This is a genomic window from Proteiniphilum sp., from assembly GCF_034331125.1.
Taxonomy (GTDB): domain Bacteria; phylum Bacteroidota; class Bacteroidia; order Bacteroidales; family Dysgonomonadaceae; genus Proteiniphilum; species Proteiniphilum saccharofermentans.
The window spans coordinates 1-57,671 of record NZ_JAXQGC010000004.1; the positions used below are offsets into that span (position 1 = coordinate 1).

Sequence of the window (57,671 nt, forward strand, 5' to 3'; positions counted from 1 at the left end):
TGGGAGTGGCGTTGGCCTGGGATGCTCTGGAAGACCTGGAAGAGGTCGACTTCGACGCGTTGGGATTCGAGGAGGGTACCCGGGAATCCATGCTGAACCAACAAAGGGCACTGGTCGCTTCATTCTATCTGGACGGACTGGATTTCTTTGGAGGAGTTCCCTTGTATACAACGACTCAAAGTGAAGTAAAAGGACGTTCCACCGATCTGGAGACATTCAATTTCATAGATTCGTTATTGAACGTGGCTATCCCCAACCTTCCCCTGAAAGAGACATTGGGAGGCATGGAGAACGGTAGTATACACCGTGCTACAGGTGCTGCATTACTGGCCAAATTGTATTTCAACGCCCAGCCTTATATCGGAAAGGATATGTATTCCGAAGCGGCTGAAATATGCCAGGACATTATCGATGGGAAATACGGCAGCTATGCGCTGGAAACCGATTGGACAAATATATTCGGATTCGATAATGAAACCTGTCCGGAAATTATCTGGTCTGTACCGAGTGAGAACTCAAAACTTCAAACCGACGGTACGCTGTGGTCCTATATGGTACATTACAATTACAGGAACTATTTGGGAGGACTGGAAAGCTCCGGCTCCAACAATGGTATCGGTCTTATTCCCAGCCTTGACCCGACGGGAGAAAGGTATCCCTATAAATTAGGCGGAGCCTATGCGAAGTTCCATGATCAGGATATCCGTAAACAGCCCTATGTCTATGAAGGAGGAGGCAAATACAGGGGAATGTTCATCGTGGGTGAACTCAGGAACCCTTTAAATCCTGAATGGGTTTGTACCGGCAGCCGCGAATACCGGGGCGAAGTCATTACGATGGTCGACCAGGTGGCTTACTTTGCGAAGGTGGGAACGGAATATGCTTCCGTGGAAGAGCTTCCTTCCACCATTGCCACTGCCGAAGAAAATTCGTGTGTCCGTGTGACGAAACGGAGTCCCCGGCCTAACCAGGATGAAAAGAACCGCATGTATGACCCGGATGTACCTATTATCCGTCTTGCAGAGATTTACTATATGCTGGCGGAATGTAAAATGCGTGCCGGAAACAAGGCTGAGGCTGCAGAGCTTATCAACACTGTCCGTAAACGATACTTTTCCGGCGGGGTTGATCCCGACCCGGTTACGGCTGACAATCTGGATAAGTACCGTATGCTGGACGAATGGCAGGTTGAATTCCTTGCCGAAGGACGCAGACGTACCGACCTGGTCCGCTGGGATGCTTATGTGACCGAAGACTGGTGGGATCATAAGGCGACGAATAATGCCAATCTGAATCGTTTCCCTATCCATTACAGTCTGATCGGCGCCAATAACCTGCTGGAACAAAATCCAGGGTATTGAGATGCGGCATTTCTAAAGTTATTCGGCGGGTAATTATTAATTTAGAAACGGGAGGAGTGCGTCACGGATGAGATCGCTCCTCTCGTTCGCTATTTATAAGATGTCAAAATTAAACAGTAATCCAAAAATGTTTCAGAGTTATTTGGTTCAGGCCATGTTTTCGTTTATGCGTGGAAGTATACGTATAACACTTCCCCGCCATTTCATCTTGTAAGTAATCATTTTCATTCCAAAATTCCGGTTCTTGTTCTATCAAATTGCTAATCCAACCGTTTATTTTATTGACCCAAAACACTGGATCATAAAGTTGAATGTATCCAATCATTATGGCACGTGAATGTTTCGAAGCATGTTTCCCCTCTTTGAATCGTTGAATTCCTCCATTACCCCTGAATTTTTTCTTCCCATTTACTTTATCCTGACTAACAATTACATATTCCTGTTCATCACGTGTATTACCCGCATCAGGGGTTGGTAGACGTTTCGCTTCAATCCAGCAAAAGTCTTCATAATATGATGCTATCTTGTAAACAGAGATATCCGTTGTGTATCTGCCTTTTCTGGACTGATTCTGAAAAGCAAAAAACTGGCCGGTCTTGTGCGATTTTACATTTAGCGTTTTTTCAAGATCTTGGGTGATCAAATCCTCAGACGTGACAATACAATCCATTTCATCCTTGCTAAAAGGTTTAAAATCAGATAAAACTATGTGTATGAAGTCAAATATTGTTTTGTATACTTCCTTTATTTCAGGTGGACTTCCTATGGTGGTATTAGGCTTAATCATTGGAGTTTCTGAATATGTCACTAATTGTATCGTCGAAATCCCGTAGGGCTATTGACCTAAGCCAATACATTAATTTTTTAGGTTTAATTATTCTGATAATATTATGCCCGTACATCCGTATTATCCGTTTGAACTTAACGCTTTGACTGGAATTCCACTCAAACAGCAATTCGTCTAAATTGGCGTGTGATCTCTCATAAGAATAACTTCCTCCAGAACCAAAGGTAAATTCACAAGCAGAAAAGGAGTCTCCGTCAATAAATTTTGAAAAATAATATTTGTATCCCCCTTTTGCATATATTGTATTCATCAAATCACAATAGACCATAGCAAAAGATTTTATATGCCCTTCATCAACGTTTTTTTTATGAATTGCGGAATTTCTACCTTTACTTAATTCTTCGATATAATACTGTTTGACATCATCTACGATTATCTGTTCTGTTTTATTCATTTCGAAAGTGCTTTCCGCAAGCAAAGGCAAATTCAACAGGTCACTCAAATCAGAAGAATACATGGACCACATTATCCCCGATCTTGCACTTGTAGCTGTAATGAAGAAACGAAGAATATCATTGTCTTTTTTTAGTTGCTGCGCTAAGCGAAGCAATTCTTCTTTTTTTTCAACGGGACAGTGTATCCCCAAAATCTCATTCCTGAAAGTCAAATAATCATCTCTCAAATCTATCGGGATATTCTTTTTTCCTATTGTTTTTTTTATCATCAGGTGAGGAGGACTAAAGATGGCAGCAGAATTCTTGGGGATGGATTCAAAATGCGTTTCCTCTTGAAGGGAGACACCTTTAATGCCGTCATCTTTAAATTCTTTATCTATAATAGAGTTTTTCCCGGAAATTATTTTTTCGACATCTTCTTTTTTTCTATTTCCTACTTTGTAACCCTGGCCATAATCCCAACCTTCTCTTTTCTTATCAGATAAGAATTCCTTGAGTTTTTTTTGTGTTTTTAATTTGGAAACCAAGTGATATACTTGTGCCCCTCCCAATAAATTACATTTCCACACATGCGGATCAGAAATAGCGATAGATAAAGGAACTTCGTGAAAATCATAGTGGCTGATTTCAAAGAAGGATTTTTCAGAAATCGTTTTTGAATCACGAATAACAATATGGGTTATAGTATTATCCTCAATCGACGATTTATTATCAATAAAAACAGCCGCGGTTTCCACATTCGCTTTAAAGAGCTTTTTTAAAAGTGTGAAGTCAATAATTTGAGTGACGCTGTGCTGTTTCAATAAATTTGACCGGAAAAGTAAATTTGCGTTTTGCTTTTTATTTTCGTCGCCGCTGTAAAGGAATGGACCGGACTTTAATATTAAACACAATTTACCGGTTTGTTTTTTCAAAAGCATGAAAGAGGTTGATAAGAACAATAGTGCCTCTTGATAAGAAGGTATATCCAGATTAATTCCTTCTTTTCCGGCCATTTCAGTCAAACTGTTTTTATACTCAAGAAAGTCATCACGATGCAATTCCTTGAATGGCGGATTGCCCACAACCAGGTCAAAATCATTCTGAAATTTATTCTCCGCTAAATAATTAAAGAAGTCTTTTTCGATTACGTTCCCTTCGGCTTCTAAATCGAGAAATTGCCCTAATCCTGTCCATACCTGGCGAGGGGTCAGCATGGAACACAAAGCTAGCTGTAAACTGAACACTGTCAAATGGACGGAGTTATAATGGATATCCACTCCGAAAATATTTTTGCTAAGAATGTTTTTCAATACTTCCGGAGTCGTATCAGCCAGCTTACCGTTATACCTGTTCTTCATTCTCCAGCGCTGCGTGAGCCGTTTAAAAGCTGACACAAGAAAAATCCCTGAACCGCAAGCCGGATCAATTAATTTGACATTTTCGTTTAAATTGTTGAAATGTAATGGTAAACATTCGTCAATGAGCAAATTTACTAAAAAAGAAGGCGTATAGACCGCGCCATTCTGGGGCGTATTTGACACATCCCCTTTCGCTTTTTTTTCTTTGGGAAGAAATTCCTCGTATAGATTGCTAATTAGTTCAACAGGTATATGTTCAAACGAATAGTCACGCCAACCGAAAAGGTTTTCGGTTGAACCTGCGTCGAAAAAAACGGATAAATCTTTTAAATCTAAAGATTTCAATTTCTCTATCCAATTTTCATTTTCATCTTTGCTTTTGAAATTAAAGATTCCCCCGTTAAAATGATCGGACAGAGCGGAAAGGAGTTCGACTAATTTGTTATTATAGAGTATTTCTGTCAGCGTCTTGTAACCTGTATTTTTATAAAAGAATTCGTGTGCCAAGTTGAGATTCGCTTCAGTGTCTTCTACACCGTTTTCTTCTAGATATTTGATCAGGATGCACATGATTAGAAGACTATCGGAAAATTCCGGATGCCCAATCTCTTGGTTAAACTTTCGTCTAACGAATCTTAGACTTTTGATTAATCGCTCTGCAGCCGCAGTTTTATTTAGAAAATGACCGTCTGTTGCTTTTGTTTCCCAGAAAAGGCCATTATTGAACATCTGTGCCCGATATTTTTTTAGTATATCATTTTGGGTGGTCAAGTCAATCAGGTCTATTGGTCTTATGTGCGGCTTATCATGCTTTATATCAACAGGTCTTCTGCTGTCAAATACCTTAATTTGTGTTTTGTCAACAACCATATACATGGGTATCTCACAACCACTCCATATCGCGCGATGGATTTCGGCATAATGACTTTCAGATTTTGGATTCAATATGTTATCATATAAATAGATTTGCGCTAACGGTGGGCGGTTGTCATCGAAGAGGCGAAAATAAACAGCATCTGCCTCAAATGATTTTGCTTTATCTAGGGCAATAATAATATAAGGTGAAATTTCTTCTTGTTTGATATAGGTTTCGAGGTTGTCAACAATAAAGACAGAGGAATTGTGTTGGTTTTCTATCTGAAAATCAAGTTTCCGTATATTGTTTATGTACCCTTTTGCATCCATTATACTTTTACAAAAATAGTATTTTTTTTGACGCGATCTTATTTCTCAAAACACGATACTAATCTTTTCTTTGTCCTCTTTGTCTTTTGTCTCCTGCAAGGTCGTGTTGAGGGTGGCTGTCCATCCGTCGATATAAACCCTGCCGTTTTGGAGGGCTTCTTTAAATAGAATGCGGTTTTCTGGCTTGTCCAATTCAATGGAATGGGTGATATAATAATTGCTCCCATGGTTGTACATGCAGTCTTTTACAATTTCGGATGGAGCGGTTGTTGGATCGTCAACGCCGATTTTAAAAATCAGGTTGTAAATTCTGTCTAACGGTGTTAGGTCCGTATTGTCGAATAAAATGACCTGCCCGTTATCTTCCATTGTCAGTTTGGGGGAATCTACCAGATCAAAAACCTTGAAGCCGGTATCGGGAATTTGCTGTTTGTTTTCTACAAACATACCTGCTTCTGCATTTTTTTCTTCCACCTCTTTTTTAATTTTGTCGCCTGCCCGTTTTATCCGCTCACAAGTGATGGAAGAGATAACAGGGGGTAATCCGTTTTCCATACAAAATTTATAAGCGGGTTGATTTTTTTTTTCTTTTATCGGCTCGTCAATTTGACATAGGATAAACTTACGGTTACCTCCGTCTTCGGCATTGAGTTGCATTACAGCGTGCCCTGTTGTGCCTGAACCTGCGAAAAAGTCGAGGATAGTATCCTCTTTATTAGTACCTAACCTTAATATTCGTTCAATATATCTTAAAGGTTTAGGGTTTGTAAATACAGCCTCATCAAAAATATTTCTTAATTCTCTTGTCGATTCCTGATTATGACCAACTTCTTGAAAAGTCCATAAAGTCATAGGTGTGACGCCGTCTTGAACTTCCGATAAAAATAACTTTGGCAAAGGGGAATTATTCCCATCAGGTCCAAACCATATTCTATTATCATTTCTTAGTTCTTCAAATCTTTCTTTTGTGAATCGCCAACAATATCCTTTTGGAGGGAAGAAAGATTTTCCAGTAGGTCCAATAATTTCATATACCTGTTTCTCAACAACAGGGCCAACTGTCAAATTTCCGCCTTTCCAAACACCACGAGGATCATTATCTGGATTTTTGTAGTCTTTATTTTGCTTATCAGTTCTCGGCAATAAATTCAGGTTGTAGTTTTCTTTCTGTTTTGTATAAACAAATAAATACTCGTGACTTTCAGAAAAATATTTTTTCATACTGATTGGAGCGTAGTTTCTTTGCCATATAACATTTGCGACAAAATTTTCCTCCCCAAACACATCGTCCATCAACAATTTCAAATTTGCTTGCTCATTATCGTCAATGGAAACAAAGATGATCCCGTCGTTGGACAACAAGTCACGGGCAAGCATTAAGCGTGGATACATGAAAGTAAGCCAGCCGTTGTGCGATTTTTTTGTTTTGAAGCTGAATTCCAACCTGTCCATGTCGCTTTCGGTCAATCCCGCAAGTCCCAGCACTTCTGCTTCTTCTTTGTCGAATTTATCGGGGTAAACGAATTCGTCTTTATCCGTATTATAGGGTGGGTCGATATAGATACATTTTATCTGTCCACTGTAATAGGATTTCAGAATTTTGAGGCAATCGAGGTTATTCCCCTTCAGCACGAGGTTTTGTGTTTTATCGAAATCGCGCGAAAACTGCGTGTTGATCTTTACTACCTTGTCGGTTTCCTTGCGGTATTTGCCTTTGGCTACATTCCTTCCGATAAAATTCAGACCGTACCCGTTCACTTTTTCGTCAACAGGCATGCCAAGGGCCGATTTCAGTTCGTCCAACCGTATTTCGTTATCGTGGATAATTTGTGGATAGTTCTCCCTGATAAAATCCAACAACGGGTTTTCGTTACTGCTCCCGTCGATAACGTTGAAACCTGCGTTGATAAAGTCGTGCTTGCTCATATTATTTAATTGCCTCTTGGATAAGTGTTGATAATGTCGTTCTGTTTATACGTTCTTCGTACATGATTTTTATACCCTCGCTTTGGTATTTCTCGTTCACTTTCCCGAAGAATTTCCGGGCAAAAGCTATTTTCCCCCTTTCGTCTTCGGGGATTTTCGTGGCGGTATCATATCCTTTGCTTTCTACTACCAGAAATACTTTTTTTCCGCTCTTCCCTTCAATGGCATAGCAGAAATCGGGATTATACCTGCCGAGCGGCGTTTGAATTTCGAGCTTTGGCATTTTGGCAAAGATTTGTATATGTATGTCATCGGTATCCTGCAAAATGATATTCTTCTCGAAATCACTGTCATACTCTATCACGTCTTCAAAAACCCATTTTTCTTTCAGTGAAAAATAATCGGGAGCCGACTCCTGGAATTTACCCAGCGAACCCGCCGAAAGTTCCTGTTTTATCTCCGCGTGACCGCGTATTTTCCCGTCGATCCCGCAATAATTGATATGCGCCTTGATGTCGCCAATCAGGTGTTTCCGTATAATCCCCGCCATTTCCTTTTGCGCCTGTGACAAATCATTCTTCAGCATGTTTTCCTTGAATTCAGCCGACAATGCGTTGATAATTTTCACGATAAACGCTACGGGTGTTTTGGTCTGGCTGGCCAAATCATGTGCCAGCCTCAGATAATCCACCTTGCTTTCATAAGGGGTGGCTGTTTCGGAGGAAGATTGCAACGAAATATCGGTTCCGGTATGGATGATCGTTTTTTTGTGTTGCAGGAATATTTTGTGTATATTCAACGCATTGATTTCGGATGCAATCCGGTTTGTCAAATCCTGCAGGTTCTCTTCTGTCAGGTTATCAATTATGTAGAGTGAATTTTGGTTGATCTTTTGCCAAAGGATCCTGAAATCCTCGAAGTGATTGTCTTTGATCCGGAGTTTCTTTTTCTGTTGGCCTTTCTTTGCATCTTTTACAAAATCCTTAATATCATTTGTGAACAGGTTCTCAATGGCGTTGATATGTCCTATGGATAGGGGAGCAGGGATAGTTGCAGGATTGTCTTTATACGTTTTTAGAATTTGCGGATAACGATCCGATTTTGAATAAACATCGTTGTTGTCTTCGTCTGTTTTTTCAAAATGGATGAGCGTCGCGTCTTCCAAAAAACCGATAATGCGACGGATTATCTTGTCGTCGAATTTGTTCTTTTCTTTCAAAGCCCTTACTAAATCCGGGCGTGTGAAAGTCTCGTTGAGCAGGAACGAATTCCTAAGGATCTCGTTTTGGATGGACTCGACAAAACCGACTTCCTGGTTGGGAACCACCACATCGAGGTTGTTGATAGCCCAGAAATCTTCCTGATTGTCGTTGAACAGGCTGATATTCTGGCGTTGCAGGTTTTGATTGACACAGATACGTAATCCCCTGCCAATTTGTTGTAATTTGGAATTTTCAGAACCGTTGTCCGATAACTTGCAAATGGTAAACACGTTGGGATTATCCCACCCTTCCTGCAATGCCCAGATGGAGAAGATAAAACGGGTAGGGCTTTCAAAAGAAAGCAGTTTCTTCTTGTCGCTTAGGATTTCATCAACGCCTTGTTTTATTTTTTCGTCGGCGTTACCTTTATCACCCGAGAAATAGCCTTTGTGAACTTGCAAATTTCCGTCTGTGTCAAAATCCCTTTCAAGATATTTCAGGTATCGCTGGATATCCTCGTTGCTTGCTGTCCTTAATTCCGCTATGAGGTTACCCCGCTGTTTCAGGTATTCTTCTTCAAAAATACGTTTGACAACAGGATTTTGCGCGTCGCGGAACTGTGGAATGCCTTCAATGAAAAATAACGACAGCGCCTTTATTCCTTTACAAAAAAGTGAAAATTCTTTTTCGAGATGGATTTTAATCGTGTCGGCGATCATAATGCGAATCGCCTCATCGGAGAGGCTATAGTCGGGAGTGATAATTTCTCCGTCGGAAAGCACAATGTTATTTTTGTTGATCTTGCTTATCAACTTTCCATTGAATGTATTGCCTACCTTCAGAACGGACTTTCCTATAAATTCCCCATTTTGAAAATTATTGACTGTGACTGTTTTCCCGGAAATTCCCAGAATGACTTGATTGGCAGAAACAATGTCTTGTGTATGGACGGTAATCCGTTTCACGAGATTTTGCCGGAAGGCTGAAATGCTATCGAGAATGTAAGCGATATTGGACAGTGGGGTAGAATCTGACTTCTTGGCATTGGATACCGGAAAAGTAGCGCCATAACGCAGATAATAATTGTTGAATCCTGAAAAATATTTCTTAAATGCTTCTCCTTCAAATTTATGGGGCTCGTCGATGATTACAATAGGATTGATTTGCTTTAAAACATCCAGAAATGAATATACGTTTTCCCGATATAAGTCTCTTTCCAACGGACGGTTTAGAATATTTTTATCCTTATCAAACGAGGCGGGCGTCATCACAAGGCAGGAAAGATTGCTGTTGTTGATAAAGCCGACTACTTCTGAAATCTTACCCGATTCATAAAAATAGGCTTCTATCTCTTTGTCCTTGTTATTGGCATAATATGCCTTGAAATAGTTTTTCGTATCTTGGAAATTAGTCCGGGTACCTTCACGGATAGGGACGCTTGGCACAAGTACTATAAACTTCTTGTAGCCGAAATTCCGGTTTAATTCAAATATTGTCTTGATGTAGGTAAAGGTTTTCCCCGTCCCTGTTTCCATTAATATGTCAATGTTCTTGTTAGGGGACGTTTGTTTGGGGTAGTTATTCCCGGCCAAATGAGATTCGATCACATCATTGAAGCCTTGATTCAAATGTATTCCTTCAAAGATGTGGATCACATTATAGATACAGTCTTCCTGATAAGATTGTTTTTCGTATTGAAATTCCTTTAGCGACATGTACGTTTAGAATTATCAGATCATTTACAAAGATAAACATTTTAAGTGTTTTTCCATCTGTAAGATATCATTTGTCTTTATTCTAAGTCCTAAAATCCTTGAGCCGCTTTCTATTCAGTCAAATACATTCCTTTTGAAAATTGATAATTAAGGGCTTTCTTATCTCTTTGTTAGTGTCTGCTATCTTTCACTTCTACAAAATCCGCATCTTCGATTTCGCTTGATTCGAATTTCTTTTTCTGATACTCAATGATCCGATCTTGTTGGTTCTCAGGTTGTCTGGCCTGCTGAGGCCGTTGCTGCCGGAAGTTTGAAGTCTGTCTGCCACGCTTTCCCATGAGAAAGGCTGCGGCTGTCTTCAGCAAAAAATAGACAACCATAAAGCCCAGAAGAAATTTAATTAGGAATCCCATATATAGTGTGATAAATTGATTCAGGAATAAAGATACGATGATTCACGCAATGCCAATGAATCTGTTTGTATTATTTAACGGTTCAACAATTCCAAGACCGTCTCCATTTATGGCTTTACGGAATCAGGCACTACCGTTATCCATTTACCGTAAGGAGGTTGTTTGTTTCGTATTACCGCCGCGGCCTAAAACGGAAAGGATGATATAGGCCACGATCCCCCAGGCCACGCCGCTGATGCCCAGCAGTGCCACGAGCAGGATCGTCAGGATGACCAGGATAATCTGCCTCTCATTCCCTTTGAACGATAAATTCTTGGTCTTCAATGAGAACATCGGTATTTCGGAGACCATCAATAACGACATGAGGACGATGAGGATGAGGGTGAGATAAGAAAAATACTCATCATACATGGCGAGTGGTGATGATAACGATGTTACCTTTTCGATCCCGTAGCTATAGCTTACCCAGAACAGGCCGTTGGCGGGGGCCGGCAGTCCCCGGAATGATGTTGCCTGCCGGTCGTCAATATTGAATTTAGCCAGCCGGTAGGCAGAAAAAACGGGTATGAGAAATGCCAGGTATGGGATCCAGACGTGTAGAGGTTCCAGATAACCTGGTAGTAAGAAGTAATCCCTGAGTAGTATAAAAACTGCCGCTGCAGGAGCCACACCGAAGCTGATCACGTCTGCCAGGGAGTCCAGTTCTTTTCCCAGAGGAGAATAAGCCTTTAACAATCGTGCCGCCATCCCATCCAAAAAATCGAACAGGGCGGCAACTGCCACCCATATCACCACCGCCTTGAAGTTGGCCTGAAAAGCCATGACAACGGCTATGCATCCCGAGAAGAGATTTGACAGAGTGAGTATATTGGGTATTTGTTTCCGCATAGTCCGTTATCTTTCTTTTTGGGATAGCCTTGCCAAAAAGGTGACATTGGCATGTACTTCTTCTCCCAGTTCGACCAATATTTCACTGTCGGGTGGCAGGAAAATATCCATACGTGAGCCTAGTTTGATAAACCCGAGTGGAGATCCTATATGTACTTCGTCTCCTTCTTTCACATAGGTGACGACTCTTCGTGCCACTGCCCCGGCGATCTGTTTGGTAAGTATTACCCCATGATCGGGTGTTTCGATCAGAATATTGGTATGCTCGTTTTCATGGCTTGATTTAGGCAGGTATGCTGCATGAAAATTCCCATCGACATGGGAGAAATGGATGATCTTGCCTGTGACCGGTATCCAGTTTGAGTGAGCATTGAAGAACGACATAAAAATGGAGACCTGAATACGTTCATCATTAAAAAACTCTTTTTCGAATACTTTCTCGATGACCACGACCTTTCCGTCCGTAGGTGCGTTGACCAGACCGTGCAGATCACCTTTATAAGTGCGGTTGGGATGTCTGTAGAAGTTGAGGGCCATGGCATATAGCAGAAGTGACAATCCCAACAGGATAGCAGTAAAGATAGTGTTTGGCAGTATGTATAAAAAAACTCCATTGATAATTATAAGTACAATACCGATCTTTATCACTGCCGATTTGCCTTCTTTATGTATGCGTAGTAACCTCATATTATTAACTAAAAGTGAATAATTAGAACTTGGAACTTGGAACTTAGAACTTAGAAGTCTGAAGTTAAGAAGTCTCAGTCCTAAAACTTGTTCAATCTTCAAACATCATTTTCCATTTTCCATTGTCAACTGTCAATTTTCAATTTTCCATTGTCCTACATATTGAAATATTGTTGCTGGTAGGTGGAGTCGATGATGGGTTCGCTCTTTTTTTCTATTTCTTCACGGTATCTTTCGGGTACATATTCATCCCAGAGTTGAGGATCAAGATAGGGGACGATAGCAGGAATCACCGCTTCCACCCGCTCAAAAAAGAATGAATCATCTTTTGTTTTTTTATTAATTACCTGTTCATTTCCATCCAGCATTAGTACCAGATTGAGGAGGATACTCAGAAAAACCATCATGGTACCGATTGCAATCACGGCACCAAGCAGTCTGTTGATGAAACTGAGGAAAACCACTTCGATAAACCGTTGCAGTATGCGGCCAATCAAGGAGAGAACCACTGCGATGGCGACGAAAGCAAGGATAAAGGACAATACCCTCGCCACTTCCGGCGAGAGGTCGATGAACCTGTTTAATTCGGGTAGGATGGTTTTGGCAAACCTTCCTCCGAAGACCGCTGCCAATATGATAGTTGCCAGTCCTACAAGTTGCATGATCAGCCCTTTACGGTATCCGTTGATAAAGGCGATAAGCAGCAATATGCCTACGGTCAGATCAAACCAGTTCATAACTTTTGTTCGATATCGGTGTGCCGGGCATCGATCTGTTCATTCAGGAAGATAGATGCCTGCTGTTCGAATTTTTCCGGCGAATCGGTTGTAAAATAATATATATTTCCCTGTTTCGTGCATTTCCTGTCTATTTCCGGATGCCTTTGTAGATAATCCCTGAGGCTTTCGGCCACATATTTTCCCTGGGAGATTACTTTCGCATCTTTCGGTAGGTATCGGATGATCTTATTCATGAGGAGCGGATAATGCGTGCATGCCAGAATGATCGTATCGATAAGAGGATCTTTTTCAAAAATCCTTTCCAAATGTTGTTGTACAAAATAATCGGCTCCCGGTTTGTCGTACTCCCTGTTTTCTACAAGGGGAACCCACATGGGGCATGATTCACCGGTTACGGTTACATCAGGATAAAGTTTTTTGATTTCCAATTCATATGATCCCGAGCGAATAGTCCCTTCTGTCCCCAAAATACCTATATGACCACTTTCCGAAAGAGTTGACACCGACTCAGCAGTAGGACGAATCACACCCAGCACCCTTCTCGAAGGGTCTAGTTGCGGAAGGTCGACCTGCTGGATGGTTCTTAATGCTTTTGCTGATGCCGTATTACATGCGAGGATTACCAGATGGCACCCTTGCCTGAAGAACCATTTCACTGCTTCGAGTGTAAACTGGTATACCCGCTCAAATGAGCGGCTGCCATAGGGAGCGCGAGCATTATCGCCCAGGTAAATATAATCATATTCCGGCATCAGCGTCTTTATTTCGGAAAGTACCGTAAGTCCGCCGTATCCGGAGTCGAAGATACCGATGGGATTTGTTTCCCGGCTTTTATAGTTAGTCTGTTCCTCCACGTCTGTTGAGGATTTCGCTTAACGGATGCCTAATTTTGATTTTACGTAAGGATTGGCATTTACCGCGTCAGGCGATACAAAAGCGATCCCGGGATTGGCCAAATCGTAAATCACAGTATATCCCTGTTCGATCCCGACAGCATGAATGGCATTGTTTATTTTTTGTTTCAGGGGTTCCAGTAATTCTTTTTCCTGATTTTCAATGTCTTTCTGGGCCAGTTCCATGAATTGGTTTATTCTGCCTTCCAATTCGGTTAGTTCCTGCATCCTCCGCAGCTTGATATTTTCTGAAAGAGAGGCTTGATAAGTGATGTAGTCGGAATACTTTTTGTTGTACTCGTTCTGCATCAGTTCCAGCTCTTTTTCGTAGTTCTCACTTAATGTAAGCAGTTGCTGCGTGGCCCGTGCTTTTTCAGGCATTTGATCCAATAGTTCAGTGGTATTTACATACGCAACGGATACTTGTGGCAACACCTGTGAAAAAGCAGTTCCACCGACCAATGAAATAAGCAGGGTAAGCGTGAAAAAAACTTTTTTTGTCATTGTCAACTATTTTTAAAGTGAATATTCAATTAATAAACCATGGTTGCAATTGTAATTTCTTTTCCATCTCCTGTGTGTTGTGGCCGCATCTGCTTGTAAAGAGCAGATGCGGCCGCTCTCAGGGTAGGAATTAAAATTACAATGTCAACTGGTTACCATAAATAAAGCCCCTGAATTCCCTTCGTGTTTGACAGGTAATTCATGATTGGGGATTTTTTATAATCTCTTTTTTACTTCAGTCTCTTCATATGCTTCAACGACATCACCCACTTTGATATCATTGAAATTGCGTATGGTGACTCCACACTCATAGCCTGAAGTAACTTCTTTTACATCCTCTTTGAATCGTTTCAACGATTCCAGTTCTCCTGTGAAGATCACAATACCATCGCGGATAAGACGGATACGGCTTGAACGTTTTATTTTTCCGTCACGTACCATACATCCGGCTACAGTACCCACTTTCGATATTTTGAATACCTCCAGTACTTCAACGTTACCGGTGATCTCCTCCTTGATGTCGGGAGAAAGCATGCCTTCCATAGCCGCTTTCACCTCTTCTATGGCGTCGTAGATAATAGAGTAGAGACGGATATCCACACCTTCCTTTTCTGCTTCCTTACGAGCACCGAGTGAAGGACGTACCTGGAATCCAATAATAATAGCATCGGAGACCGCAGCCAGGCTCACATCCGATTCTGAAATTTGCCCTGCTGCCTTGTGGATCACATTCACTTGGATCTCTTCTGTAGAGAGACGTATCAATGAGTCGGAGAGTGCTTCTACTGATCCGTCCACGTCCCCCTTCACGATGATGTTCAATTGTTGGAAGCTGCCGATAGCGATGCGGCGCCCGATATCGTCGAGAGTAAGCATTTTCTGCGTACGCAATGACTGTTCACGTTGCAATTGTTCACGACGGTTGGCAATTGAGCGAGCCTCCTGTTCGGTCTCCATTACATTGAATGTGTCACCGGCTTGAGGCGCTCCATTCAGACCGAGTATCAATGCCGGTTCTGATGGGCCAGCCTCTTCAATACGTTGATTACGCTCGTTGAACATAGCTTTCACACGGCCGAAATAAGAACCTGCCAATACGATATCACCCTGTCTGAGCGTCCCGTTTTCTACCAATACGGTGGCCATATAACCTCTTCCCTTATCGAGTGACGATTCAATGATGGATCCGGTAGCTCTCCGATCCGGGTTGGCTTTCAGCTCCAACAGGTCTGCCTCAAGCAATACTTTTTCCAGTAGTTCATGGACACCAATACCGCTTTTTGCCGATATATCCTGCGATTGGTATTTTCCTCCCCAATCTTCCACAAGATAGTTCATTTCGGCCAGTTTCTCTTTTATCTTTTCAGGATTTGCCCCCGGTTTATCGATCTTGTTAATGGCGAATACAATCGGTACGCCGGCTGCGCCTGCATGGTTGATTGCTTCTACTGTCTGCGGCATCACATTGTCGTCGGCCGCTACGATGATAATTGCCACGTCAGTCACCTTAGCACCACGTGCACGCATGGCGGTAAAGGCTTCGTGCCCCGGTGTATCAAGGAAGGTGATCTTGCGTCCGTCGGACAACTGTACGTTATATGCCCCGATATGTTGCGTGATACCGCCGGCTTCACCCGCAATCACATTGGTGCTGCGGATCCTGTCGAGCAGTGAAGTTTTCCCGTGGTCTACGTGCCCCATCACCGTGACAATAGGTGGGCGCGGAATCAGGTCTTCGGGTGCATCTTCCTGATCAGCAATTGCTTCAATTACGTCGGCACTCACATACTGGGTCTTGAAACCGTATTCTTCCGCCACAATATTGATGGTCTCGGCATCGAGGCGCTGATTGATCGCCACCATTACACCCAGACTCATACAAGTGGAAATAACATTGGTTACAGGAACGTTCATCATATTGGCCAGGTCGTTTGCCGTAACAAACTCGGTCAACTGCAATATGCGGCTTGCCTTTTCCTGCTGTTTGAGTTCCTCTTGCTGCTTTTGGGCGCTGGCTTCACGCTTTTCACGACGATACTTCGCTCCGGCTTTTTTACCTCTCTTTTCTGTGAGGCGTGCAAGTGTCTCTTTTATCTGTTTTTGTACATCTTCTTCACTGACTTCAGCCTTAAGTGGTTTTCTGAGCGACAATTTTTTGTTATTGCTCTTGGACCCCTGATTGTAGGTAACCGGTTTATCAATATTCACCTGTCCGGAACGTATCCGTTTTCTTTTCTTTTTCCCGCTGTCGGTATCTCCCTCTGAAGTGTCAGGCTGTTTTTTCTTTTCATCAATAGCCTCTTTCTTCAGTTGTTTTACTTTTTCTTCTTTCAGCTTTTTGTTGTCAAGCGCTTTCTGTTCACGTTCAAGGCGTTCTTTCTTGCGCTGTGCCCTCGACTTTCTGGGGGGGCGGGTACGATCATTGATAGAATCCAGATCTATAGACCCTTTTACCACAATATTGGATTCCAGCTTGTTGTTGTGTAACCGGAATACTGAGTCGGACTTAGCTTCATCGGTTTTTTCTTCCGTTTCCGCTTCAGATTCATTCCTGTATGGTTCTGCATCCGCCGCTTCAGGTACAGATACTGGTTCCGGTGCTGTTACCGGTTCCTCCTTCGGTTCCTCCCTTTTTATTTCTTCCGGTTTAGTTTTTTCCGCCTCAACCTGATGTACTATCTCTTCCTTTTTTTCTTCAACTTGTTCCTCTGTTTTCTCTTTTGGACTCTTCTTCGTTTCCTCTTCGGGTTTTTCTTCAACCTGAGGCGAAATTACCTCTTCATAGGGGGCTTGTTCAACAGGAGTCTCTTCTGCAGTCACCTCTTTTACGGAATCCGGTTTTTCTAATTCCGGTTCGGGCTGTACTTCTACTTCCGGGGTATCGGGAGCAACAATCTCTTCCTTGTCTTCTTTTGCCGGCTCTTGGCTCTTCGGTTCGCTTTTCCTTTTATGAAGGTTGTCCAGATCAATACTGCCTACGACATTGAAATGAGGTTTCAATTCGTCCGGGATCTCTGTCTCGATAGCTTCTTTTTCCACTTTTTTCCTGGGAATTTGCTGTTCCGGAAGTTCATATCCTTCTATGGCGACAGTCTCCCGCTTTTCGTCACGACGATGCAATTTTTCGCGGGTGATAGTCGCTTCTTTCCGTATATTTTTGTCTTTCCCGAATTCGGCAATCAGTATATCATACTGTTCATCCTCAATTTTTGCGTTGGGATTTGCTTCTATTTCAATACCTTTCTTGTGCAGAAATTCAACAAGGGTGTTGATTCCTACATTTAAATTTTTTGATACTTTTATTAGTCTTACAGGCATATATCTCTCCTACCTTTACTCTCTTTTAATGTTGTGAACAGTATGTTGTACTATTTAACCGGGACCGGATTTGAGATCAGTGGTTGTTTTCCTCGTCAGTACCCATCTCTATATCTACATCTACATCTGCGTCTGTATCTACGTCTACATCTGCGTCTGCATTTATACCCATGTCTACATCCATGTCTGTATCTATTTCTGTATCGTCATCTTCTTCCTCAAATTCGTAACGTAAGATGGCCAATACCTCATCTACTGTACTATCCTCCAGGTCTGCCTCCCTGATTAGCCTTTCACGTCCCATCGCAAGTACGTTCTTGGCCGTAGAACAGCCGATTTTTTTCAATTGGTCAATGACCCAACCATCGATTTCGTCACGGAATTCATCAAGATAGATATCTTCTTCGTCTACCTCATCTATGTCGCGGAACACCTCTATGTTGTAACCGGTGAGCATGGACGCCAGTTTGATATTGGCTCCTCCCTTCCCAATGGCGAGGGAAACTTCCTCGGGATTGAGAAATACTTCTGCACGACGCTCCTCCTCCCTTACAGTGATGGAGTTGATCCTTGCGGGACTCAACGCCCGTTGAATGTAGAGGGTGGTGTTGTTGGTATAATTGATGACGTCGATATTTTCATTTCGTAATTCACGCACTATGCCGTGAATGCGGAATCCTTTCATTCCCACACAGGCTCCTACCGGGTCGATGCGGTCATCATAAGCCTCTACAGCTACTTTGGCACGTTCACCCGGGATACGGGCAATCCCTTTGATAGTGATCAGTCCGTCCGCAATCTCCGGAATCTCCTGTTCAAACAATCTTTCAAGGAATACGGGGGATGTGCGTGAAAGGATGATCCGGGGATTGTTATTCTTGTTCTCAACCCTTGCTACTACGGCGCGGGCGTGTTCTCCTTTACGGAAAAAATCGCTGGGTATCTGTTCCGTCTTGGGTAGGATTAATTCATTATGCTCATCGTCGAGCAATAACAATTCCTTTTTCCATACCTGATAGACCTCTCCCGAGACAATTTCTCCTACTTTTTCCTTATACTTATTGTAGAGGTTGTCCTTTTCCAGTTCCAATATCTTGGATGCCAGCGTCTGCCTGAGATTCAGGATGGTGCGGCGGCCGAAATGATCGAGTGATACCTCGTCAGTAACCTCTTCTCCCACCTCAAAATCTTCGTCGATCTTCCGGGCTTCCGACAGGCTAATTTCTAAATTGGGATCCTCCAGTTCATCGTCTTCCACAACCACCCTGTTACGCCATATTTCCAAGTCGCCTTTGTCTGGGTTAATGATGATATCATAGTTTTCATCCGTACCGTTGTTTTTGGAAATAACATTGCGGAACGATTCTTCAAGCACGCTGATGAGTGTGGCTTTATCGATATTCTTCAGCTCGTTGAATTCGGAAAATGTATCGATGAGACTGATGGTTTCTTTCTTCTTACCCATATATTATTTAAATCGTATAAGATATTTTGTATGTTTTACTTCATCAAACGCAAAGCGGATATCTTCTTCCACTTCAATTTTACGTTTGGCACCTTCGGGCTTTACTTTCTTTGTAATAGAGACGGTAAAACCGTTATCGTCAGACGATTTCAACGTTCCTGTAATTTTCTGGCCGTTCCTGCAGAGTACTTCTACTTCCTTGCCTTCATATTTTTTGTATTGGCGCAATATTTTAAGGGGAGAAGAGAGCCCGGCAGATGTAACTGTCAACTCGAAATCTTCCGTGTCACGGTCGAGCTTCGACTCCAGATAACGGCTCAGTGTTACACAATCGTCAATATCCACCCCATGATCGTTATCTATTTCCACGGTAATCGTATTATCAGCACTAACCGAAACATCCGTCAAGTAGTTTGGCGAACCGTCCAGATATTGTTCCGTGAAATCGACAATCAGTTTCTTTTCGATCATATTATTTATCCGCAAGGGAGTACTATGAGCACGAGTTTACAGGCAAGGATGTGATTAATATGTCTTACATCTTGATTTTTGGCTCTTGACTCTAATTTTTATGAACAAAAAAGGAAGCGGTGTGTCCTGCTTCCCTCCTCCTTTACGAGTGCAAAGATATTATTTTCAAACGGATTCACAAAATCTTTGCCACTTTTTTTGTGTTATTCCGGCTTCTGTTTGATATCACCGTGTGTAATATTATCGAAATATAGTGAAAGGTGAGGGCAATCTTGGATGCTTGCATACGAAGATTGCCGAACCGCATCCTATATTCTACAAAAATAATGTGTAATTTTGTCTCCTGAAAAAAAAGTGTACATCCTGAACGAATTAGAAGATGTATGCTGCTAAACGGATTGAAAGTATGGAGAGAGCAGATATTGATAAGATCGTATACGACAAAAGTGTGATCGATTTTGTCACGATTGCTGTAGAGGTATGTGTCTTTTTAGAAAAGAATGAGCCTCTCCCGCGCGAAGAGTGGGTGGACAGGCTATTGAAAATGCTTCCCCTTTTGTATGTGAAAGCACTTTTGTTACCCGGGACAGTATCTACGGAGGAAGAAGTTCCTGCCACTTTTGTACGTGAAGAAGATTATTCCCGCGTAGCGAACATGGTGTCGGAAGTGATGGGGGAGGAAGATGTTTATCTCGATGTGTTTGTAGAGGATATGAAGTATAGTGATACGCCCGTATCTACATTCATTTCGGAAAATATTGCAGATATTTATCAGGATATCAGGAATTTTGTGTCTGTGTACCAGTTTGGTCTGACTGGACAGATGAATGATGCGCTATATCAATGTAGTGAGAATTTCCGTCTCTATTGGGGGCAAAAATTGGTGAACGTGCTGCGTCCGCTGCACACGTTGAAATGTCTGTCTCTGGAAAATGAGAATGATGAGGCGGATTTATCGGAGGACGAATTGTGGGGTTGACGATTTCAAAAGAGCAGGTGGCGGAGTTGCCTTTAGAGACCTTTAGGGGAGATGTAGTGGTTGTTGACCATGTTGAGGAAGTACAGGACGCATGTAATTTTCTTTCTTCACAGAGTGCGCTCGGTTTCGATACGGAGACCAAACCTGCATTCAAACGGGGACAAGTGAATAAAGTAGCGCTAATGCAACTCTCCACGGAAGAGGTGTGTTTCCTGTTCCGTTTGAATAAGATCGGTTATCCCGACGAACTGGAGGCGATCATGAGTGATCCGGGAATCAAAAAGATAGGTCTTTCGTTACGTGACGATTTTGCTGCAATCAGGAAACGTTCCGTACGAAAGCCGGAGAATTTTATCGACTTACAAGGTTTCGTGGATCAATACGGGATAGAGGACAATAGCCTGCAAAAGATCTATGCTATCCTCTTCAGTAAAAAAATATCCAAAAATCAACGTGTTTCGAACTGGGAAGCAGAAACGTTAACCCCTGCCCAGCAATCCTATGCTGCGATTGATGCCTGGGCTTGCCTTCGCATTTATAACCATTTAACCCGAACAGGGAAATGAAACGACTATTAGTCTAAAACGTTTCATACACCGAAACAAAAAAGTAAAATAATAGTATGAGTTCTTACAAAGAGATTGTATTGCGTTCCGGAAAGGAGGCGTCGCTGCAGCGATTTCACCCGTGGGTTTTTTCAGGTGCCATCGCCCGAAAGCCTGAAGACCTGGTTGAAGGAGAGACGGTACGGGTGTTGGCTGCCGATGGTACTTTTTTGGGAGTGGGACATTTCCAGATCGGCAGTATTGCGGTACGCATTATGTCTTTCGTGGATGAGCCTATAGATGCAGCATTCTATAAAAAAAGTCTTTCCAATGCCTATAGGATGCGCTCATCATTGAATCTTGTCAGGCCTGATAATACGATCTTCAGATTGCTACATGGAGAGGGTGATTGTCTCCCGGGTCTAATAGTCGATATATACGGAGATACTGCGGTGATACAGGCACACTCGGTGGGAATTCACAGAGATCTGGAACTTGTGACGAATGCATTAAAGCAGATACTCCCCACCGATATGGTGAAACATATCTTTTATAAATCGGAGGGAACACTTCCCTATAAAGCCGGTATTTTTCCTGAAAACAGTTATCTGTCGGGAGGTGAGGATGTCGATGAGATTGCCATGGAGAACGGTTTGCGTTTCCGTATCGATTGGCTGAAAGGGCAAAAGACCGGTTTTTTCGTTGATCAACGGGAAAACCGCGCACTATTGGAATATTATGCGAAAGGCCGCCATGTGCTGAATATGTTCTGTTATACGGGAGGTTTTTCAGTATATGCCCTGCGGGGAGGTGCTGCTTCGGTGATGTCGGTCGACAGTTCCGCGAAAGCGGTTTCGATTACCAACCAGAATGTAGCCCTCAATTTTGGGGAAGATCCGCGGCACAGTTCCTATCCTGAAGATGCATTTAAGTTTCTGAGACAACTCTCCGGTGGAGAAAAGGATCTTATTATTTTAGATCCTCCGGCCTTTGCGAAACATCGTGGGGCTATTAATAACGCATTGCAGGGTTATAAGAAGTTGAACCTGCAAGCATTGCAGAAAATTGCACCAGGTGGTTTCCTTTTCACTTTTTCTTGTTCACAGGTAATCTCCGCCGAACAGTTCAGGTTGGCGGTTTTCAGTGCTGCAGCCATATCGGGCAGGAAAGTGCGTATTTTGCATCAACTTACACAGCCTGCCGATCATCCTATCAATATTTATCATCCGGAAGGAGAGTATCTGAAAGGGTTGGTGCTCCAGGTGGAATGAAAAACTAAACGAAGAATGAAAAATTAAAAGTGAAATAAAGGATAAAGAACAGGAGGGATGAAGATAAAAAATAGATAGATATTCCGTTTAAATCTGTTTAAAACTTCGGTGTTCGATCCTTTCTTAGTTAAATTATATGAAATGTTGGATTTTTATGCTCAGAAAGTATGTTTTATAACACAAAAACGCTTATATTTGCAACGTGTTTTTCATGGTATTAGATTTAAGGTTAACAATGAAGATTGGTTGTCGTGAGACAACCTTTCCTTTTTTATATAGATCCCAGATTTAAAATTCCAAACTTCCTATAATCACATCATCATAGTGCGGTTTCACAAAATATACACTTGTTGAATGGGTAAAATGGCTCCATTATTGTTATTTTTGTAATGAAAATGATTTATATATGGATTTTAGGACAATCATAAATATTCCCGTCTCGGATATACAGATTAATCACTCTTCCCGGATGATGCTTTTCGGTTCCTGCTTTTCTGAAAATATAGGCAGGAAGCTTCAGCAATCTAAATTTCGGGTGGATGTAAATCCTTTTGGTATTTTATACAATCCTTTTTCCATTTCTACAGCCATGCAAAGGTTATTGTCGGCAAAACCTTTTTTGGAAGCTGACCTTATATTCAACAATGGGTTATATCATAGTTTGATGCATCATGGACAATTTTCGGCCCCCGACAAAGAGGCCTGTCTGCGGAATATTTCGAAACGGTTTGAAAGTGCTGTTTTGCAGATCAAACGGGCCAATCTTTTCCTGATTACTTTTGGCTCGGCCTATGTGTATCAGTGGAAGGAAAGCGGGGAAATTGCAGGTAACTGCCATAAATTACCCGCCCGCCTGTTCCACAGGTTCCGTTTATCGGTAGAAGAAATTACGGAGGAGTGGGAAAAGCTGATTTCAATGCTTACAGCCATGCATCCGGACATCAAACTATTATTTACTGTGAGTCCTGTCCGTCACTGGAAAGAGGGTGCGCATGAAAATCAGATTAGCAAATCGATACTTCATCTGGCGATAGATAATTTAGTACAACTTTTTCCGGAGAACGTGCGTTATTTTCCTGCTTATGAAGTAATGATAGATGAGTTACGTGATTACAGGTTTTATGATGAAGATATGATACATCCTTCGTCCTTTGCCATTGATTATATCTGGCAGCTTTTCAGCAATACATTCTTTTCGAGTGAGACAATCGGGATAAATAAAGAATGGGAGCAGATCAGGAGGGCAATGGAGCATCGACCGCTTTATCCGGGAACGAAAGAGCATGAGGCATTTGTGAAGGATACGTTGAGGAAATTGGAGACTTTTAGCCGGAGATATCCTGAGATTTCGTGCGATGATATTGATCTGCCCAAGTGAAGAAGGTGGGAAGGTGATAAATTGGTAATTGGTAATTAATTATGCAGTACAGTATTCAAGAGATAGGGACTATATTAGGTGTACCGGTCAATAAGGAGGGATCGGATAAAATATCGATTTTGCTTACCGACAGCCGTAAATTGGCATTGCCGGCTGAGACCCTTTTTTTTGCGTTGGAAACAAAAAATAATGATGCACATATTTTTATAGGTGAACTGTATGAAAAGGGTGTACGTAATTTTGTAGTATCTAAGACTTTCCCGGAATGGGCGGATTTTGGAGATGCCAATTTCCTGAAAGTGAAAAACAGTTTGTCGGCACTGCAGAAGATCGCAGCTTATCACAGAAAGAGATTCAATATACCTGTCATTGGAATTACCGGTAGCAATGGGAAAACTATTGTAAAAGAATGGCTTTACCAGATACTGGAGAAAGATTACAATATTGTCCGTTCACCCAGGAGTTATAATTCCCAGATTGGTGTGCCTCTCTCGGTCTGGCAATTGGATGATGATTCGCAGTTGGGTATTTTTGAAGCGGGTATATCGCAGCCGGAAGAGATGGGCAAACTGGAGCCTGTTATCCGGCCTACTATTGGAGTATTGACAAAAATAGGGGAGGCGCATCAGGAAAATTTTGTCTCCTTGCAGCAGAAGATCATGGAGAAACTGGAACTTTTTGTCAACTGCGATGTGTTTATTTTTGATGAGGACAACCACCTGGTTGCCGAGTGTGTCGATCAGATGGTGCTTTCCCAGAAAACCTTTACCTGGTCCAGAAAAAGCAGGGATGCGCATTTGTATATATCTGCGGTGAAAAAGAAAGGGGAGAAGACGGTAATCAACTATTCATTCCTGGATTTTGATGACTCCTTCACAATCCCTTTTACCGATGAGGCTTCAATTGAGAATGCCATCAGTTGTCTTGCCGTTGCACTTTACCTGCATATTTCACCTACAGGTATCTCCTCCAGGATGGCTATTCTTGAACCTGTAGCTATGCGATTAGATGTCCGGAAAGGAAAAGAAAACTGCATTATTATAAATGACACCTATAACTCTGATATCAATTCCATTAAAATTGCACTTGATTTCCAACAACAGCGTAAGGTTGACCGGCATTTAAAGAAAACATTGATCCTTTCCGATATACTTCAGGCGGGAATTCCTCCGGGATCCCTTTATAAAAAAGTGGCAGGAATGATAGAACAGAGTGGTGTAGAAAGAGTGATAGGCATAGGCCGGGATATCACAACTCACCAGGATCTGTTTTCAACGCCGGAGAAATCTTTTTATTTGACAACAGATCAGTTTATCTCTTCCGGAGAGTGGAAAAATTTCGATCATGAGTTGATTTTGCTGAAAGGTGCACGTAGGTACCATTTTGAACAGATTGGAGCTCTTATTGAGGAACGTATACACGAAACTCTGCTGGAGGTCGATCTGGATGCCGTAGTACATAATTTCAATTTTTATAAATCCCGCTTGTTATCAGATATAAAACTGGTATGCATGGTAAAAGCGAACGGATATGGTGCGGGTGCTGTGGAGATTGCCAAAACACTTCAATACCATCGTTGTGATTACCTGGCAGTGGCTGTAGCCGAAGAAGGAATACAACTCAGGAAGGAAGGGATTTCATTGCCATTGATAGTATTGAATCCTGAAGTGAACGGTTTCGAAGAGCTCTTTAACGCAGATTTGGAACCAGAAGTATACAATTTCCGTATTCTGGAGGCGTTCATTAAGGAGTCGGAACGAAGAGGCATCACAGATTATCCGATCCATTTGAAGATCGATACCGGAATGCATCGGTTGGGTTTTCTTCCGGAACAGATACCTGATATGTTATCCGTGCTCAAAAAACAAAAAGGATTGAAAGTGATATCTGTATTCTCACACTTATCTGCAAGCGAAAGCTGGCATTTTGATGATTTTACTCACCGGCAAATGGAGATATTCAGGAAGGCAGCAGAGGAAATAGAGCAAGCATTCAATTATCCCGTCTATAAGCATATACTCAACTCGGCTGGTATGGAACGTTTCTCTGATACCAAATGGGATATGACCCGTCTTGGAATCGGACTATATGGTATCAGTGCTAGCGGTTTGCCGGGTCTTAAAAATGTCTGTACCCTGAAGACGACTATTCTACAGATCAAACATATCTCCTCTAACGAGACTATAGGTTACGGAAGAAAAGAAAAACTGGAACGGGATGCACGTATCGCCACAATACGTTTTGGTTATGCAGATGGATTGGATCGGCAATTCGGCAACCGTAAAGGAAAGGTTCTGATTAACGGGCAATATGCACCTATTGTAGGGAATGTCTGCATGGATCTCTGCATGGTGGATGTGACCGGCATTAAAGCAGAGGAAGGTGACACGGTTATTCTGTTTGGTGAAAATCTATCGGTGATCGAGTTGGCTGAGAGTATCGGTACTATCCCCTATGAAATACTTACCTCTGTGTCTCCTCGTGTTAAACGTATTTACATAAAAGAATAGATAAGATAATAGCTTTTAATCTTCGTGGATTTTTACTGGGCATATAAAAAAATCCCGACCAATTGGCCGGGATTTTTTTATACTATTTATTGTGCCTTAATCTTACTCAACGAAGAAGATAGCAACACGGTTCCAGTCGTTTTCTGCATACGGCTGTTCGGTATCACCCTTCCAGTCGATAGAGATACGATCGCTGCTGATTCCGTGGTCGTTAGTCAACGCATCGGCAACCGCTCTTGCACGTTTTTCAGAAAGTGCAAAGTTGTATTCAGGAGTACCTGTTTGTCTGTCGGCATAAGCTACGATGTTAACTTTCGCATTCGGATTAGCTTTCATGTATTCAGCAGTATTGTGAACACTGATTTGCTGACCTCTGTCGATCTTTGCGGAATTGATGCGGAAGAACACTACGTTAGGAACGTATACAGCTTCTTCAACAACAGTTGGTTGAACTTCAGGACATTCCGGGCAAGATTCCGGTCTCAGTCTCAGTTCTTCGTTTTCAGCACGCAGTCTGTTGATCTGGCTGTTCAAGTCGTTGATCAGGTTGTAATCCATTAGCTCGGCAGGAGTGAAATCTTGTTTTCCGCCAAGACCGAATTTGATACCTGCAGTACCGGTGAACATGCTGTCATAGTCGTAGTCTCCTTCAGTGCGAGTTCCGTCAAAACTTTCCTGCATAACTCTCCATCCCAGCTCAAGGAAAAGAGCAACACTCTTGGTGAGTTGGAAGTTGTTGATCAAACCTACGTTGTAAGTCAACGACTGATTTTGACCTTTGAACATGTCTCCGTCAGGATTGGGTTTTTTCCAGTCTCCATCAAGTCCGTACATGTAACCGATACCAAGGTAAGGAACCAGGCTGTAAACCCTGTCAGGATTATAGCTGCCCCATGCATTGGTGACGTTGTACATCAGGTCTAAATGACCGCCTAACCAATTCTGTTCAGGACCGAAAGGTACATTCGCAACATGTTTGATGTTACCGCCGTCGATAACCACACGAGCACCCCAGTTAGGAGAGTTCCAGCGTCCGATTTCAAGTTGTCCCATCCATCCCAGACGATCACCGAAGCTCGCATCGGCATCATTTTCGCCTTTAGTCATGTAGAGGTTGGTTCCACCGCCAAGACCAATATACCAATTATCACTTGCTTTGTTTTTCAGATACACTGTACCGTGAGAAACGTTTTGTACTTCTTGTGCACTTATGCTGAAAGCAACAAGAGCAGAAAATAAAAGTAAACCAAACTTTTTCATAAATTTAAATTCTAATTAAACATTTTATTACAATAACTCGATATTATTTCCGTCGTTCATCAACATGTGTATTATACACTCAGCGCAATTTTCATTGCTTTCATGTATAACATCTCCATTGAAATAATGTTCATCGAAGTATATTCATTCTTACTTCGGATCACAAATATAAAACTTAATTTTTACATATGTCCATTTTTGTGTAAAAAATCACCAAAAAACATGATGATGAGGGCATTTTAAGCCATTTTTTACTTTTTCCGCTGATAAAAAGGCCTAAATTAGCCAAGGTAAGTTTTTAATAACTTGCTCCTGGAGTCTTGTCTGAGTCTGCGTATGGCTTTCTCTTTGATCTGGCGGACACGTTCACGCGTCAACTGGAATTTATCACCGATCTCTTCAAGAGTCATTTCCTGGCATCCTATACCGAAAAACATTTTAATTATATCGCTTTCTCTTTCGGTTAGTGTAGAGAGTGCCCTGTCGATTTCCTTCTGGAGAGATTCATTAATTAGTGTACGGTCAGCAACAGGTGCGTCATCGTTCACCAGGACATCCAACAAGCTATTGTCTTCTCCTTCCACAAAAGGAGCGTCCATAGAGATATGGCGGCCTGACACTTTTAGTGAATCCGTCACTTTTTCCACAGACAGATCCAGTTCTTGAGCCAATTCTTCTGCAGAAGGCCTCCGTTCATTTTCCTGTTCAAACTTCTGGAAAGCCTTGCTGATTTTATTGAGTGATCCCACCTGGTTCAACGGTAATCTGACAATTCTGGACTGCTCGGCTAAAGCTTGCAGAATCGATTGACGAATCCACCAAACGGCATAACTGATAAATTTAAACCCCCTGGTTTCATCGAATTTCTCGGCAGCTTTTATCAGACCCAGGTTCCCCTCATTGATCAGGTCAGGTAAGCTCAATCCCTGGTTCTGGTATTGCTTCGCTACCGATACCACAAAACGGAGGTTGGCCCTGGTGAGTTTTTCCAGTGCCTGACGATCACCCCTTTTAATGGCTTGTGCCAACTCGACCTCCTCCTCCACAGTGATCAGATCTTCACGACCGATTTCCTGGAGGTATTTGTCCAAAGAAGCACTTTCCCGATTTGTGATTGATTTTGTAATCTTTAATTGTCTCATTTATGCTTAATCCTTCTAAGTTATCTTATGATTCATCATTTGGGGGTGCAAAAGTACAAAATATTTCTGATAGTGAAATAAAAGCCCTGTCAATAAACCATAACAAAGGAATTTGGGATGAAACCCAATTCCTTTGCTATAAAACACGAATCACTACTTTTTTGTTACTTAAAAAGTTGAGATTAACCTTTATTAACCGGATATCATCGACTGCTTGTCAAATCGATGGCAATATATTGCGTTCTTCCGTTTGGATAAAAACCTGCAATCAACAGCACTTTATCCTGACTGTTGTTAGCAGCCGATACAATATTAGCCACGTCACTTTCGCTATTGACCGGAGTATTATTTATCCTCATAATGATGAAGCCTTTGTTAATTCCTTCTTTTCTAAAAAGTCCGTTACTTTTTACACTTTCTACTTCGATACCGCTTGAAATGCCTAAAGCCCTTTTCCTTTCATCCGGTATTTGTTTGAATGTGGCACCTAAAGTGCTCAAGGCGTTTGTACCGCGTGTTATTTCGGTGCTGCCTTCGTCGTTCGTCAGTTCAACATTGAATGAGTGGCTGTTGCCGTTGCGGTCGACCGTAACGCTGATCTTGTCCCCCGGACGGTATCTGTTCAACTGGCTTTGTAGTTCGGCGAAATTGCGGATAGGTACATTGTTGATGGCGTTGATCACATCTCCCTTTTGGATACCTGCTGCTTTGGCCGCGCTTCGGTCGCTGAAATCTTCTACCAGTACGCCTTTGATTTGTGACAGTTCCCGTGCTTTTTGGGGATCCTGACGCCCGATGATCTCTATATTGGGAGCCTGGATTCCCAGCAGTGCACGCTGTACGGTGCCGTATTCCTTCAGGTCTGCAGCTATTTTGCCGGCAATGGAAATAGGCACGGCAAAAGCATACCCTGCAAAATTACCCGTCTGTGAATAAATGGCAGTATTGATACCTACCAACTCTCCGCGTGTATTGACCAGTGCACCACCACTATTCCCGGGGTTGACCGCGGCATCTATTTGGATGAAGGATTGGATACCTAATCCGCCTCCCATCACATTACCTCTGTTCTTGGCGCTCACAATCCCGGCGGTGACCGTAGAGGTGAGGTTGAACGGATTACCTACCGCCAAAACCCATTCCCCTACTTTTAACGCGTCAGAGTTTCCGAAAGTGAGATAAGGAAAATCATCCCCATCAATCTTCAGTAAGGCGATATCACTCATACGGTCTGTACCGACTACCTTAGCTTTGAATTCCCGGTTGTCATTCAGGGTGACGGAGACCTCATTTGCTTTATCCACTACGTGATTATTCGTGATGATATATCCGTCTTTGGAAATGATCACTCCGGAACCGTAACCTACCTGTTCACGTGGTTGAGAAGGCATGCGGTCGCCAAACCCGAAGAAAAAATCAAACGGATTGATGTATTGTTGCTGGCTAATTGTTGTTGTTTTCACGTGTACTACTCCATCGACCGACTTGGCAGCTGCTTCGGTAAAATCGGGATATCCATCCGATGTGGTGAGATTGGTGAGCACTACATTTTTGTCTTGTTCAAAAGAGTCGGCATAAGCACGTACTTCTTCGGAAATCCTGTTCCCTGGTAAATCGGAGAGTGAACTGCTCCCGTTGTTTCTGTTTATTACATTATAACCCAATAAAGTGACAACTGAACTTAAAATTGCCACTAATACGATAATGAATACGTTTTTACTATTTCCTGTGTTCATATTCTTTGTGTGTTGATGTTTATTATTATTCATACCAATACAATAATATAGAGAAGGTCGAGAGGCAAGCTAAACTTGTTTTGGGCTTACCCGAGGTCGCACCTATATCCTGCAAATATATGACAAATAACATGCAGAATTTTTAGCTGCAGACCGGTTTTTTAACACTTTTAACGCAAACAAAGAGTGATTAACCCGATTTAACCCTATCGGTTTCATTCAGAGCAGCTTTTGCCTGACAGATTGACGGGTTTCCCTCTCTTTGCCTTATATGATACCTGTTTATTTTGATTTGCCTTCCCTCTTTCTGTTACTCCTGTCAGTTGCTCTTGCATTATCCTCTTGCCCTGTTCCGCTTGATGGCATATCTCCTGAATCGGGTGTTATTAAGAGGTTGAAAAATATCGTAAAAGAAGAGATTGAGATGGTATTTCCCTGCATTGAAGAGACGGCTGTTAAGGGTGGTTACTCTCCATTGAACCACATATCTGATCACAAAAAATAATAAGGCCGAAGCTGTCAGTATGTGGTTACCGGCTACTATCCCCAATGCAATAGTGCCAATTAATGAGATATAGAAGAGATATTTGGAGAATGTTTCCAGGCTAAATATACGGAACGAGAATCCTTTGTAGTACTGTTTCGAATAGAGATACCGGGACTTTAAAGTACGCCATTCCGAGAAATGATGCACACTGCCGGTTTCAGTCAGGCCCTGTTGGGAAAGTACTACGCCTGTCTTTTTTTTCGGGGCGATCCTGTTGATATATATGTCGTCTTCTCCTCCCTCCAGGTTTAATACCGGAGAGAAACCCTTATTTTTGAAGAAAAGTTCTTTTTTATAAGCCAGATTGCGCCCAATTCCCATAAAAGGTTTTCTCAATATAGCCATTGATAGGAATTTCAAATGGTGGATGAGATTATCATATAGCATAAACCCCCGTAGGCCTGTCTTCTTGGGAATCTCCAGCCGGCTAAAACCCAGGATCACCTCTTTTCCCTGCGTGAATTCTTTTCCGAATTCTCTGATCCAATGTTTAGAAGATGGTTTGCAATAGGCTTCGGTGAATAGGAGGAAATCGTACTTTGCTGCTTTAATTCCCAGTGTGAGTGCCAGTTTCTTTTCATTGATGCCACCGTCGGCTTCTGCCGGCACATAAGTATGGTAAAGATGGGGATATTTTAGTTCAGCGGCTTTCAGCACGATGTCGGTGTCATCTGTCGATCCACTGTTTACGACAATCACTTCAAAGTTCGGATAGTCCTGTTCCAGTATGGACGGCAGGTTTCGTCCCAGTTCTTCGGCGTTGTTCTTCGAGGTGACAATGACCGAGATGGCAGGGAGTGTTTCATCAGGAATGGATGGTTCACCTTTTTTTTTCTGGTAGCTGTAAGGGCGCCTGTAAATGAAAAGCCAAAAAAAGAGTTGTATCAGGAAGCAAAGCAGCAATATGCCTCCCAGTATCCATTCCGTCAGGGTGAATTGGTTGAATAATGAATTGAGAAGATCCATTTTTTGTGTTCCTGAAAGCATATCATTTAAAGTTGGTCGGAAAAGTATGATAAGGGCAGGTTGCGACAGTTATATCGGGATGCCATGACTTCTCCGTATGCGCCGGCGGAACGGATGGCAATCAGGTCTCCTCTGGCACTTTCGTTAAGCATGATCTGTTCTGCAAAAACATCACTCGATTCACAGATAGGTCCCACCACATCATATAGCGCCGGTTCTTTGTCGGAGGAGATATTTTCTATATGGTGGAAAGCCTGGTAGAGTGCGGGACGTATCAGGTCGGTCATTCCTGCATCCACGATCAGGAATTTTTTTTGGATACCCTCTTTTACGAAAAGTACCCGTGATATGAGTGAGCCACAGGGTGCCACTACTGCCCTTCCCAGTTCGAAATGCAGTTCCTGATTTGGTTGTAGTTGCAGGTTTTTTTCAAAGAGCCGGAAGTAGGATTCGAAATCGGCCATTGGGATGTGGTTAGGATGCTGGTAATTTATCCCAAGTCCTCCTCCTACATTGATGATTGGCAGTTTAATCCCCTGTGTATTAAACCACTCCTGTAACTCCTTCACTCTCACGCAAAGGTCTTCAAATGATTTGAGGTCGGTAATCTGTGAACCGATATGGAAATGTATGCCTGTCAGTTGCAGGTTGGATGAATCCTTCATCACTCCCAGGATTCGGGGCAGATCCTGTTCATTGATGCCAAATTTATTTTCAGTTAGTCCTGTAGTGATATACTTATGTGTATGTGCGTCTACATTGGGGTTGATACGGAATGCCACCCTTGCCGTTTTTCCTTTTGCAGAGGCCAATGTGTTGAGAACCTCGAGTTCAGGGATCGATTCCACGTTAAAACAGAAAATGTCGTTATCAAGCCCGATCTCTATCTCCCGGTCGCTTTTCCCCACACCTGCAAAGACTATTTTATCCGGGGTAAATCCCGATTCCATGGCCGCCAGTATCTCGTTGCCACTTACACAATCAGCACCAAAGCCAAAAGCGGAAATCTCTTTCAGAATGAGTGGGTTGGCGTTCGCCTTTACCGCATAATGCACATGGAAAGGCTTATTCTCTGTCTCTTTTTTTATAGCCTGGAGTGTGGCACGTAATAACTCTGTATCGTAATAATAAAATGGGGTGTCGAGTTGTTTGAACTTCTCAACGGGAAATATTCCTTTGATCATTGGTGTTAATTTATAAAAATGGAGTATAACTGAAGTACTTTACGAACCTTAATTTTGGGGTGCGTTATTATCTAAGTCACAAAATTACAATTTTCACCCCGATTTGCATCTGTTTATCTTATTTTTCTTATACCTCGACAGAATTATAGAAACTAAAATCTCTTTATTCTTTACTCTTTTGCTATAAAAAAATGTGCCTGTTGCAGTTTTTGTTCGGAAGTCAGGGATGCATCTATCCAGTGAATAACGAATCCCCGGCGTTCCATACCTCTAAACCATGTCATCTGCCGTTTGGCAAATTGATGGATGGCAATCTCCAGTTGCCGGAACATCTCTCCGTAACTTAACTTACCGGTCACGTGAAGTGTTACGAATTTATATTCCAGTCCGTAATAAATCAGATCTTCGGGTGAAACTCCGGAATCAAGGATACTCCGCACCTCTTCGATCATCCCTTCCTGAAGACGTGCGTGGAGGCGTGCGGTGATCTTTTTTCGCCGGAGTTCCCTGTCTATATCGAGGCCCAGGATAATACTTTCTACCGGAGGGAATGTGGTGGCAGAACTCTCTTGTTTCGATTTGTATTCTTCTATTTCGATGGCCCGGATTGCCCTTTTTTTACTGTCAGTGTCGGTTGTGTTATGTAGTGGACGGTAACTTTGCAGGATGTCGGTCAGCTCCTCGAGTGATTTTTGTTCGAGTGCTGACCTCAGTCTCGGATTGGCGGGTACATCAGGAAGATTGTATCCTTTCAGCACCGATTCGATATAAAGTCCGGTGCCGCCGCACAGTATGGGAGTCTTGTTGCGGCTGAGGATGTCGCAGTAGGTTTTATGAAAATCGTGTTGATAGTCAAAGAGGGTGTATTTCTCTCCCGGTTCGCGGATGTCGATAAGATGATAGGGGATAGAAGATCCTTCTACAGTGTATTCCGAAAGGTCTTTGCCGGTACCTATATCCATCCGCCGGTATATCTGACGGGAGTCGGCACTCACAATTTCGCCATCGAGCGTGTATGCCAATTGTGCGGCAAAGGCGGTTTTTCCGCTTGCCGTGGGGCCCAGGATAGTGATTAACTTTTTCTGATCCATATTACCAGCTTCCACCGGCACCTCCGCCACCGAATCTGCCACCGCCACCGCCGCCGAAGCCGCCCATTCCTCCGCCGCCGAAACCTCCGCTCCAGCCACTTCCGCCTCCAAAGCCGCCGCTTCTTCGTCCACCACTCATTGGCGGGAAAAAGATAGGGGGAGAGCTTGTCTTGTGCCCACCACCTCCTATGTGCTGGTCCCCGCCTTTAGAAAGTGCAGAGAGCAATAATAAGGCTCCTATCAGGATAATAATGATCACAAAAAGTGGAATTCCGTCCTCTTCTTGGGCATCAGCAGCGAATTCTCCTGAAAGGCGCGCTATCATGGCGTCTATGCCAGCATTTGCTCCACCGAAATAATCCTCATCCATAAAGTAGGGAATCATGTCGTTACGAACGATACGGCCGGCATAGGCATCGTTAATCCGTGCTTCCAATCCGTAGCCGGTGGCGATAAATGCTTGTCCACGACTATTTCCGATTTTTGGTTTGATAAGGATGACGGCACCGTTATCCTTGCTCTTCTGTCCTATTTCCCATTTCTCTCCAAGACGAAAGGCATAATCGGAGGCGGGATAACCACCCAAATCGCTTACTGAAACCACATATATCTGGGTGGAGGTGGAATCGTTATAGGCCCGTAGTTTTTGCTCGAGAGCCTGCTCCTCTGCCGGAGAGAAAATATCGGCAAAGTCGTTTACCAAACGGTAGGGTACCATTGGCTCAGGAATATCTTGTGCCGATAATCCTAAAGAAGAAAAGAGTATAAGTATGAGAATATATTTATTCTTCCAGGATAACTTCATCGCCCAATTCATTTATATCATTCTCCGATATGGGGTAACGGGATTTGATCAATTCCCCCACTTTTCCTATACCTTTGCAGATACCTTCCGCAATCTCTCCCTTTTTGAAATAATAGAGCATCTTTTCCAGCGCTTCGTCCCAAAATCCACCATTCACTGCATCGTGAATTCCCCGGTCACCTATAATGGCGGCTTTGTGATGGGATGGAGATACGTAGATAAGGACACCATTGCGAAGACGGGTAGTATCCATTTTAAGTTGGTAGAACTTCCTGAATGCAGCTTCCATTGGATCTCCCTTGCATTGTCGGGCCACGCATACACGTATTTCTCCTGAAGTGTGGCTTTCCGCGAGTTGGATAGATTCAGTGATTCTCTGTAGTTCCTCTTTGTTCAACATATCTCAACCGGTTTTTATTTTCCCGTTAAGTTAAATTGTATGGTGTGGAAATATCTTCTCAGAATTGTACCTCAGGGGCAGTCTGTGCTGCGGGAGTCGCTTCGAAATAGGCTTTTGGTTCAAATTTGAACCATTTAGCATAGATCACCTGTGGAAATTTGCGGATATAGGCATTATAGTCCTGCGCCAACTGGTTGAAACGGTTCCGCTCTACCGAGATCCTGTTTTCTGTTCCTGCCAGTTCATCCTGAAGTGCGAGGAAATTCTGGTTGGCTTTCAGTTCAGGGTAATTCTCCTGTATCAGTAACAATCTACCCAGTGCCTGGCTCAACTGGTCTTGTGCCTGCTGATATTCCTGTAAGCTCTCTGCCGTGAGATTTTCAGGATTGATAGTTGTTTGCGTGGCCTTGGCTCTTGCTTCTGTTACTTGGGTAAAAGTCTCCTGTTCATGTTGGGCGTATCCTTTTACCGTGTTTACTAAGTTGGGAATGAGGTCGGCACGACGCTGATAAGCATTCTGTACGTTACCCCATTGTGAGGTTACGGCCTCTTGTTTTTCTACCATCCGGTTGTATCCCTGGCATCCGGTGAGCCCCATCGCTCCTATCACGATCAGTAAAACGAAAGAAATTTTTCTCATATGATTGTATTATAAATTACTAATAACCAATTACTAATTACCAATTACCAATTCTTGCGAATTAAAAATTAAAAGCGAAAAATAAAATCAGAACCAAGAGTCAAGACTCCTAAATATGACTCCGTCGATTATATTATAATGTTGTTTACATTGTCCCATTCTGTCTGGCAAAAGTAAAACAATTTTTTGTTGATGCGTTTGCTGAAAGATATCTTAACAGATATAAATAACAGATAAACGGAGAGAAAAGTTTTTCTTCCTTAATAACTTCTCATTTATAAATGAAACTTTTTTTATATCTTTGCCCATTGGAAGAATGTATAGGTGAATTGACGTAAAAAATAAAATAATCGTATGAGACGAATTATTATCCCCTTTTTGATAATAACAATATGTTCGTTCGGAGTGATAGCTTCCGGGATTGAAAATAAAGTTGTCGAGAGGCCGGACTCTATACCAATGATAGATAGTCTTGATCTGTTCAGGGATATCACCGATATCAGCAGGCAGATTGAACGCCGTACAATGCAAGCCAAAGAGAGAATTGATAGTGAGATTATATCTCCGCAACAAGGGACTGATACGCCTCCCAACCCCATTATCACACCTCCCGATACTATCATCATACCTCCGGTTTCAAACCCGGTAGCGAAGGGAACAGGCTCGATAATATTTGAAGACTCAATTCCATCATTCCGTAACCCGCTGGATTCCATTTATTTCAGGAGGGAAAATGGGACGCTGCAACTTCCTGTGAACTATAATAATGTTGGATCAATGAATGGACTCTCGTTCCGTGACACACTCTTTTATAATCCACTTTTCCTGCCTATGATATTTACGGGGAAGATACTTCCTCGGGAATTATCTTTATACCCTGTTGAAGAGGATCATGATAAGGGAGCCCTCATTCCCCGGGAAAAGACCTTTGCTCCCCGGCTGGATCATGTGGACTTTGTTCAAAAGGTGAGACGCGATTATTATGTAAAATATCCCGACAGGATCAGATATTCCGTGGCTAGTTTTGATTCAATACCCAGTTTGGAATCAGATGACCGGGTAGTGAGGGAGACATTTAATCCTTTCCGTGAGTTGATAAAGGTTGAAACAGCTTATTCATTAGATGCTCCCGGTATTGAAGGTGTTACAATTGGTAGAAAATACTGGGTGCGTTCCGGAGAACACTCTTTCCAGTTTGCCCAGAACTATTTCTCGGATAACTGGCACAAAGGAGGGGTTAATAATCTGAATTTTAATAGCCTGCATATATTGAGGGCTAATTACCATAAAGATAAGGTGAAATTTAATAACACACTGGAGTGGCGTTTATCTGTCTTTAATGCTCCTGACGATTCGTTACGCAAGCACCGTATCGGTAATGACCTTATTCGTTATTATGGCGACTTTGGGGTAGATGCTTTTGGTAAAGGATGGTCTTACTCTACCAACTTAGAGGCAAAATCCCAGATGTTTAAAGCATATCCGGTCAACTCGAACGATCTTCTTTCGTCATTTATGTCTCCTTTGTATGTCAATGCAGGGATCGGGTTAAAGTATAATATCGACAAAAAATCCGAGAGGGTACGGCATCGCCGGGTGAGGTGGGAATTGGCGCTTGCCCCTATCTCCATCAACTACACCTATGTGTTGAACAATGATGTGGATGTGAAACGGTTCGGGATTGATGAAGGAAAGAAATCCCAACTGGATATCGGTAGTACCCTTACATCAATATTGAAATACGACATCACTAGGTATATTTCCTGGGATTCGCGTCTGACCTACTTTACCAGTTACGAGAAAGTTATATCGGAATTTGAGAATAGCCTGAATATGGCATTGAGCAATGCTTTCTCCACGCGTATTTATGTGAACATGAGGTTTGACGATGGAGTTCCCGCAGATCCTAAATTCAAATATTTACAGGTGAATCAGACCCTTAGCTTTGGGCTGAATTATAAATGGTAATCTTAATTGAATCGTACTTTCTTTTCGAAATGGTATCCATTCAGGAAGTCGATGATACTCATTCGTTTCTTGCCTGTTAATTGAAGTGAGCCAATTCGTAAGAAACCATCCTTTACAACCACATCGAGGTATGTCTTATTGTCTGTCCTGATGCTTCCCGGCAACAGGTTGTGTGTTGTGTCCGCAATCGGTTTACTGTCAAATAGTTTGAAGCGGAGTTTCTCTTCACAGTTTTCGGTTACTAATTCTGTCCATGCTGCCGGATAGGGTGATAAGCCACGGATAAAATTATAGACTTCCTGTGTGGATTTATCCCAGTCGATCTGGCAATCTTCCTTGAAAATTTTTGGAGCACTTTTTAATTCGGAGGCATCTTTGAAAAGTTTGTCCTGGGGGATCGATTGTACATTCTCTTCCAATATGGCGTCGACCGTCTTCAGTACCAGTTGAGCTCCCATTGTCATTAACCTGTCGTGTAGAGTACCCGCATTGTCCTGATCATCGATTGTGGTTTTTTCCTGAAAGATTATCTTACCGGTATCAATCTCGTGTGAAAGAAAAAACGTAGTCACGCCGGTTTCTTTCTCTCCGTTGATAATAGCCCAATTGATAGGGGCAGCACCCCGATATTGGGGCAGGAGGGATGAATGGAGGTTAAAAGTGCCTTTCGGCGGCATATTCCATACTACTTCGGGCAGCATGCGGAAAGCGACGACGATTTGCAGGTCGACACCCAATTCTTTGAGTTCATTTAGAAACCCTTCATCTTTCAGCTTTTCGGGTTGCAGTACCGGTAGCCCCTGTTGGAGCGCATATTGTTTTACCGGTGAAGGTTGTAGTTTATACCCCCTGCCTGCCGGTTTATCGGGCATGGTGACAACCCCCACTACATTATATCCGTTCTCTACCAGTGATTTTAGAGATTCTACGGCAAACTCGGGAGTACCCATGAAGAGGATACGTAATGATTTTTTGTCCATGAAATAGTTAATTAAAAATTACTAATTACCAATTACCAATTACCAATTACTAATTACCAATTACCTCATTGGCATATTGGTACATTAGTCTACTCATCTGTTTCGGAGTAATTTTCAACTAAAACCTCCCTGTAGGAATTGAAAACAGACGATTGTGACAGCAGACCCTGATAGACTCCTTTCTGGTCTACCACAGGTAAATTCCATGCCTTGGTATTCTCAAATTTCGCCATTGCCTCTTCCATAGTGCTGTGTAATTCTATTGTGGCTGGCGCCCCGACCATGAATTTCTTTACGGTGAATCGATCATATAATTCGGGGCGGAACATGATATTGCGGATATCATTCATCATCACGAGTCCCAAAAGAATACCCTTGTCATCTACTACCGGGAAAATATTCCGGTGGCTGGTAGAAATCACCCTTACTACATCACCGAGCGTCATTTCAGGCGTTACTGTCGGGATATCCTTTTCGAGCAGGTCTTTAATCTTCAGAAAAGTGAGAACGGCTTTGTCTTTGTGGTGAGTGATCAACTCCCCTTTTTTGGCAAGACGTATGGCGTAGATACTGTGCTTTTCGAATATCATGATAGTCCCGTAAGAGAGTAGCGATACGATCATGAGGGGGAGGAACAGGTCATAGCCTCCGGTCAACTCTGCAATAAGGAAGGTGCCGGTAAGCGGTGCATGCATTACCCCGGCCATCACCCCAGCCATCCCCATCAACGCAAAATTTTCCTGTGGCAGAAATATTGTATATCCCAGTTGATTGAGTGTGTACGAATAGACAAAACCAACGATGCAGCCTAAGAACAGGGTGGGAGCGAATACCCCTCCGGTACCGCCCCCACCGTTGGTTGCACTGGTGGCAAAAACTTTAAAGAGAATGACCAGTATCAGAAAAGCCACAATAGTCCATCTGCTTTCCAGTTGGTGAAAGAAACTTTCATTAGTGAGTGAATTGAACAGATCTCCACTAGCTAACAGGATATTGATAGTATTGTATCCTTCCCCGTAAAGCGGTGGAAAGAAAAAGATAAGCAAACTCAGCATGGTTCCCCCAAGCAGGAATTTTTTCCAATATGAAAGTCGGTGGAAAAGTCTTTCCAAACGGCTCATGACACGTATCACGTATAAGGAGAGGAAACCGCAGAGTATACCCAGAAAGATTACATGGGGAATACGATTGAGCGTGAAAGGTTCGATCAGCGTAAAGGCAAACATGGCGTCCATGCCCGTGAGGATGTATGATACCGTAGTGGCTGTTACGGCTGTTACCAGAAGAGGCAATATGGAGGCCATGGTAAGGTCGAGCAACAATACTTCTATCACAAAAAGAATGCCTGCGATGGGTGCTTTAAAGATACCTGCGATAGCTCCCGCGGCTCCACAACCTACCAGGATCATCAGACTGCGTTGCTCCAGTTTAAAGAATCTTCCCAGGTTGGAACCGATGGCGGAACCGGTCAATACGATCGGTGCTTCTGCTCCTACTGATCCCCCGAATCCGATGGTGATGGAACTGGCTACTAACGACGAATACATATTGTGAGGCTTGATCCTGCTTTTCCGCTGGGAGATGGCAAAAAGGATCTTTGTGACGCCGTGACTGATATCATCCTTCACCACATATTTTACATACAGGCCTGCAATCAGGATTCCTGCAATAGGGTAGAGCAGGTAAGAGAAGTTGAGGTTGGGACGACTGAAATTTTCGGTGAGAAAGACCTGGAAAAAGTGGATCGCCGTTTTAAGAAAGAAAGCCGCCAATGCCGTGAGAATTCCCACTAAAAAGCAGACAAACAGTAAAAAATGACGCTCCTTTATGTGCCTGTCACGCCAAATAAGAAATTTATTGAATCTTTCTGTCAGTTGCATTGAGGAATGAAATTCAAAATAACTAACTTTAGTGAATGAACAGCCTTTATGCAAAGATAATTAATTTTTTTTACTTACGTATAATTTTGATGGAGCCGTCTTTTCCCAGTTTAACTATTCCCGATGGTTTGGCTTTGGTTTGTTCTTTTTGCCGGTACGTAACAATATAATCCACCCCCTCTTTGACCGTTTGCCCGATTTCCGAAAAAGAAGAGGGCGAGGGATCTCCACTTATGTTGGCTGATGTGGATACAATCGGTTTGCGGAATTGCCGGCATAACTCCATAGAAAAAGTTTCGGCTGTAATACGTATGCCGATGGATCCGTCCGGGGCAATGAGATTTGGTGCCAGGTTCTTAGCTCCGTCATAAATGATGGTGAGGGGTTTGTCGGCCAGATCTATCAGGTCCCAGGCAATGTCGGGTACCTCCTTTACGTATGTCTGCAATTTGGCGGGATTGTCCATCAGGACAAGCATCGATTTGGTGTCGTCTCGCTGCTTCAGATCGTAAATACGTTTTACGGCCTCTTCATTAGTCGCATCACAACCAATACCCCAGATGGTATCAGTAGGATAAAGGATGATTCCTCCTTTCCTTAATATGTCGCATGCTTTTTTTATATCGTCTTGCATTGTTCTTTCAAAAAATATTGTATGGTCTTATGAATTGAGTTTTTGCATTATCAACGCGTGGCAGAATGAATCTTCCGAGGCAAGCCACTCTTCCAGCAGCCCACTCTTCCGATATCCCGTTTTAGCGAAAAGACGGATACTGCTGTTGTTCTTTTCAGGAATGATGGCGTAAAGTTGTCTCAAATTGAGAAATCGAAACGCGTAATCTTCAAGTAGCATGAGTACCTGCATGCCATATCCCCGGCGACGGTGTTTACTGTCTATCAATATCCCCACACCGGCTCTCCTGTGGAACGGGTCAAAATCATACAAGTCGACGGTGCCTATGCATTCGTCCGTTTCCCTCAGTGTTACCATCAACCGTAACTGCTTGTCTACATATATGTCATGCTTATAGTCGATCAGATATTGTTTGATGGAGTAACGGGAAAAAGGTACGATAGAGGCTCCGTTTTGCCAAATGGCAGTGTCGTTTTCCCAGGCGTAAAGCAAATCCAGATCCTCCGGTTCGGGAGCACGTAGGCGAAGGATATTATTTTCCATCAACTTGTTCATTTTCCGGATAATTATATTCTATTGGCTCGGGATTATTTTGTATCTCTTCCAGAAGTTGTTCTTCCATCTCTCCGGATTCTCTTTCCTTTTGTTTAGGTACCACTAGTCCCTCTTCTTCTGTCAGACCCTGCCCTTCCGGTAGTTTGGTGAGACCTTCCAGTTCCACATAAGATGGCTTGCAAAAAAGAAATACGATAAAAAGTACCACTGTAAACCAGAAAAAATTCATGTTTCGGGAGATAGTAAACAGGAAGATATTCATAAGTGTCACTGTGCTGATGGTGTATAGACGTATGAAAGAGATATTTTTATATTTATTTGAGGCGGTCGGGATATCTACGGGACGAGCCGCCTTTTTCAGCCGGTCGGCAAAAAACTTCAGTGAAGCCGGAATGGCTATAATAGTGATCATGATGGCATATCTTTCCAGAGTGGCACTGATTGCCTGTCCATCTGCAAAGAGCGGGATCATACTAAATATGGAAAACAGGAAAATGACCGCCAGCAGGATAATGCTCCCGTAATAACGTCCTCTCAAGAGTTTTATGGTTTTTTCCATTGCATGCGTGTTTTTCATTTTGATACCAGTTTATAGGATTCATCAAATGGAGTCCGGTTCATAATAGAGCGGCCAAGTGTCACCTCATCAGCATACTCGATCTCATCTCCAATCGATACTCCTCTGGCTATGATGCTTACTTTCACCCCGTAAGGTTGAAGTTTGCGGTAGATATAAAAATTGGTAGTATCACCCTCCATGGTTGCACTGAGGGCAAGGATCACCTCCCGGATTTCACCCGATTTCACCCTCTCTTCGAGACTGGCGATTTCCAGATCAGACGGGCCAATGCCATCGATAGGGGAGATAATACCTCCTAAAACGTGGTAAAGTCCACCAAATTGTACCGTTTTCTCGATGGCCATCACCTCTTTTACATTTTCCACAACGCAAATCAAAGAACTATCCCGTGATTTGTCGCTGCAAATATTACATACATCCGTATCGGAGATGTTGTGGCAGACAGAACAATATTTGATTTCCCGCTTCAATTTTAGCATGGTGCCTGCAAAATTGGCTACTCTCTCTTCATCCTGACGCAACAGATGGAGTACCAATCGTAATGCCGATTTTCTTCCAATCCCGGGGAGATTGGCAAATTCGTTGACTGCATTTTCGAGTAAAGCGGATGGGTAAGGACTGTTCATTTATATAACATTTTCGAGTCGTACAAAGATACGATGATTCAATTTATCGGACAAATAACTTTTAAATCACAGAAAATGGAATCATCATGGATTTTTTATTCCGATTTCGTTTTTTGTTAGATATAAGTTTGTAAATTTGCAATTCTTAATTACAAAGTGATAATTTTAAAAAGTATATAAAAAGCCCTGACTTGAAGGAATCGGTCAAGTATCCGGTAAAATTTTTATAAACAAAGAATGAATATGAAAGTACTTTTGGCAACGAGTAAGCCATTCGCTTTACCTGCTGTACAGGGGATTCAGCATATTATTGAATCTGCGGGTCATAAGTTCGTGAAGTTAGAGAAGTATGAAAATGAAAGCCAGTTGCTTGATGCTGTGAAGGACGTGGATGCTTTGATCATACGAAGTGATATTGTCAATAAGGAGATAATGGAGGCAGCCCCCAATCTGAAAATAATCGTAAGGGCAGGGGCCGGTTACGATAATGTGGATTTGGAGGCAGCTACCAATTGCGGTATCTGTGTGATGAATACCCCGGGCCAGAATGCCAATGCCGTAGCTGAGCTTGTTTTTGGTATGATGATCTATGCTCAGCGTAACCATTTCGATGGTTCGGTAGGGCGTGAGTTGACCCGCAGACGGCTGGGGTTATATGCTTTCGGGAACGTAGCAAAAATGGTGGCCAAGATAGCGAGAGGCTTCGATATGCCGGTGTATGCTTTCTCACCTACGCTTACACACGACGACTTGCGTAAAGAAGGGGAATATGGGGTAATCACTGCCTATACCAATAAGGAACTGTTCGGGAATAGTGATTTTGTATCACTCCATATGCCTTTGCTGGAAGAAACACGGTACTGTGTGGATTATTCTCTTTTGTCCCTGATGCCACAAGATGGGCTTCTTATCAATACAGCTCGTAAGGAACTGGTGGTCGAAGATGATCTCATCCGTATCATGGAAGAGCGCCCCGCTTTCCAATATGTTACTGATGTCAAGCCCGACAAACATGAGGAGTTCCTGGAAAAATTCCCGAGACGTTATTTTGCCACTCCTAAAAAATTGGGTGCGCAAACTACAGATGCTAATAAAAATGCAGGATTGGCAGCTGCCAATCAAATTGTGGCATACTTTCAGAACGGAGACGAACGTTTCAGGGTAAATCTGTGAATTTAAGTGGGAAAGTGATTAGGTGCCTAAGTGTCCGAATGTCCAAGTGCCTGAGTGGTTAATCCCTCACTATTCACTTTTAATTCTCAGGAATTCATAACTTATAACTCATAACTCATAATTCATAAATATAATCGTATGCAAAAGTACAATTTTAATGCTGGTCCGTGCGTACTTCCCCGGCCGGCAGTAGAGTCAGCCATTGAAGCGATACGCGATTTCGACAACACCGGAATAGGTATTCTGGAAATATCGCATCGTACTCCAGGATGGGAGCGGATCATGAAAGAGACAGCAGATTTGTGGAAAGAACTGCTTAATATTCCCGATAATTATCGGGTACTTTTGCTTGGCGGAGGAGCCAGTACACAGTTTTTTATGGTTCCGGCCAACCTGATGAAAACGAAAGCGGCATATCTGCAGACCGGGGTGTGGGCTAAAAAAGCGATCAAAGAAGCGAAATTTTACGGGGAAGTGGAGGTGGTGGCCTCTTCAGATGACAAGAACTACTCCTATATACCCAAAGGTTATACTATTCCGGCAGATGCCGATTATTTTCATATCACAACCAATAACACCATTTACGGAACCGAGATGCACGAAGATATAGATAGTCCCGTGCCATTGGTTGCAGATATGTCGTCCGACATAATGAGCCGTCCGGTAGATATTTCCAAATACGGTATTATTTACGGTGGAGCCCAAAAGAATGTGGGGCCTGCAGGTGTGGCCTTTGTAATTGTCCGTGAAGATATTCTCGGCAAGATCGACCGGCCATTGCAGACTATGGTCGATTACCATACACATATCAGCGATTCAGAAAAGAACCGTTCCATGTTCAACACACCTCCCGTATTTCCTATTTTTGTGATGCATGAGACCTTGAAATGGGTGAAGGACCAAGGTGGTGTTGAGGCGATGCATAGGCTCAATAAAGAGAAGGCGGGACTTCTCTATGATGAGATAGACCGTAATAAACTTTTCGTGGGGACTGCTGCCAAAGAAGACCGCTCCATCATGAATGTCTGCTTTGTGATGAATGAAGAGTATAAAGATAAAGAGTCCGCTTTTCTTGAGTTCGCGAAAGAGAGAGGTATGATAGGCATCAAAGGCCATCGTTCAGTAGGCGGATTCCGTGCTTCTATCTATAATGCCTGCCCAAAAGAGGCTGTAGAGGCTTTGATCCGATGTATGCAAGACTTTGAAAAACAGGCCTGATTCCTGTTGTATATAGATTTCAAGAGCTGTCTCTATTTTATAGAGGCGGCTCTTTTTATAATTATTTAACCAGATTATTTTTACGAAATGCATTGTCTTTTACGATAAAGTCGTAGATTTGTATTATTAATATAGATAAAAAGATATGGAACGTTTAACTCATCAGGAAGAAAATGTAATGTTGCATGTTTGGCAACTCAACGAGTGTGCCATTAAGGATGTGGTAGATAGAATGGAAGATCCGAAACCGCCCTATACTACGGTAGCATCTATCTTCAAAAACCTCGAGAATAAAGGATATCTTGCAAAGAGACGATTTGGGAATGTGAAGGTATTTAAGCCCGTGATATCGGAATCGGCCTATAAGAGGCACTTTTTGTCGGGAGTAGTGCAAAGTTATTTCGATAACTCTTATAAAGAACTGGTTTCTTTTTTTGCCAAGGAACAGAAAATTACGGCAGACGAACTTGAAGAGATTATCCGCCTTATTGAGAAGAAACAGAAGTAAGGAGTTGTTTCAACCAAATTGAACATATCATGTCACTCTTTTTTACATACCTTATACAAGTAAATATTGCGCTGTCCCTTTTTTATTTCTTATATACAATTGTATTGAAGAGGGATACCTTTCTGCGGCTAAGGCGCCTTTTTTTCTTGTCAGTGGTTATTTTTTCTCTCCTTTATCCTTTTTTTACGATTCCTGGCCTGAGTGATGTGTGGACTACCCGATCTTCTGACCTTCAGGAAACGGCTGTCACCGTTATGAAGGGTAGACCAACTACTACGTCAACGGTATTGGAAGGGGAGTCTACAGGACCTGTAATTATTCCTTGGGGAAGTATCCTTGCACTGTTTTATACAGTTATCACGCTTGGACTCCTGTTACGGTTTGTCTTTCAGCTGCTATCCATTTATAATATATGGGTAAAAAGTGAGAAGCAGGTTATTTCAGGGATACCTGTGCATCAACTAAAGAAAGATATTACTCCTTTCTCTTTTTTCAGTTTGATTTTTATTCATGCCGAAAAGCATTCCGAAACCGAATTGTCCCAGATTCTGTTGCACGAACAAATGCACGTGCGCCAATGCCATTCTATCGATATCATTCTTATCGAAGTGGTGTGCCTGTTCTTTTGGTGGAATCCATTTGTCTGGCTGTTAAAGCGGGAAATGACCATGAACCTGGAATACCTGGCAGATAGCGGTGTACTGCACAAAGGCGTTGACAGCCGGGAGTACCAGTACCATCTTTTACGATTGACTTATCATGAAACTGCAGTTCAGATAGTAAATAACTTTAATGTATCACAACTAAAACAACGAATTATGATGATGAATAAAGCAAAATCGTCGACAACGAAGACAGTAAAATATCTTCTCGTAGTACCACTGTTTTTCCTGTTTGTAATGGCAAACAGTATTTATGCGGTTCAAAATGAAGATAAAAGCGTAGCAATTCAACTTGTTGATGAAAATTCCTCAGGAGTTTCGCAGTCTCAGACAAATGATGAAAATTTGCCTGACCCTCCACCACAAAAGAAAGAAGAGGTGGAGGAACTCTTTATAGTCGCAGAGTCCCAACCTGAATTTCCCGGAGGCGAAAGTGCCATGATGAAATTTTTGGCTGATAATTTCAGATATCCGGTTATACCTCAGGAAAAAGGAGTCCAGGGAAGGATAATTTGTGATTTTCATGTGATGAAAGATGGTAGCATCAGCAATGTGAGTATACTGCAGGGAGTGGATCCTGCATTGGATGCGGAAGTGAAACGTGTCATCAGTTCAATGCCTAGATGGAAGTCGGGCAAACAGCGTGAAAAGGCAGTAAATGTACGTGGTGTACTGCCCGTGGTTTTCAGACTTCAGAGAGATAATCCCGAAGATGATCCCCTGACAAGTGAAGAAAGGGCGAATCTCTTTAAGAGCGACCTTCTGGATGATTTGAAAAAAGTAGAAGGGATGATGATACTTGAAGAGGTAGTAGTTGTTGGCTATGTCGACTAAAACGAAAGTTTGTAACTGTAAAATAACCGAAGATTCTGAGAAGATATTTGTTTCATCGCTAACTAGAACAAACCATGCATCCGATTTTTACATACCTTATACAAGTAAACATTGCCCTTACCTTGTTTTACCTGCTCTATTCCCTTGTATTGAAGAATGATACTTTCCTGCGTCTGCGGCGAGTATTCTTCCTGTCGGCGATTGTTTTCTCGCTTTTTTATCCCTTCTGGACTATTCCGGCACTGAGTGATTTCCGGATATCGTCCATGGGATTGGGAGAAGTAGAGGCAACGGTAATCGTGGAAGGGACAAATGCGACAATATTGCAGGATGAGGGCAGTACTACCAGAGCGGCTGTTCCATGGGCTAGGATAATTTCGTTGGTTTATATAGTTGTTACTTTTATATTTCTCTTGCGCTTTATCGGGCAGCTTTTATCGATCCTTCGGGTGAATATGCGTAGCGAAAGGTGTAGCATCGCCGGCATTCCGGTTTATCGGTTAGAAGATGATATGACACCTTTCTCGTTCTTTAACAGGATCTTTATTCATACTGGAAACCATTCTGAAGCCGAACTTTCCCAGATTTTATTACACGAGCAGACGCATACCCGCCAGTGGCATTCCATCGATATCATGCTCATAGAATTGGTTTGTCTTTTCTCATGGTGGAATCCGTTTGCCTGGTTCATGAAGCGGGAAATTACCATGAATCTGGAGTATCTCGCCGATAATGGCGTATTGTGCGAAGGTGTCGATAGCACGGAGTATCAATACCACCTTCTACGGTTGATTTATCAAGGGGCTACAGCCGGGATTGTAAATAACTTTAATGTCTCACAATTAAAACAACGGATTATGATGATGAATAAAACGAAATCGCCTACATTGAAATTGGTGAAATATCTGCTGATACTTCCTTTGGCTTTTATACTGATTTTGGCCAATAGTTGTGTAAATCAGGATAAGAAAGAGGGGAGAGATGTGGCAACGGAAAGTAGTGCGGCTGTTCCGGGATCTGCGGATACACTTGATATCATTCCTGAAAAGGTAGATATAATAGAGGATAATAGCGAAGTTTTTGTGGTGGTGGAGAAACAACCCGAATTTCCCGGAGGGAATGCAGCTATGATGAAATTCCTGGGTGACAATATTAAATATCCGGCAGTAGCACAGGAGAATGGCATTCAGGGACGTGTGATCGTGAATTTCGTAGTAGAAAAAGATGGTGCCCTGAGTGATGTGCAGGTGGCCCGGAGCCAGGATGCTGCACTGGATAAAGAAGCTGTCAGGGTGATAGAGTCCATGCCCAGATGGAAACCGGGTACCCAAAGAGGTGAGGCTGTGAGAGTGCGTTATACCCTGCCGGTTGTCTTCAGGCTTCAAAACTGATCCAATCTTCTTGTTAATCATTTTTCGATATGGGCAGAGTCCAAGTAAACTTCTCCCCTGCCCATATCGAAAAATGATTGTTATTTGGTAACGATAATCTAAAAACTACCTAAAAACTACATGATGCTTAGATCTATATTTCTCAGTTTGACACTCCTATTCCCGGTATACCTGTCTTCGCAGTCCAATGATAATAATGTGCAGGAAGCCTTACAAAATTTTCAATACAGAAAGGTATTGGAGTTGTTGGATGGAGCTCCCTCTACCCGGGAAAATCTATTATTAAAAACCCATTGTTATGAAAAGTTGTATAATTATACAGCAGCACTGAATATATACACGCAACTGTTGGATGAGTATCCGGATGATGTCAATCTGGTAATTTCGATGGCGGAATGTGCATCACAAGCGGGGAATTCGCCGCTGTCGTTGCAATGTTGGATAATAGCCGACAGCTTATCGCCGGGTAACCAATTTATTCAGACTCAAAATGCAATGGCATTCTATAGGAACAATAATTGGGAGCGGGCTATAGCACAGGCGAAAACAGTCTTTGAAACAGATTCCGTACCCCTGCTGCTTCGTATGGTAGGAGATGCGTATCTATACAGCAATCAGGGAGATTCTGCCATCTGGTACTATTCCAAGGCTATTGATAAGAATCCGGCAGATTATTTGGCTGTCAATAAGCTGGGGAATATCTATCTGGGTCTGAAATTTTATGATGCTGTCATCGATCTGACGCAGACATATCTTGAAAATATTAATCCCGCACAGCAACTAATCGGTCAATTGAACGGGATGGCTCATTATTCGGCAGGCAATTATAAGGAAGCGACCGAACGGTTAAAAGATAATATAATTCTGGGTGACAGTTCGTATACAACCTGTTACTATCTCGGTATGAGCCTATATGCCTCCCAATTGTATTATGAGGCCGTTACCTGGCTGGAAAAAGCATACAATCAGAATAATAGCGATACCAATATCTATCTGCTTTATTATTATGGAACAGCCCTGTCCTGGACATACAACCGGAAGAGAGGGATAGAGGTGCTGGCGGAAGGAGTGGAGATAATCGAGAAAATGAATGAGATGTTGTTTGATTTCGATCGCTCCTTTGGTGATGCCTATATGCGGTCGGGAAGTTTTGTCAAGGCCGTGGAGTATTACAGTTCGGCATATAAGCGCGATTCCCGGGCCCACTCACTACTCTACAATATTGGTTACTGCTATGATTTAAACAAGGATTATAAGAATGCGATCAACTACTTTGAACGTTTTCTAAAGACGGCTCCCGAGGGGTGGGATGCGGATATGGAGGATCTGGCAGATGGTGAAGCCGGAAAACCTGGCACCACTGACCGGCTTTACAGATATGTTGCCTTACGCCTTGAAAAATTAAGGGAGGAACTGTTCTTCCAGAATAATAAATAATGCTTGTTTGCGCTCGAATAACCATCGAATAACAGTTGAACAACTACCGAACAACAATTGAATATCAATTGAATATATCGTCAATGCCTTCACTTTCTATCACCGGATCATTGTTCCGGTAGAAGTCGGGTGAATATCGCTGCATATCGTGACAGGGGTCAAAATCGGCCGGGATATCAAAGACTCCGTTGTCGGTGTAATTCAACTCCTTATCGGCATAGACCTTCTGATAGAAGATGCCGTGAATAGGTAGTGCCATACTGGCTCCCTGCCCATAAGCCATCTGGTCGAAATGGATAGAGGGTTCATCTCCTCCTACCCAACAGCCGGCTACCAGGTTGGGAGTAAAGGACATGAACCAGCCGTCGGAGTTGTTGTTGGTAGTACCGGTCTTGGCACCCATTTGTCCTTTCAGGTTATAGATGCGGCGTAACCGGCCACCTGTTCCACCGTCAACAACTCCTTTCAACATATCGAGCATTTTGTAAGAAGTTGATTCGCTAAAGATCTCTTTCATACGTGGAACGAACGTCGCCACCTCATTCCCGTAAGAATCTTCAATTCGGGTCACTAACATCGGTTCCACACGGATACCTCTGTTAATAAAGGCGGAATAGGCACCTACCATTTCATATACGGAAGCGTCATTGGGACCCAATGCCAATGATACTACCGGGGGAGCGGGTGTCTTTAGCCCGAACGATTGGAGCATCCTGGCAAACGCATAGGGTGAGAACTGGCTCATCAGCCAGGCGGTGACCCAGTTGTCGGAGTTCTGCAACCCCCATTTTATACTCACAAACTCTCCGCTTGCCGGACGTGTATTTCTCGGATCCCATGGCTTGCCGTTTTCATCCATCAATCTTACCGGACCATGGATCATACCGTCGCAGGGACTCATTCCTTCCTCCATTGCCAATGTGTAGAGATAGGGTTTGATGGTGGATCCGATCTGACGTTTACCGGTGGCACTATCGTACTTGAAGAACTTGAAATCAGGGCCTCCTACATAGGCTTTCACATGTCCGGTTAGAGGATCCATCGCCATGAAACCGGTACGGAGGAAATTTTTGTGGTAACGGATGGAATCCCAAGGTGTCATGAGTGTATCTACTTCCCGGTGTTCCCACGAAAAGACCTTCATTTCCACCGGTTTTTCCTTGAAGTTCCGGATAATCTCCTCTTCGTTGAGGCCGGCTTGTTTGAGGACACGATATCGTTCGCTTTGCCTCATGGAGACCATCATCAGGTTGTCTACCCTGTCGCTTACTTCACGGGAGTAGGGTGCATAACTCTTTCCTTTCTTTTCACGGAAGAACTGATTCTGGAGATAACCTCCCAAATGTTCTTTTACAGCTGCTTCCGCATGGCGTTGCATACGGGAATCGAGGGTAGAGTAAATTTTTAATCCGTCAGTATAGATATTATAGCTGGATCCGTCCGATTTTTTATTTTTGTTGCACCACCCGAAAAGCGGGTTTTCTTCCCATGAAATCGAATCTTCAACAAATTGTTGTCCTTCCCATGACGCATAATTTTTCCTCTCCGGCTTTTTAGCCATCATTATTTTTGCGAGATGCTGACGGTAATAGGGAGCGATAATATCGATGTGGTCGGAACGGTTGAAATCGATTTCCAGAGGAAGTTGCTTCAAAGAGTCGGCTTCCTGTTTGCTGAGGTGGCCGGCTTTCTGCATCTGTGTGATTACCACATTCCGGCGGTCTCTGGTTACTTCCGGACGGCGTTGGGGATTATAGAGGGAAGAGTTTTTAAGCATTCCAATCAACATGGCCGCTTCTTCAATGCTCAGATCTTTGGGTGTTTTGTTGAAATAGGTACGGGCGGCAGATTCAATTCCTACTGCATTATAGTTGAAATCATATTTGTTCAGATAAAGATTAATGATTTCGTCTTTTGAGTAAAAGCGTTCCAACTTGGCGGCAATAACCCATTCAACCGGTTTTTGGAAAACACGCTCTATTTTGTTATTCGCCCTTGGTGAATAGAGTAGTTTTGCCAACTGCTGTGTGATAGTACTACCTCCTCCGCTTTCTTCCCGGCTGAGTATAAGTGTCTTAAATATTACTCTTCCCAGGCCGATAATGTCGATGCCGGAATGAGAATAATAGCGTATATCTTCCGTAGCGATCAATGCATTGATAAGATGGGGTGAGAGCTCAGAGTAATCTACTAATATACGGTTATCATCACTTAGAGAATAGGTGAAAAGCAGTGCATTGTCCGTTGAAATTACCTGCGAAGCGTATTTGTCAATCGGATTTTCCAGTTGTTCAATTTTGGGAATATAACCTATCATCCCCGCGGAGACAAGTAGGAAAAAAAGGATGACACCTCCCGCTGTGAGGCCGAAGAGACCCCACATCACTTTGATGATGCCATTCTTTTGTGATATATCCTTTGTTTTCGGGTTTTTCTTCTGACCCTTTGTTTGTTTACCCATACCTTACTTATTCCTCCAATAGTTTATTAACGCAGAAAGATTGCGACAAAAGTAATGACCGTTGAGCGGCAAGGCGAAAATAGATTTTCAGACTCGCCCGAAACGCATCTTACTTTCTACAAAAGTACACAAAAGCATTGTAAACAAGAAGGGAGATCTATTAAAAATAGTTTTAAACGCTTTTCAATGCTATGCAATCTCACTGTCAGACCGGGAACGAGATTCGCCCGGGCTTTCGGAAGGGAGAATCGGGCGGTTCGTTCACAGGAAAATATCGTCAGAACCGGAAGGTGAATCCACCGGAAGCATTGATGCCCTGTGCCGGATGTCCATACCAGATATCATATTTTTGAGATAACAGGTTGTTTGCCCTCAGATGGATGGAGAAGGCGTCGTTGATCTGGTAAAGTGCGCCGGCATTGAGATCGTTGATATTGTCCATCTGCGCGTTCGCCCCATCGTAATAGGACCAGCGGTCTCCGGCAAAGTAGTAATTAGCCGTAAGTTTCAGGAAATCGGTAAGAGTGAATGCGGCACGAATGTCCACTTCAAAACCGGGTTTGTTGTAGGCTTTGGGATCATTGATCTCCGCTTCATCAAGGGTGACACGATCCAGGCTGTAGAAATTCTTCTTCAATCGCACCGATACATCGAGGGGAGCCCAGATATTGGTTTGGATCATTCCGCCAATATGTGCATGTGATAAATCGCCATATACAGGCCTGAGCACCTCTTTATGAGCCCCCAACGCATCTCCATCGACGTTCAGTATCAGGAAATGTTCATCCTCGGTTTTTTTGAATCCACCGAAGATATCGAACCTGAATCCGCTGATTTCACCGATTTTTGCACCGGCATCTAAATCGATAATGGAGTAGGAAGGTTTTACTGTGCCATAAGGACGAATATATCGAGATTCCTGCATCATTTCGAGAAAGGTGTTATTGCTGAATCCGCCGTGAACATTTGCATAAAGTGATGAATGTTCAGTCACCGCCCATTGTAGTTTCACGTTGGGGGCAACGCGTGCTCTTGTACCGGCGGCAGTCTGGAAAAGCACGTCGGCACCTAACCTGGCATAACTGTTGGGAGTCCCAAAGGTTATATAAGGTGAGGCACTCATCAGGTAATAGTTGTCGAGATCACCATTATAGAAGGTGGTGAAGATCTTTCCGTCAATACCCAATTTACTATCTGCATCGCCGAAAGGTTTATCAAATCCTACCATGGCATTCACCTCATTCCCCTTTATTCCTTCCGAATTGAGGAGTTCCCCGAATTCTGTGGAGAAGTTGCGGAAATTAATATATCCTCTATAATTCAGCAGATCCGATTCGTGTGAGGCAATGCTGATTTTTGTATCCAACACTCCCAAACGCTGGTTTTCATCTTCATATAAAGCCGGATGGCCGAATCTGTTCCCATAATAATTGAAGAGTGAGTGAAGGTAGGAGAGGTCAATGTTGAATGTGAGCGCTTCGGCCTGGTGACGGTATCCTAAACGTCCTTCATTATCCATGAAATAGGCTTTGTTGGTCTTTGCATCAACATTTTGTATATATTTTATATCACCATTTGTGGAATTGTGCAGAAATGAGAATGTGAGGTTGTTTTTTTCGTTTTCCACCAGACGATAACCAAAAGCGCCATCCATGTTGGCATAATTACCTGCACTGAATGAAAGAAATCCCTTTTTTGTGCTGAAAGGGATATCAGTCATGATATTTCCCGGGCGGGGTAGTGCTATTTCCAATGGGGGAGTCGTACGTCCTGCCCAGGAGGAGTAGTTTGTGTTGGCTTTCTGGACAACCGGCTCTCGCAGTGCCGGGAGTGAATTGATCTTGTCGGCATCAAGAAGGGTGGGGTTGAAGTCACGTTCCAGTTCCATTTGACGCCTTAACAGAGAGTCTGCAGTTTGAGCAAAACTTCCGGCGGATAACATCAATGCTGCTATAACTATATATATCTTCTTCATTTGTATGTTAATTTACTGATTTATTAATTTCACAATTTCACGACGTCGATTTTCAATTCATAATTTTAGAATCTTGAAATCCTGAAATCAAATTTTAATTGTTGAGTCTCTCATTGATCATTTGTTGGATATCGGCTTCATCCCCTTTGTAGTTGGATTTCAGACTTTCTATATATTGTTTCGCCTGAAATTCATCCCCTTTGGCAAGATAGGTGTCCGATAGCACTATAAGTGCGCGGGCCATCCAGTATTGGTGAGGCGTACCTTTTTGCATGAACTCCTTGACTTGCGATTCGGCGCGGTCATATGATTTCCACCGATAATAAGTATCTGCAAGGATGAACTGCGCTTCCGCTCCATAAACACTGCGGGTATCGTTGGCTACAAATTGAAAATCAGCCATCGCATTGTCCGTTTCATTCGTTTGCAGGTATGCCTTTCCACGTAAATATCTGGCTTCAGTCACTGTTTCGGGTGAAAGGTTACTGTTGGAAAGTAGTTCGGTTGCAGCACGTGCTGCTTCATGATAACCTCCTAATTTTGACTGGGTGCGTACAACTCCCATTTGTCCCAACTGCTTGTTGGTGGCGTTCCGGGCTGAATTGGCCAGCCTGGAATAGTCGGCAAGCGCCTGACGGAAGTTTCCCTTCCCGTATTCCGTTTGTGCCGTATAGATAAGTGCGTTGTCAAGGAATTTTATATTGCCGGCATCAATTACTTTCCGAAAATGGGATAGTGCCAAATCCTGGTTCTTCCTTTCATCGGCAATCACTCCGAGATAGTAATGGGCATCACTGCTATATGCACCGTTGGGATAAGATTGGATATACTTTGTCATGGCTGATTCAGCATCTGCACGATTACCACGCATATAGACACTTTCAGCTGCCAGATAGGTGAGCGAGTCTTGTCTCGATGGTGTAATCCGCATTCCGCCCGGTAATGAATTGGCGTATTTCACATAGTTGTCGATATCGTTCATGTCACGATATACCGTCTCCAGGGAGATCAGCGCATTACGGGCGTCGTCCGAACCGGGGAAGTTGGAGATCACATTTTTGTAGGCAGTAATACTTTGTTGATAATTACCCGTATTGTAATATAATTGTCCTAACTGAACGCCTCCCTGGCTGGCAAGGGGACTTTTGGGAAAATCATTTACGAGCCGTTGCAGTACGGCAATGGCTTCGCTTTCCCGGTTGAGCATGGTGAGTGCCCGGCTTTTTTCATACAGGGCATCATCAAAGTATTGGGAATTAGGGTGATTGCGCATCAGGTTGTCCAATGCGGTGATCTTTCCCTGATAGTTACGTTGTAATCCCATCACAAATGCCCGCTGGTAGGCGGCGTAGTCGGCGGAAGAAGGGTTGATATCCGCTGCCTGTGCATAGAAACGTTCCGCTTCGTTAAAATTACGGTTAAAATAGTAGCTATCACCTATACGGTTGAGTGCATCGGCATATTCAGGCCGGTTCCTTGTTTTCTCTGCCGAAATGTATTGCTGAAAAGCATTGACTGCCTGATTGTACTGTTGTTGCTTGAAGAGTGCGTATCCCAGGTTGTACCATCCGAGGGAGTAATTTTCGTCCGTAGGGGTGGCGTTTTGGGTGAATTGCCTGAAATCGCTGGCAGCATTGCTGTAGTTACCTATCCGGTAATATGTCTCGCCTCGCCAGAAATAAGCATTGTTACGGGCTTTGGCATCCTGATTTCCCAGGCTGATGCTGTTGTTGAAATGCTGTGTCGCTTCATTCATGTTGCCATTGATAAAGGCCTGTGCTCCCAGTTGGAAGAGTATCATCTGTTTGGCTTCGAGTATCCTGCGTCCCGGGTTGCTGATCCGGTTGATAGCATTCAGGGCAGCATTATAATCTTTGGTCGTAAGGAAAGTCTCGGCCAGAATATCGTTTACCTGATTTTTATGAGGTGAATCAGGGAATTCTTTGAGAAAATTCTCAAACAGGGTGATGGACTCACTGAAGACTGAGAAGTTGGTTTCGTGGGCCAGCAATGCGTAGTTAAACATAGCCGTTTCACGTACCTGAGGATTGAAATTATTCCGCGAAGCCGCTTCGAAAGCCATTTGGGCTGATTGTTTCTGGTTCAACCGTAAATAGGTTTGCCCCAATTGCAGTTGTGCATTTTGAGTGAGTTCATCCGGTTCTCCTACCGCCTGCTGGAACATCTGCACAGCCTTGCTATAATTGCCGGTTTCGAAATAGGATAATCCAAGGAAATATGCATCACCCCTGAGTGGCCTGTCTACGCCTGAAAGATATCTCTCGTAATAGGATACCGCCCTGGAGGCTTGTCCCAGCCTGTAATAACTGTTGCCGAGAACTCTGTATGCTTCGGTAAGGTGTTCGCTTGCCGGATATCTCTGCACGAACGCTTCCGACAAGCTGACCGCTTCTTCTATTTTACCGTCGAAAAAAGTTGCCTGGGCTGTATAGAAAGCAACTTCCTCACTGTATTCAGGATGATTTTGCAATCGTTCAAAACGACGCAATGCTTCCGCATAATTTCCACTGGAGTATTCGATATATCCAAGATAAAAGGCGGCTGCATCCCGATATTTGTTACTGTTTTGAGAGAGTAACCCAAATAGGCGGGTAGCTTCCTCTTTGTTTCCTAATTGTAATTGGGTGTAAGCTGACCGGAAACTGTAATCTTCCTGTTCCGAAAGGGTGAGGTAATCGAGATCCGCCTGATTGAATCGTTCTCCGGCAGCCTGCCACTCTTTCTTATCGAAATGATACGAGCCGATCAGGAAATTGACTTGGTCGCGGTGGATGGTTTCAGGATGTGCGTCGAGAAATGCTTCCAGGGTATTTCCACTGTTCCCGTCACCGCGATGGAATGAAGAGACAGCCATCATATAGGCTGCTTCCTCACTCAAATAAGTATCGTCGCTCCCGGCAACGAACTTTTTCAGTAATTGCTCCGCACCTTCCCAATTTCCCCCAAGAAACATCTCTTTACCAC

44 protein-coding genes (1 of these 44 running past the window's edge) are annotated in these 57,671 nt (G+C 43.0%); 13 read left to right on the forward strand and 31 right to left on the reverse strand.

Going from position 1 to position 57,671, the window contains the following annotated elements; genetic code table 11:
- The coding region (locus U2P89_RS00425; RefSeq protein ID WP_322190332.1) for a RagB/SusD family nutrient uptake outer membrane protein at nucleotides 1–1,361 on the forward strand (1,361 nt) is incomplete at its 5' end.
- Between the two features lie 109 nt (nucleotides 1,362–1,470).
- Here U2P89_RS00425 and U2P89_RS00430 read toward each other — a convergent pair.
- The 13 genes from U2P89_RS00430 to rimP all read right to left on the reverse strand — a co-directional run bounded on the left by U2P89_RS00430 (nucleotide 1,471) and on the right by rimP (nucleotide 19,350).
- Nucleotides 1,471–2,148, reverse strand: a complete 678-nt coding sequence (locus tag U2P89_RS00430; RefSeq protein WP_322190333.1) for a hypothetical protein — start codon at nucleotides 2,146–2,148, stop codon at nucleotides 1,471–1,473.
- Nucleotides 2,141–5,128: an HsdM family class I SAM-dependent methyltransferase gene (locus U2P89_RS00435; protein WP_322190334.1), complete on the reverse strand. Its 2,988-nt coding sequence runs from the start codon at nucleotides 5,126–5,128 to the stop codon at nucleotides 2,141–2,143. The genes U2P89_RS00430 and U2P89_RS00435 overlap by 8 nt, the downstream gene beginning before the upstream one ends.
- Nucleotides 5,129–5,173: 45 nt before the next feature.
- Nucleotides 5,174–7,054 carry a site-specific DNA-methyltransferase gene (locus U2P89_RS00440; protein ID WP_322190335.1) on the reverse strand — a complete coding sequence of 627 codons (1,881 nt, stop codon included), beginning with the start codon at nucleotides 7,052–7,054 and terminating at the stop codon, nucleotides 5,174–5,176.
- 1 nt (nucleotide 7,055) lies between these two features.
- Nucleotides 7,056–9,971 carry a DEAD/DEAH box helicase family protein gene (locus U2P89_RS00445; RefSeq protein WP_322190336.1) on the reverse strand — a complete coding sequence of 972 codons (2,916 nt, stop codon included), beginning with the start codon at nucleotides 9,969–9,971 and terminating at the stop codon, nucleotides 7,056–7,058.
- 170 nt (nucleotides 9,972–10,141) lie between these two features.
- A complete protein-coding gene (locus tag U2P89_RS00450) occupies nucleotides 10,142–10,384 on the reverse strand; it encodes a hypothetical protein (RefSeq protein ID WP_322190337.1) in 243 nt (80 codons plus the stop codon).
- 144 nt (nucleotides 10,385–10,528) lie between these two features.
- The gene (gene pssA, locus U2P89_RS00455) at nucleotides 10,529–11,272 is read right to left on the reverse strand and encodes a CDP-diacylglycerol--serine O-phosphatidyltransferase (RefSeq protein WP_322190338.1); all 744 of its coding nucleotides are present in this window, start codon (nucleotides 11,270–11,272) and stop codon (nucleotides 10,529–10,531) included.
- Nucleotides 11,273–11,278: 6 nt separating this feature from the next.
- The gene (locus U2P89_RS00460) at nucleotides 11,279–11,959 is read right to left on the reverse strand and encodes a phosphatidylserine decarboxylase family protein (RefSeq protein WP_091906004.1); all 681 of its coding nucleotides are present in this window, start codon (nucleotides 11,957–11,959) and stop codon (nucleotides 11,279–11,281) included.
- 155 nt (nucleotides 11,960–12,114) lie between these two features.
- The gene (locus U2P89_RS00465; protein WP_322190339.1) at nucleotides 12,115–12,696 is read right to left on the reverse strand and encodes a CvpA family protein; all 582 of its coding nucleotides are present in this window, start codon (nucleotides 12,694–12,696) and stop codon (nucleotides 12,115–12,117) included.
- Nucleotides 12,693–13,553 carry a glutamate racemase gene (gene murI / locus U2P89_RS00470; protein WP_322190340.1) on the reverse strand — a complete coding sequence of 287 codons (861 nt, stop codon included), beginning with the start codon at nucleotides 13,551–13,553 and terminating at the stop codon, nucleotides 12,693–12,695. Before murI ends, U2P89_RS00465 begins: the two co-directional genes overlap by 4 nt.
- Nucleotides 13,554–13,571: 18 nt before the next feature.
- Complete coding sequence (locus U2P89_RS00475) at nucleotides 13,572–14,096, reverse strand: OmpH family outer membrane protein (RefSeq protein WP_092024490.1); 525 nt, start codon at nucleotides 14,094–14,096, stop codon at nucleotides 13,572–13,574.
- Between the two features lie 216 nt (nucleotides 14,097–14,312).
- Nucleotides 14,313–17,414 carry a translation initiation factor IF-2 gene (gene infB / locus U2P89_RS00480; protein WP_322190341.1) on the reverse strand — a complete coding sequence of 1,034 codons (3,102 nt, stop codon included), beginning with the start codon at nucleotides 17,412–17,414 and terminating at the stop codon, nucleotides 14,313–14,315.
- A 76-nt stretch (nucleotides 17,415–17,490) separates the two neighbouring features.
- The gene (gene nusA, locus U2P89_RS00485) at nucleotides 17,491–18,879 is read right to left on the reverse strand and encodes a transcription termination factor NusA (RefSeq protein WP_313380188.1); all 1,389 of its coding nucleotides are present in this window, start codon (nucleotides 18,877–18,879) and stop codon (nucleotides 17,491–17,493) included.
- 3 nt (nucleotides 18,880–18,882) lie between these two features.
- The gene (gene rimP / locus U2P89_RS00490) at nucleotides 18,883–19,350 is read right to left on the reverse strand and encodes a ribosome assembly cofactor RimP (protein ID WP_091905985.1); all 468 of its coding nucleotides are present in this window, start codon (nucleotides 19,348–19,350) and stop codon (nucleotides 18,883–18,885) included.
- A 406-nt stretch (nucleotides 19,351–19,756) separates the two neighbouring features.
- Here rimP and U2P89_RS00495 point away from each other — a divergent pair, with 406 nt between their 5' ends.
- The 5 genes from U2P89_RS00495 (at nucleotide 19,757) to U2P89_RS00515 (ending at nucleotide 26,033) form a co-directional block, all read left to right on the forward strand.
- Nucleotides 19,757–20,329, forward strand: coding sequence for a DUF5063 domain-containing protein (locus tag U2P89_RS00495; protein WP_076932007.1), 573 nt, complete (start codon nucleotides 19,757–19,759; stop codon nucleotides 20,327–20,329).
- A complete protein-coding gene (locus U2P89_RS00500; protein ID WP_322190342.1) occupies nucleotides 20,320–20,895 on the forward strand; it encodes a 3'-5' exonuclease in 576 nt (191 codons plus the stop codon). The genes U2P89_RS00495 and U2P89_RS00500 overlap by 10 nt, the downstream gene beginning before the upstream one ends.
- Nucleotides 20,896–20,951: 56 nt before the next feature.
- Nucleotides 20,952–22,145: a class I SAM-dependent rRNA methyltransferase gene (locus U2P89_RS00505; RefSeq protein ID WP_322190343.1), complete on the forward strand. Its 1,194-nt coding sequence runs from the start codon at nucleotides 20,952–20,954 to the stop codon at nucleotides 22,143–22,145.
- 406 nt (nucleotides 22,146–22,551) lie between these two features.
- Complete coding sequence (locus tag U2P89_RS00510; RefSeq protein WP_322190344.1) at nucleotides 22,552–23,523, forward strand: GSCFA domain-containing protein; 972 nt, start codon at nucleotides 22,552–22,554, stop codon at nucleotides 23,521–23,523.
- 41 nt (nucleotides 23,524–23,564) lie between these two features.
- A complete protein-coding gene (locus tag U2P89_RS00515) occupies nucleotides 23,565–26,033 on the forward strand; it encodes a bifunctional UDP-N-acetylmuramoyl-tripeptide:D-alanyl-D-alanine ligase/alanine racemase (RefSeq protein WP_076928723.1) in 2,469 nt (822 codons plus the stop codon).
- Between the two features lie 102 nt (nucleotides 26,034–26,135).
- On the opposite strand, the gene U2P89_RS00520 is transcribed toward U2P89_RS00515, so the two are convergent.
- The 9 genes from U2P89_RS00520 to U2P89_RS00560 all read right to left on the reverse strand — a co-directional run bounded on the left by U2P89_RS00520 (nucleotide 26,136) and on the right by U2P89_RS00560 (nucleotide 35,804).
- Nucleotides 26,136–27,140, reverse strand: coding sequence for an OmpA family protein (locus tag U2P89_RS00520; protein WP_313380195.1), 1,005 nt, complete (start codon nucleotides 27,138–27,140; stop codon nucleotides 26,136–26,138).
- A gap of 434 nt (nucleotides 27,141–27,574) precedes the next feature.
- Nucleotides 27,575–28,435: a sigma-70 family RNA polymerase sigma factor gene (locus tag U2P89_RS00525; RefSeq protein ID WP_019538504.1), complete on the reverse strand. Its 861-nt coding sequence runs from the start codon at nucleotides 28,433–28,435 to the stop codon at nucleotides 27,575–27,577.
- 203 nt (nucleotides 28,436–28,638) lie between these two features.
- The gene (locus tag U2P89_RS00530; protein WP_091905973.1) at nucleotides 28,639–30,171 is read right to left on the reverse strand and encodes a Do family serine endopeptidase; all 1,533 of its coding nucleotides are present in this window, start codon (nucleotides 30,169–30,171) and stop codon (nucleotides 28,639–28,641) included.
- Between the two features lie 334 nt (nucleotides 30,172–30,505).
- Nucleotides 30,506–31,705, reverse strand: a complete 1,200-nt coding sequence (locus tag U2P89_RS00535) for a glycosyltransferase (RefSeq protein ID WP_091905971.1) — start codon at nucleotides 31,703–31,705, stop codon at nucleotides 30,506–30,508.
- A 5-nt stretch (nucleotides 31,706–31,710) separates the two neighbouring features.
- Entirely contained in the window at nucleotides 31,711–32,868 is a 1,158-nt protein-coding gene (gene lysA / locus U2P89_RS00540) for a diaminopimelate decarboxylase (RefSeq protein WP_091905969.1), read from the reverse strand.
- Between the two features lie 170 nt (nucleotides 32,869–33,038).
- The gene (gene miaA, locus U2P89_RS00545; protein ID WP_322190389.1) at nucleotides 33,039–33,959 is read right to left on the reverse strand and encodes a tRNA (adenosine(37)-N6)-dimethylallyltransferase MiaA; all 921 of its coding nucleotides are present in this window, start codon (nucleotides 33,957–33,959) and stop codon (nucleotides 33,039–33,041) included.
- A 1-nt stretch (nucleotide 33,960) separates the two neighbouring features.
- Nucleotides 33,961–34,764 (reverse strand): TPM domain-containing protein, encoded by an 804-nt coding sequence (locus U2P89_RS00550; protein ID WP_091905965.1) that lies wholly within the window; start codon nucleotides 34,762–34,764, stop codon nucleotides 33,961–33,963.
- Entirely contained in the window at nucleotides 34,742–35,164 is a 423-nt protein-coding gene (locus U2P89_RS00555) for a TPM domain-containing protein (protein WP_091905963.1), read from the reverse strand. Before U2P89_RS00555 ends, U2P89_RS00550 begins: the two co-directional genes overlap by 23 nt.
- A 58-nt stretch (nucleotides 35,165–35,222) precedes the next feature.
- Nucleotides 35,223–35,804 carry a LemA family protein gene (locus U2P89_RS00560; protein ID WP_091905961.1) on the reverse strand — a complete coding sequence of 194 codons (582 nt, stop codon included), beginning with the start codon at nucleotides 35,802–35,804 and terminating at the stop codon, nucleotides 35,223–35,225.
- Nucleotides 35,805–36,158: 354 nt separating this feature from the next.
- On the opposite strand from U2P89_RS00560, the gene U2P89_RS00565 reads away from it, so the two are divergent.
- Complete coding sequence (locus tag U2P89_RS00565; RefSeq protein WP_091905959.1) at nucleotides 36,159–37,772, forward strand: DUF3078 domain-containing protein; 1,614 nt, start codon at nucleotides 36,159–36,161, stop codon at nucleotides 37,770–37,772.
- 2 nt (nucleotides 37,773–37,774) lie between these two features.
- Here the strand turns inward: U2P89_RS00565 and fmt are convergent, their stop codons facing one another.
- The 6 genes from fmt to recR all read right to left on the reverse strand — a co-directional run bounded on the left by fmt (nucleotide 37,775) and on the right by recR (nucleotide 43,027).
- A complete protein-coding gene (gene fmt / locus U2P89_RS00570) occupies nucleotides 37,775–38,752 on the reverse strand; it encodes a methionyl-tRNA formyltransferase (protein ID WP_092024509.1) in 978 nt (325 codons plus the stop codon).
- 89 nt (nucleotides 38,753–38,841) lie between these two features.
- Nucleotides 38,842–40,632 (reverse strand): chloride channel protein, encoded by a 1,791-nt coding sequence (locus U2P89_RS00575; protein WP_076932008.1) that lies wholly within the window; start codon nucleotides 40,630–40,632, stop codon nucleotides 38,842–38,844.
- Between the two features lie 70 nt (nucleotides 40,633–40,702).
- Nucleotides 40,703–41,266 (reverse strand): L-threonylcarbamoyladenylate synthase, encoded by a 564-nt coding sequence (locus tag U2P89_RS00580; protein ID WP_091905955.1) that lies wholly within the window; start codon nucleotides 41,264–41,266, stop codon nucleotides 40,703–40,705.
- Nucleotides 41,267–41,293: 27 nt separating this feature from the next.
- Nucleotides 41,294–41,821, reverse strand: coding sequence for a GNAT family N-acetyltransferase (locus tag U2P89_RS00585; protein WP_091905953.1), 528 nt, complete (start codon nucleotides 41,819–41,821; stop codon nucleotides 41,294–41,296).
- Nucleotides 41,799–42,380 (reverse strand): hypothetical protein, encoded by a 582-nt coding sequence (locus tag U2P89_RS00590; RefSeq protein ID WP_322190345.1) that lies wholly within the window; start codon nucleotides 42,378–42,380, stop codon nucleotides 41,799–41,801. Before U2P89_RS00590 ends, U2P89_RS00585 begins: the two co-directional genes overlap by 23 nt.
- Before the next feature lie 14 nt (nucleotides 42,381–42,394).
- Nucleotides 42,395–43,027: a recombination mediator RecR gene (recR, locus tag U2P89_RS00595; protein ID WP_091905949.1), complete on the reverse strand. Its 633-nt coding sequence runs from the start codon at nucleotides 43,025–43,027 to the stop codon at nucleotides 42,395–42,397.
- Between the two features lie 243 nt (nucleotides 43,028–43,270).
- Here recR and U2P89_RS00600 point away from each other — a divergent pair, with 243 nt between their 5' ends.
- From U2P89_RS00600 to U2P89_RS00625, 6 genes are all read left to right on the forward strand, one after another.
- A complete protein-coding gene (locus tag U2P89_RS00600) occupies nucleotides 43,271–44,200 on the forward strand; it encodes an NAD(P)-dependent oxidoreductase (RefSeq protein WP_076932009.1) in 930 nt (309 codons plus the stop codon).
- A gap of 138 nt (nucleotides 44,201–44,338) precedes the next feature.
- Nucleotides 44,339–45,418 carry a 3-phosphoserine/phosphohydroxythreonine transaminase gene (gene serC, locus U2P89_RS00605; RefSeq protein ID WP_322190346.1) on the forward strand — a complete coding sequence of 360 codons (1,080 nt, stop codon included), beginning with the start codon at nucleotides 44,339–44,341 and terminating at the stop codon, nucleotides 45,416–45,418.
- Between the two features lie 145 nt (nucleotides 45,419–45,563).
- Nucleotides 45,564–45,926, forward strand: a complete 363-nt coding sequence (locus tag U2P89_RS00610) for a BlaI/MecI/CopY family transcriptional regulator (protein ID WP_091905945.1) — start codon at nucleotides 45,564–45,566, stop codon at nucleotides 45,924–45,926.
- A 29-nt stretch (nucleotides 45,927–45,955) separates the two neighbouring features.
- Nucleotides 45,956–47,422: a TonB family protein gene (locus tag U2P89_RS00615; RefSeq protein WP_416188600.1), complete on the forward strand. Its 1,467-nt coding sequence runs from the start codon at nucleotides 45,956–45,958 to the stop codon at nucleotides 47,420–47,422.
- Between the two features lie 74 nt (nucleotides 47,423–47,496).
- Entirely contained in the window at nucleotides 47,497–48,813 is a 1,317-nt protein-coding gene (locus U2P89_RS00620; RefSeq protein WP_322190348.1) for a M56 family metallopeptidase, read from the forward strand.
- Between the two features lie 120 nt (nucleotides 48,814–48,933).
- The gene (locus tag U2P89_RS00625; RefSeq protein WP_322190349.1) at nucleotides 48,934–50,250 is read left to right on the forward strand and encodes a tetratricopeptide repeat protein; all 1,317 of its coding nucleotides are present in this window, start codon (nucleotides 48,934–48,936) and stop codon (nucleotides 50,248–50,250) included.
- A gap of 64 nt (nucleotides 50,251–50,314) precedes the next feature.
- Here the strand turns inward: U2P89_RS00625 and U2P89_RS00630 are convergent, their stop codons facing one another.
- The 3 genes from U2P89_RS00630 to U2P89_RS00640 all read right to left on the reverse strand — a co-directional run.
- The gene (locus tag U2P89_RS00630; protein ID WP_322190390.1) at nucleotides 50,315–52,633 is read right to left on the reverse strand and encodes a transglycosylase domain-containing protein; all 2,319 of its coding nucleotides are present in this window, start codon (nucleotides 52,631–52,633) and stop codon (nucleotides 50,315–50,317) included.
- A 355-nt stretch (nucleotides 52,634–52,988) separates the two neighbouring features.
- On the reverse strand, nucleotides 52,989–54,686 hold the full coding sequence (locus U2P89_RS00635) for a TonB-dependent receptor (protein WP_322190350.1): 1,698 nt from the start codon (nucleotides 54,684–54,686) through the stop codon (nucleotides 52,989–52,991).
- 94 nt (nucleotides 54,687–54,780) lie between these two features.
- On the reverse strand, nucleotides 54,781–57,671 hold the 3' portion of the coding sequence (locus tag U2P89_RS00640; RefSeq protein WP_091905938.1) for a tetratricopeptide repeat protein. The gene runs 100 nt beyond the window's last position; only the last 2,891 of its 2,991 coding nucleotides appear in the window; its start codon lies off the right edge, out of view; the stop codon is at nucleotides 54,781–54,783.

Bases quoted from the DNA above. Each gene is read 5' to 3' on its own strand.
- U2P89_RS00430 (WP_322190333.1), bottom strand. From the start codon at position 2,148: ATGATTAAGCCTAATACCACCATAGGAAGTCCACCTGAAATAAAGGAA.
- U2P89_RS00435 (WP_322190334.1), bottom strand. From the start codon at position 5,128: ATGGATGCAAAAGGGTACATAAACAATATACGGAAACTTGATTTTCAG.
- U2P89_RS00440 (WP_322190335.1), bottom strand. From the start codon at position 7,054: ATGAGCAAGCACGACTTTATCAACGCAGGTTTCAACGTTATCGACGGG.
- U2P89_RS00445 (WP_322190336.1), bottom strand. From the start codon at position 9,971: ATGTCGCTAAAGGAATTTCAATACGAAAAACAATCTTATCAGGAAGAC.
- U2P89_RS00450 (WP_322190337.1), bottom strand. From the start codon at position 10,384: ATGGGATTCCTAATTAAATTTCTTCTGGGCTTTATGGTTGTCTATTTT.
- pssA (WP_322190338.1), bottom strand. From the start codon at position 11,272: ATGCGGAAACAAATACCCAATATACTCACTCTGTCAAATCTCTTCTCG.
- U2P89_RS00460 (WP_091906004.1), bottom strand. From the start codon at position 11,959: ATGAGGTTACTACGCATACATAAAGAAGGCAAATCGGCAGTGATAAAG.
- U2P89_RS00465 (WP_322190339.1), bottom strand. From the start codon at position 12,696: ATGAACTGGTTTGATCTGACCGTAGGCATATTGCTGCTTATCGCCTTT.
- U2P89_RS00475 (WP_092024490.1), bottom strand. From the start codon at position 14,096: ATGACAAAAAAAGTTTTTTTCACGCTTACCCTGCTTATTTCATTGGTC.
- infB (WP_322190341.1), bottom strand. From the start codon at position 17,414: ATGCCTGTAAGACTAATAAAAGTATCAAAAAATTTAAATGTAGGAATC.
- nusA (WP_313380188.1), bottom strand. From the start codon at position 18,879: ATGGGTAAGAAGAAAGAAACCATCAGTCTCATCGATACATTTTCCGAA.
- rimP (WP_091905985.1), bottom strand. From the start codon at position 19,350: ATGATCGAAAAGAAACTGATTGTCGATTTCACGGAACAATATCTGGAC.
- U2P89_RS00495 (WP_076932007.1), top strand. From the start codon at position 19,757: ATGGAGAGAGCAGATATTGATAAGATCGTATACGACAAAAGTGTGATC.
- U2P89_RS00505 (WP_322190343.1), top strand. From the start codon at position 20,952: ATGAGTTCTTACAAAGAGATTGTATTGCGTTCCGGAAAGGAGGCGTCG.
- U2P89_RS00510 (WP_322190344.1), top strand. From the start codon at position 22,552: ATGGATTTTAGGACAATCATAAATATTCCCGTCTCGGATATACAGATT.
- U2P89_RS00515 (WP_076928723.1), top strand. From the start codon at position 23,565: ATGCAGTACAGTATTCAAGAGATAGGGACTATATTAGGTGTACCGGTC.
- U2P89_RS00520 (WP_313380195.1), bottom strand. From the start codon at position 27,140: ATGACTAAAGGCGAAAATGATGCCGATGCGAGCTTCGGTGATCGTCTG.
- U2P89_RS00525 (WP_019538504.1), bottom strand. From the start codon at position 28,435: ATGAGACAATTAAAGATTACAAAATCAATCACAAATCGGGAAAGTGCT.
- U2P89_RS00530 (WP_091905973.1), bottom strand. From the start codon at position 30,171: ATGAACACAGGAAATAGTAAAAACGTATTCATTATCGTATTAGTGGCA.
- U2P89_RS00535 (WP_091905971.1), bottom strand. From the start codon at position 31,705: ATGCTTTCAGGAACACAAAAAATGGATCTTCTCAATTCATTATTCAAC.
- lysA (WP_091905969.1), bottom strand. From the start codon at position 32,868: ATGATCAAAGGAATATTTCCCGTTGAGAAGTTCAAACAACTCGACACC.
- miaA (WP_322190389.1), bottom strand. From the start codon at position 33,959: ATGGATCAGAAAAAGTTAATCACTATCCTGGGCCCCACGGCAAGCGGA.
- U2P89_RS00550 (WP_091905965.1), bottom strand. From the start codon at position 34,764: ATGAAGTTATCCTGGAAGAATAAATATATTCTCATACTTATACTCTTT.
- U2P89_RS00555 (WP_091905963.1), bottom strand. From the start codon at position 35,164: ATGTTGAACAAAGAGGAACTACAGAGAATCACTGAATCTATCCAACTC.
- U2P89_RS00560 (WP_091905961.1), bottom strand. From the start codon at position 35,804: ATGAGAAAAATTTCTTTCGTTTTACTGATCGTGATAGGAGCGATGGGG.
- U2P89_RS00565 (WP_091905959.1), top strand. From the start codon at position 36,159: ATGAGACGAATTATTATCCCCTTTTTGATAATAACAATATGTTCGTTC.
- fmt (WP_092024509.1), bottom strand. From the start codon at position 38,752: ATGGACAAAAAATCATTACGTATCCTCTTCATGGGTACTCCCGAGTTT.
- U2P89_RS00575 (WP_076932008.1), bottom strand. From the start codon at position 40,632: ATGCAACTGACAGAAAGATTCAATAAATTTCTTATTTGGCGTGACAGG.
- U2P89_RS00580 (WP_091905955.1), bottom strand. From the start codon at position 41,266: ATGCAAGACGATATAAAAAAAGCATGCGACATATTAAGGAAAGGAGGA.
- U2P89_RS00585 (WP_091905953.1), bottom strand. From the start codon at position 41,821: ATGAACAAGTTGATGGAAAATAATATCCTTCGCCTACGTGCTCCCGAA.
- U2P89_RS00590 (WP_322190345.1), bottom strand. From the start codon at position 42,380: ATGGAAAAAACCATAAAACTCTTGAGAGGACGTTATTACGGGAGCATT.
- recR (WP_091905949.1), bottom strand. From the start codon at position 43,027: ATGAACAGTCCTTACCCATCCGCTTTACTCGAAAATGCAGTCAACGAA.
- U2P89_RS00600 (WP_076932009.1), top strand. From the start codon at position 43,271: ATGAAAGTACTTTTGGCAACGAGTAAGCCATTCGCTTTACCTGCTGTA.
- serC (WP_322190346.1), top strand. From the start codon at position 44,339: ATGCAAAAGTACAATTTTAATGCTGGTCCGTGCGTACTTCCCCGGCCG.
- U2P89_RS00610 (WP_091905945.1), top strand. From the start codon at position 45,564: ATGGAACGTTTAACTCATCAGGAAGAAAATGTAATGTTGCATGTTTGG.
- U2P89_RS00615 (WP_416188600.1), top strand. From the start codon at position 45,956: ATGTCACTCTTTTTTACATACCTTATACAAGTAAATATTGCGCTGTCC.
- U2P89_RS00620 (WP_322190348.1), top strand. From the start codon at position 47,497: ATGCATCCGATTTTTACATACCTTATACAAGTAAACATTGCCCTTACC.
- U2P89_RS00625 (WP_322190349.1), top strand. From the start codon at position 48,934: ATGATGCTTAGATCTATATTTCTCAGTTTGACACTCCTATTCCCGGTA.
- U2P89_RS00630 (WP_322190390.1), bottom strand. From the start codon at position 52,633: ATGTGGGGTCTCTTCGGCCTCACAGCGGGAGGTGTCATCCTTTTTTTC.
- U2P89_RS00635 (WP_322190350.1), bottom strand. From the start codon at position 54,686: ATGAAGAAGATATATATAGTTATAGCAGCATTGATGTTATCCGCCGGA.